Source organism: Bartonella sp. HY761 (genome assembly GCF_026743145.1).
In the GTDB taxonomy this organism is placed as follows: Bacteria; Pseudomonadota; Alphaproteobacteria; order Rhizobiales; family Rhizobiaceae; genus HY038.
In genome coordinates this window covers 2,977,843-3,035,513 of record NZ_CP104887.1, presented here as the reverse complement: position 1 = coordinate 3,035,513, position 57,671 = coordinate 2,977,843, and the positions used below count along the sequence as shown (strand labels likewise).

The following is a 57,671-nucleotide window of genomic DNA, read 5'->3' as shown; positions in this document are numbered from 1 at the left end:
ATAGCGAAATGGACTTGTTCCTTTGCCTTATCATAAGCAGGAATAGTGACGATACTGCCATCTAAAGCAAGATAGGAACCGCCACTATTTGAAAAATCTTGTTGAGCTGAGTGCGCAGTGGCGTTTTGGAAGTTTAACTGCTCTTCAATTGTTTTTTTAAGTTTGGGTGGATTTTTATCGTTTTTCCATATTTCTAATATTGATTTTGCTTGCTCGTTAAAAAGTACGATCACTGCATTTACTAATAAAATTTGGTTCGCACTCGGCTGTGTTGGAAAAAGCTGCAATATGCGTTCTTTTAATATGATTTTATCAGCATGGTTTAGTGAAAGTAATGCTTTTTGGCGAACAGTTTTGCTTTTACTCATTGTTTCTTCAATTAGGAAATCAGTAAAAGGTTCGACGAGATTCAATTTGTAAAGAGAATCGCAAAATTCAATCATATTATTGCTTGGGAGTTTCTTGGCAAGAGAGATGATCGTTTGTCTATTTTCTATGAACCAATCTTCAATGCCGTAGAAGTCTTTTAGGATTACTTCATTGCGATAACCATTATAGTTGTGAATAAATACGTCAAAAATATCTTCAACGCCTAAGCCGCCAATATCAGCCAATTCTAACAAAAGTTTTCCGGGTTTTTGAATTAATGCATATAATTCATCAGAGGCAGCCGCAATTGAGCTATGATCTAAATTTTGCAAGTAATATACGCTATAACGCCACCAATCTGGTGATATGCTAGTGCCGCGCATCTTATAATTTGTACTTGTTATTGGCGATAATGAAGCTAACACTTTGCCTAAGCGTATAAAAGCTAATGGTTGCCATTTATAATTTAATGCATATAGTATTTTGCCATTATGTAGGTTGCAATAGGTTGTTGTAGCCTTACCTCTAGCTTGGAGCAAGATTGCTTCATTTTTGCCAGTTTCTATGTAATCACATAAGGCTGGTGCTAAAGTTAAATCTCCCATGCGCATACTATTTAATCCAGAGGTAATCCGGTAGCGATCCAATGAAACTTTGGGCGCTGTATTTTCAACAGTCAAATTGCTGCCTAGCTTTAAGCTGTTCATAGCTACCCCTTTTTAATTGACGTGATCCTTGCAAAGTATAATATCTATTTTCAATGAGGCAGCAAGACTACAAATCAATGTAAATTATAGTTTTTAGTATATGTTTTAATTCACAAGAATTATAATTTTTTTAAAATAATATTAGTGTATTCTTATATTTATAATATAAAGGTCATAGTCTATGGAAAAAAAGGCCAGTTTGCGGCAACCTGCTGAAGAAATCTATGCGGATGAATTGCAAAGATTAAAAAGCCTTGATGATTTACCAAAGCCGAAAGGTTGGCTATTATCGCCGCGTTTTGTTCGGTGTTTCATTGTTGGTGATGAAAAAAAGGGCATTTCCCGTAAGATTTATGGCGAAGATAGTTTAATTGATCGTGCTATTGTTTCCTTGATGAGTGCGCAAGGGCTGATGTTGGCAGGAGAGCCGGGCACGGCAAAATCGCTACTATCAGAATTATTAGCCGCCGCCATTAGCGGTCATTCAGGGCTTATTGTGCAAGGTTCTGCTGGTACCAGTGAAGATCATATTCGCTATTCATGGAATTATGCTTTGCTGCTTGCTGAAGGGCCAAGTGAACGAGCGCTGGTTGCTTCCCCGATTTTTTCAGCTATGAAAGAAGGGCGCATCGTCCGCTTTGAAGAAATTACCCGTTGCCCGCCCGAAGTGCAAGATGCGCTGATTTCTATCATGTCCGAAAAGTCTTTAGCAATACCTGAACTTGGTTCAAATGATGCTTTGCGTGCAGCGCCTGGGTTTAATATTATTGCAACGGCCAATTTACGTGACCGCGGCGTAAATGAAATGTCGAGCGCTTTAAAAAGACGTTTTAATTTTGAAATTGTTCATCCAATCAGTGATGGCGAGCAAGAGCGCGCCTTGGTGCGCCAACAGCTTGATGCGCGATTAGCACCGCTTGGCATTGAGGTTAGCAATATAGATGCAACCATAGATATTTTGGTTGAAACTTTTCAGGATTTGCGCACTGGCCGCACGCGTGAGGGGATAGCGCTCACCAAGCCTGATGCGGTTATGTCAACGGCAGAAGCGGTAAATGTTATGCAGGCTGCCGCGCTGGAAGCGGCCTTTTTGGATAATGGCAGTGTATCTGGGGCCCATATCGCCCACCAAATACAAGGGGTTATTTTAAAAGATGAGCCGGAGGATGGCAAAAGATTTAAAGCCTATATTGATTATATAGTTAAAGATCGCGCCGGTAAAAAAGGCCCTTGGAGGGAATTTTACAGCGCAGCACGAGCCTTAAAACTCACATGACAAAACATCCGTCTTTTCTTTATGATGAAAAGTTGCAGATTACCATTGTGCCGGTACGCCATCATAGTCCGGCATGTGCTTTTGCTGTGCGTTTATTGCTTGACGAAATCAAGCCCAAAACGGTGCTGATTGAAGGCCCTAATCATTATGATCGCCTTATAGATCAAATCATTGATGATGGCACTGTTCCGCCAGTCGCCATTGTTACTTTTCCCTCTAAAAATGCGTTAGGTAGCAGCTATTATCCAATTTGTAGCCATAGCCCTGAATATGTTGGGCTATTATGGGCACATCAAAACAAGGTTGAGACGCATTTTATTGATCTACCCATTTTTTCCCGATTTCAAAATGATACATCTGACGATAATGATAATAATGACATTAGCGATGATGAAAGTGACGAAGAAAAACAAAGCCATATTGCCGATAAGTTCGTTCCCTTAAGCAAGGACTATTTTGATAGTAGTGATTATACCAAGGCACTTTGTCAAAAAATTGGTTGCCGCGATGGTGATGAATTATGGGACCAGATGTTTGAAACACAGCTTGGTGAAAGCGATTGGCGCGGTCTATTTTCTGGGATTGGTGTTTATTGTGATCATATGCGTCAATCTACTAATGATGAACTTTTGCAACGTGATGGCACTTTGGAGCGTGAAGCGCAAATGGCGGCAATTATTGCCCGCGAGAGCGCTAAAAAAAATGGTCCCATCGTAATTATTGTTGGTGGTTTCCATGCACCTGTTTTACTGGATTTGGTGCGTGCGCCACAACAAGCAAAGATCGTGGAAACGCTAGAGGAATCATATTTGATCCGCTATGGCTTTCGTCAGTTAAATGCCCTTACGGGCTATATGAGTGGTTTGCCTTTTCCTTGGTATTATGATCGGCTTTGGCAACAACAAAATTGCATTGTTGAAGATAAAACAAAGCCAAGTAACGTTTTTGAAATTATTGCAGAAAAAATTGTAATCGAATTTATTGCGCATTTGCGCAAAGATATGCGCCATGAGCGTATCGCATTTCCAGCTTTAGTAAATGCGTTGGAAATGGCCAATGGCTTGGCGCAGTTGCGTGGCCATAAAGGGCCAATGCGCAGTGATATTATAGATGCTTTACGCACCGCTTTACTAAAAGGGCATGAAGGTGGCGAAGGCAGTGGAATCTTAGCAGAATTTTATTCGTTTTTAACGGGCTCTACCATTGGTGCAATATCGTCAAAAGCAGCTGCGCCACCACTTTTACGCGATTTTTTTGCTAAAGCGCGTGCGTTAGGTATTAAGATTGATGATGGGGAGGCACGCAATCGTACTCTTGATATTTATCGCAAACCAAAACATCGCGCTATTAGCCGCTTTTTACATGGAATGAAGTTTTTAAATGTGCAATTTGCTAGTCGCACCGCTGGGCCAGATTTTAGCAATGGTTATGCAACAGATCGTTTATTTGAAAGCTGGACCATTCAATGGTCACCCTTGACCGAGGCGCGTTTAATCGAGCTTGCAAGTGAAAGTGACACATTACAAAAATCGCTATTGTTGCAATTATTTCACAATATTACTGCCTTAAAAGAAAATGGGCATGGTGGGGAGACGGCAAGCGCTGTTAGGCTTTTTATCACTGCTTGTGAAGCTGGTTTATCAGGGGCTGCAAAGCAAATATTACCGCTTATTGAACAAGAAATTATTGCAGATGCTAATCTTGTAAGTGTTGTTGATGGGTTAAAATCGGTGCTCGCCTTATGGCAAGCGCGTAAATGGCTGGCTTTGGATGATGAGCAAGTGGTGCGTGATTTAATTGCCATTTGCTACCGCCGCGCCATGTTTTTACTACCCAATATTATTCATGCTGACAACGAACAAAGCATGGCTCTTGTTGATGCATTAGCGAATTTACGGGAATTGCTTATTTTAAGTGAACGGGAAGCAACAAAGCTTGATGGGGAAATATTTCAGGAAAGAATTGCAAATTTACTCACTAATACCGATGCGCCGCCCGCCATACGTGGTGCTATTGCTGCCCTTGCTTGTCTTAATGGCCAAATAAGTGATGAACAATTGGTTGAGCGTTTTGCAGGGGAAATACAGGCAGCTTATAGCACGAGTGAAGAGCGCGTTGGTTGGCTTCATGGGGTGATTACGATTTCGCGTGAATTATTGTGGCGTGTATCGCAATTGATGGAAAAGGCAGATATGCTGCTGACGAGTTTTGATGACGATAGTTTCCTTGAAATATTACCCTTTTTGCGCTTGGCCTTTAGCCGCTTGGATCCAGATGAATTGGATCGGCTTGGTAAAAATATTGGTAAATATTATCATCAGGAAGATTTTTTATTGCTTCATTCTAGCCTTGATGAAAACACGGTATTAAAACGATTGGCTCTTGAGCAAGATGTATTGGCGCAAATGCAGGAGGAACAGCTTATATGACCAATTCGGTTGAAGGTTTACGCCGTTGGCGCCTCGTGCTTGGTCGCTATAGTGAAACGGGACTAGGCAGTGATTGTAAGCTTGGAGGTGTCGACATTGAGCGCGACCAAGCTTTTGATTATCTTTATTCACGCGAATTAAAACAAAGAGGATTGCGCCAAGAAAATGCGAAAAAAAGCCCATTAGGAGGTCGCGATTCAAGTGGTATTAAGCCGATTGATTGGCTGGAACAATTGCGTGGGATTTTTCCAAAATCAGTATGTGAAGTGGTTGAAGGGCATGCTTTGCAAAATCTTGGCATGACCGAATTATTGAGCGATCCTAAAACTTTAAAAACGTTAACTCCGAACACAGATCTTTTGCGTAGCTTGATGCTTTATAAGGATAGAGCTAATCCCGCTATTCAAGCGACTATTCGCGATATTGCCAAAAAAATTATCGAAGATATAAAAAAGCGCTTAAAATTACGCTTAGAGCGCGCTGCATCAGGGCGGCGTAATCGTTTTCGGCGCGGCCATTTGCGGCGTATGCAGGATTTTGATTGGCGGGCAACCATTCGCGATAATCTTAAAAATTATGATATTGTTAATCGCCGCATTATTGCTGATAAGCTGCGCTTTCATTCGCGATCACGATCCTATTTCTCTAAGACTATTATTTTATGTGTTGACCAATCGGGATCAATGACCAGCTCTATTATTTATGCCGCCATTATGGCTTCTATTTTAGGTGGTCTTTCATCGGTTAAAACAAAGTTGGTGCTGTTTGATACGCGCATTGTTGATATGAGCGATCAACTTGCTGATCCTGTTTCGGTGCTTATGTCGGTGCAACTTGGTGGTGGTACCGATATTGGCATGGCGGTGAATTATTGTGAGCAATTGGTCGAGCAACCACGCCAAACCATTTTTGTGTTAATTAGCGATTTTTGTGAAGGTGGTTCACCCGCTAAATTATTGGCAGCTATTCGTCGTCTTGCTAGTGCGCAAGTAACAATGCTTGGCGTTGCAGCCCTTAATGATGATGGTATTGTTGATTATGATATAAGCATGGCACAACGCTTGGCAAAGGCTGGTATGGAGGTGGCGGCACTTACACCAGATAGGTTGGCAGATTGGCTAGGGGGAGTTATATCCTCATGATATCGCTCGCTCTCCATCAAGCTTTAGTAGCCTTTGACGAAAGTGCGCTTGAACTTTTAGCGAATAAGGGTTTGGTGCGTCGTGCTGCCCGCGATATTGAGGGCGGCAAGGTTACATTTATCGATTGTGACGGTGATATTGCAACGGTTACGGCGGATGGAGAAAGCGTTGCAATGGGTTTAGCTGGCCCCCTTAAGGCAAAATGCAGTTGCCCTGCCGCGTCTGTTTGCCGCCATAAGCTTGCAGCAACATTATTTTTACGCGCATTGCCGATTGAGGAAGGCTTTAAAACCAAGGATCAAGTCAAGGATCAAATCTTGGAGCAAAGCCAAAGCGCTCGTGACGAGATTTGCGAGTTTTCATCAGCTATTCTGCAGCGTTTTGCCGGCAAAGCTGGATGGCAGGCAGCTCATGATATTGCGGCTAAGGGGGCAATCGTCAAAGAGGAAAAAAATAGCGTTCGTATTTTCATCATGGATGAGGAAATTTGCTATCTTTTGGGGCAGGGGCTAGAGGGGATGGTCTCGAAAATATCGCCTGCTAAGCGCAAAACATTTCATATTGCTGCCTTATTGATTGCCCGTAGAAAATGGCACATTAATGATGATGTCAGCGAAGAGAACGCGGTAATCATTAAAAAGCAAGCACCCGATAGCGGCTTTCTTGATAGTGTTGATGAAGCCTTATTAGATGCCTTGCGCACAGGGTTAAATATTGCACCCAAAGCCTTAGAGGAGCGTATCTTTGCGCTTTCTGTATCATCACGAGCGGATGCTTTACCAAGATTATCGGCGCTTTTACGCATTTTAGCAAATCGTATTCGCGAGCGCAGAAAACGCGCTTTATCATTTGAAATTGAGCAATATTTACCATTTATTGCTCATATTGCCATGTTGGTGCGTATTTTAAGAAAAACCAATATAGATGATGAAAATTTCATAAAACTTGCAGGTGTTTATCGGCAAGATTATTTGCCAATTGGTGATATTGACTTAGTGGGGATGGGGGCTGAAATTTGGCGCACAACCACTGGCGCACGCGGTGTTAGTACAATTTTTTATGCGCCACAAAACCAACAATGGTATAGTGGTGCTTTGGCGCGTCCATCGGGTGTCGATCCTTCCTTTATACCTGATAGTGCTTATTATACTGGGCATTTATTTGGCAAATCACCAAGGGATTTGAGCCGCAGCCAGTTGACTTTAACCGGCGCTTTGGCATCCCCCCAAGGGCGTTTATCAATGTCGCAAGGCGTTATAGCAAAAGATGTCAAGCTTTTTACTGGCACCTATACCGAGCTTGCTTGTGCCTATAGCGATTGGCAGGTTTTGGCTGATGATTTACAACAGGCTTTTATGCAAGGACTTTATAATATTGCCCCGACAATACAACCCGTTTTGCTAGTGCCAAGCAATAATTTTGAATATTATTTTGATGATTTACGTCAACAAGTGATCTGGCCAATTATGGATAGTAATGGCCAATGGTTGGCGCTAACATTGGATCATAATAGTGATAAGGAAGCGCGCATTATTGCGGTTGAATTACATTCAGGCAATAAAGTTGATGCGATTGTCGCTAATGTTGTTGTTGAGCAAGGGCGCTTTGCCTTGCGGCCAATTGCGGTTGTTTGCAAAAATATGATTGAAAATTTAGGGCTAGATGGCAAAACTGCCAATAAAAATTGGAGTTGGCATCGATTTTTAAACGCTATTCAAAATAAGCGATTTGACTTTCAACAAAGTGATCGCGCAAATTTTGTTCTTGCTGATGCTTTGGACCAAATTCAATCGATTGCTGAAATTGGTTTTGCAAATCAACGATATAAGGATAATTTGCAAAAGGCTGGTTCTATCCTTCAACAGGCGGGGTTCAGCAAATTTGCCAATATGGCGACCATTATTGCTGAACAAGATTTTGCTGATAGTGAATTTGCAAAGCTTGCATATCCGCTATTGACGCTTATTTATGCACTTAACCAAGCAATGCAAAAATTGCGCTCCTTGCCCTATTTACAGCCGCTAAAATAGTGGGTTTGATAAATAGAGCTGAGATAAAAACGTAAAAAATTAAGTTGCCTCTTTATTGATGCGCTGTTCAATATAATGGGCAAGTGCGGTGGCGGCATTTAACATATGGGCGCGCATGTAAAGAGCTGCTTTTTCACCATCGCCTTGCGATATGGCTTGCATAACCATATCATGTTCTTGGCGAGATCTACTAATACGATTGTTTTCGCGCAATTGCAGGCGGCGAAAAGCACTTAATTTGGAGCGAATAGCAATGGCCTGTTCTTCTAAAAACCGATTATGGGTGGCATGATAGATTTTTTCATGAAACTTACGGTTCATGCGGTCATAATCATCGATTTGATTGTTAATGACCATGTCATGTGATTGTTCATGAAGTTCCATTAAGGTACACCGCTCAAGCGGTGTCATTCTATAAGTGGCAAGGCGAACGCAGATCGCTTCAATTTCAGCCGTTGCTTCAAACATGTCCATAATGCGCTCAGCAGTTAGCGGTGTAACAATAAGACCGCGCCGGCCGCGTTTTTCAGCAAGGCCATTGGCCTCCAAATGACGTAAAGCTTCGCGCACGGGGGTGCGCGAAACGCCATATTTTATTGCAAGTTGCTGCTCGTCCAAATCAGAGCCTGGTGGCAGGGTGCCATCGGTGATTTCATCGCTTAAAGCATTTCTAATGCGTTCGGATAATAAAACCGTTTGTTCATCGCCACCAAATTTTTCACTCATATTCAACTTCTTTAAAAGATCATTTTTACTGCAAGAAATAATATTGATGGCCCCAAAAGGCAACCAAGACCGGTATGAAATGTTGCGGTTAGGGCGCCATAAGGCACCAAACGCCTATCCGTTGCAGCCAAGCCACCACTAACCCCGCTGACCGTCCCCATGAGCCCGCCAAAAACCATGGCTGATCGTGGATTGTTAAGACCAATCATCTTGGCAACAAAGGGCGTACCAATCATTACCAAAATTGCTTTTAAAACGCCAGTCGCAATTGATATCGCCATAACGGCAGAATCGGCACCAATTGCCGCACCTGTTACTGGGCCAACAATATAGGTAACTGCCCCGGCGCCAATTGTTGTTAAGGCAATCGGGTCGGTGTAGCCAAAGGCAAAAGCAATGATTACTCCCACGATGAAGGGAAAAAATGTTCCAAGTAATAATGCAACAAAGCCAATAATACCTGCCTTTTTTGCTTGTTCAACATCCACCTCAAAAGCGGTGGCAACAATTGCAAAATCGCGCAACATAGCGCCGCCCATTAAGCCAATGCCGGTTAAGCCAACCACATCGGCAAGCCCCTTTTGACCGCCGGTCGCGATGCCGCCCCAAAAGGCAAGGGCAAGGCCGATGATAATGGCAATCGCTGACCCATGTACGCGCCCAAAGGTTAGATATTTGGACAGCATGGCTGAAATCCACATGACAATACCGATAAAGGCAAAAGCAGTAATTAGCGCATTATGTTGCAAAACGCTCATAATCATCTCAACCATTTTTGCCCTCCGCTTTTTCGCGTGCTTCAATCTCGTCCATGGTTTCTACTGTGCCACTCATTTTGCCGATAATTGCAACTGAAGCAAAACAAACAGCAACAGCGCTCACTGCAGCAATAACAACGAGTGGCCCACCTTCAACCGCTGCAACAACATTTTGGCTGGCTGCCATGGCGACCACGATCGGGATATAAAGACTACCCCAAAACTCGACGCCAAAAATAACGCCGCGACTTAAAATATTTTTATTTTTGAGCCATAAACGCATAGCGATTAATAGCATCATCGCTATACCAACACCGCCAACATTGGCATGCACGCCAAGAATTTTACCCAATAAATCTCCTAAAAAACCACCCAATAGGGTGCAAATCGCCAGAAGTGCGACACCTGATATAGTCATTTACCCCTCCCATGCTGCCAATTGCAGTTTCCCCCAAAGGACAGCTTCCCCATATGGATGAAAAATGTATTGCGTTTTAGATTTTTTCCTCATTTATGTATCCTCCCACTGGATAAATATGGTTTATAGTATACACAAAAAAATATTATGGACAATATAAATACATTGAGATAGATTATCTTTATATTTGTATGCGGGAGGACTCGATGAGAAACTGGAACTGCCAAAAACAAGCATTGGAGCAAAGAATTGCGTCGGGGAGCGCCTTTGCTAAAGGTAAAATTGTCGAGCGGACAAATATTGAAAAATTATTGGCGGCGGTGATCCGCTCTGGCGACCGTGTTTGCCTTGAGGGGGATAATCAAAAACAAGCGGATATATTAGCTAAAGCGCTAGCTGCGCAAGATGCCGACCAGCTTAATAATTTGCACATGGTGCAATCGGGCATTGTTTTACCAGAGCATTTGGATGTTTTTGAAAAAGGCATTGCCAAACGGCTTGATTATTCTTATTCGGGGCCGCAATCGGCGCGTATCGCCCGCATGCTGTTTGGCGGCAAAATTGAACTTGGCGCAGTGCATACATATCTTGAATTATTCGCCCGTTATTTCATTGATTTAACACCTAATGTTGCACTAATTGCCGCCGTAAGCGCGGATAAGCATGGTAATCTTTACACTGGCCCCAATACAGAAGATACCCCAACAGTTGTCGAGGCAACCGCCTATAAAAGCGGTTTGGTTATTGCGCAAGTGGGCGAAATTGTTGATAAGGTTCCCCGTGTTGATATTCCAGGTGATCTTGTGCATTTTGTGGTTGATGCGCAAAAGCCGTTTTATGTTGAGCCGCTATTTACCCGTGACCCCGGTGCAATAACAGAAACGCAAATCTTGATTGCGATGATGGCGCTAAAAGGCATTTATCTTCCCTATGAGGTCAAGCGACTTAATCACGGTATTGGTTTTAGTACGGCAGCTATTGAGTTATTATTGCCTACTTATGGCGAAAAGCTGGGGCTAAAAAGCAAATCCTGCACGCATTTTGCCTTAAATCCGCATCCAACCCTAATTCCAGCCATTGAAGCGGGATGGGTGGAGCAGATCCACTGTTTTGGATCTGAAGTTGGTATGGAGGACTATATTCGGGCGCGTTCGGATGTCTTCTTTACGGGGCCTGATGGCTCACTGCGCTCTAACCGAGCTTTTTGCCAAACCGCAGGCCTTTATGCGTGTGATATGTTTATTGGCTCAACCTTGCAAATTGATCTTAATGGCCATAGCTCCACCATTACCACTGATCGTGTGGCGGGGTTTGGTGGTGCGCCCAATATGGGGTCAGATCCCCATGGTCGCCGTCATAGTAGCCCTGCTTGGTTAAAGGCAGGGGAAGAAGCACAACCAGACATTCCTGCGAATTTACGCCGTGGTCGAAAGCTTGTCGTGCAACTTGGAGAAACCTTTGGTGCTAATAATGTGCCGCTTTTTGTCGAGAAGTTGGATGCCGAAGTTTTGGCCGAAAAGCTTGGCCTCGATCTTGCGCCAATTATGGTTTATAATGACGATGTTAGCCATATTGTAACCGAAGAAGGCATTGCCAATTTATTGCTTTGCCGCAATGCAACTGAGCGCGAGCAAGCCATTCGCGGTGTTGCCGGCTATACGGATATTGGTCGTCAGCGTGATAAAAAAATGGTGGAAACCTTAAGGGCGCGCGGTGTTATTCAGCGCCCCATTGATTTAGGCATTGATCCGCTTGATGCTGATCGGCGTTACTTGGCCGCGCGTTCCATCAAGGATATTATGGTGCAATCAGGGGGGCTTTACAATCCTCCTAGCCGTTTTCGTAATTGGTGAGGGGAGCAATCATGGAAAACATGAAATTTGAGTTTTTAACCAATAGAGCTGCGCAACCCCAAAGAAAGCAAGTCATTATCGGCGTTGTTGCCTCGGGTAATCTTGAGGCTTTGGTGGAGCGCATTGATGATGAAACCCGTTGCATTATTGATGTGGAAACAGCTTCGCATGGCTTTGAGCCAATATGGCAAGCGGTGATGGGAGATTTTGTCGAGCAATATGCAGTTGGTGGCCTGCGCATATCTATTAATGATGGTGGGGCGCGACCTGATACGGTGTCGCTGCGTCTTGCACAAGCCATGCGTTTAATGGAGGAAGTCGAATGACGAATTCAGCTCAACTTTCCAATCAAAATGAATCTATAAGCTATTATGAAGCAAGTGCGCGACAAAGAATAGATTATCTGGTTGATAAGCATAGTTTTCAAGAATTTATCGGCCCAGAACAACGAGTTGTTAGCCCACATCTTAAATTGTTCAATCTGCCAGAACAATTTGATGATGGTATTGTTATTGGCCGTGCCATGCTTGAGCAAAAGCCGATATTCATTGCCGCGCAAGAGGGGCGTTTTATGGGCGGTGCAATTGGCGAGGTTCATGGTGCAAAATTGCTAGGGCTGATAAAGGCGGCACAGCATGAAAACCATGATCTTGTGCTTTTGCTTGATAGCGGCGGCGTGCGATTGCAAGAAGCCAATGCTGGTGAAATTGCGATTGCTGAAATTATGCGGGCAGTTGTTGAGGCGCGGCTTTCTGGCATCAAGGTTGTGGTTTTAATTGGCGGGCGTTCTGGTTGCTATGGGGGCGCTGGTCTTATCAGTGCTTGCGCCAGTAAAATTGCTATGTCCGAATATGGGCGCATGAGTGTAAGTGGCCCTGAAGTTATTGAAACCAACAAAGGAGTTGAGGAGTTTGACTCGCGCGATCGTGCGCTTGTGTGGCGCACTATGGGCGGTAAACATCGCAGCCTAATGCAAGATGCGGACTATTTTGTTGCCGATGACATATTAGCCTTTAGGCACGCTGCAATTACTGCTTTAGATCAAGATGAGCAATTTGGATTTGCCGCTTTAAAGCAACAGCAAGAAAAGCTTGAAAGCCGGCTTAATAATTTTGGTGATGCTAAAGATGCAATCGATATTTGGACAAAATTGGGTATTAGCAACGCGCAAGAAGTTCCATCGCTTTCTGATGATCAATTTTTACAACTCTTAAGCGGCGTAAAACAAACTTATTGCAGTGATGCATCAAAAAATGTCACAACAACTACTGCAACGCCAACCCAGCCATTGCCTGATGGGTTAAATCAATTATTATCATCTTTGTTTGCAGACCAATTTACGGTAACGGTGAGTAATAATCATATTATCGGGCAAGCAAGTTTAAATGGCACGCCGTGTCATATTATTGGCATTGCTAATAGTGCACCAATTGCCATTGATGATGCCAATATTTTATCGCGGCATATTATCAATATCGTTGAAAATCATCTCAAACAGCCAATTTTAGTGTTGGTGGATTCTGCTAGCCAAAATATGAGCAAACGTGATGAATTATTGGGTCTTAATCAATATTTGTCACAATTGGCCAAAGCATTGATTTTTGCCTCGCTTAATGGGCATGTAACGATTGGTGTTTTATACGGCCATAGTGCGGCAGGTGCTTTTATTGCCAGCGCTCTTGCCACCCAATCACTTATTGCCTTGCCTGATGCATATCCAGCCGTGATGGATTTGCCATCAATGGCGCGGGTTACCAAACTATCGATTGATCAACTGACCGAAATGGCCAAGGCAACGCCGGTTTTTGCTCCAGGGCTTCTCAACCTTTATAAGACTGGCGGGATAGATGAGGTCTGGCAAAATGACGCCAATGTCGATATAAAGGCTCAAAAACTCCTTAGCCTTTATCAAAGTCTTGAGGGGCAGCGCCCTCATGATAAAAGGGCGCAGTTAGGCTTGGAAAGAGGGGGACGATTAAAGACATTGCCTTTGTCAAATGCAGTTATAAAACTTGCGAATTGTGATGGGTGATTTTCATCGTCATGACCTTGTTTGGCTTGATGCGACAGGTTGGCAAGCTTTATATGAGCAATATCACTTTGATGTTCTGAAAGAGTGGGAGGCAAAAAACTTCCCCCTCATTGTTACGCAACAACCAATGCTGAAAAATAATGATGATCTGTTGCTTGGTTTGCCTTTGCCTCCAACCATGGGCAAGGCAAGAATATCGCTCATAAGTCATAAACATCACATAAGCAAAACAACTCCGCCACCTTTGCTAAGTGAAATAGCGCATTATGCACCTTATGATTGGCAAAACCTGATTAAGGCGATGATACAAATTGACGTAAATTTTAGAGTGTTTGGTAGTCTATGCTGGCAAGCGCTAACCAACATGCATTATATCAGTAAAGCTTCCGATCTTGATTTGTGCTTAACTGTCTTACCAAGGCAAGATTATGTTTTAAATCTATGTAATAGCATTGAAAATATCAATAAAACTGCATTGGTGCGTATTGATGTGGAACTGATTAGACCAAAGGGCGGCGTTCATTATCAAGAAATATTACGTCAATATAAGGATGATATAATCGTAAAAACCAATACTGGTGTGATGCTGATGCCTTTTGCAACATGGGTGGGGGAAAATGAAGATGACTTATCAGTTAAACAAACATTCTGGTCAGTTGAAAAGCAGTATGGTTTTTAATGATATTGGGCAACAAGGTGATGCCATTGCCAATAAAGCATATGATGCCCTCATCAAGGAATTGCAAACTTATCCAAAACCCGGCCTTGTAAGTCATATAGATAATGGCGCGCATGCAGATATGGATTATGCAATATTGGCAAGGAGCGCTGGTGCTATTCGACCGTTTTTTAAAGATTTATTTATTGTTGGTACAAAAAGCGCGCAAATGAGTGAGCTGCGTCGCATCGGTATAGCTGCCGAACAGGCAATGATACAGGCAACCAATGGTATAAATGCCCATCGTGGCGCAATCTTTGCTCTTGGTTTACTATGCGCAGCCTATGGGTTTAAAACGCAAAATTTTCCGCTGCCGATAAAGCTAGGTATTATTATCGCCAATCAGTGGGGGCATGATATTTCACAAGGGCCAATTAGCTTGACAAGTCATGGCACCAAAGTATTGCGCTTATATGGCGCAGGTGGTGCGCGTGAAGAGGCGGCAAGGGGCTATCCATCCCTATATGAAATTGGTTTGCCCGCATTACATGAGGCGCGCAAGTGGACAAAGGTGGAAGAAGCACAACGGATTCATGTCACGATGCGATTGTTAGCCAAAATCTGCGACACCAATTTACTGCATCGCGGAGGTATCGAAGGTATGACTTTTGCGCAGCACACTGCGCAAAAATTTATCGAAGATGGTTCTATTACACAGATTGATTGGCAAAAAAAGGCCGCGGAAATACATGATAACTTCATTAAACGCAATTTGTCGCCGGGCGGCGTTGCCGATATGCTGGCTGCTACCGTGTTTTTAGATTGCTTGGGGGATGGATAGAAAATGTTTGCTTTATTGTGCGGCGGGCAAGGACGTTTAACGCCGCAATCCTTAGATTTGGGTGCAAATAGTTCGAAAAATAGTGATTTGCTTCATGCTGCCGGCGTTTTATTAGGTCATGATCCGTTAAAGTTTTTACGTGAAAGTGATCCGCAAATACGGTCAAGTAATTATTATAACCAATTCTTTTCTGTACTTACTGCCCTATGCCATTATAATTTAATTAAGGATCATTTACCAGAACGCATATGCGTGGCTGGTTATAGTGTTGGCGAGGTTGCAGCTTTTGCTATTGCCAATATTTGGCAGCCAGCTGAAGCATTGGCTATCACATTAAAACGGGCAACCTTGATGGATAGCGCTCATGCGATAAAGGCGCGGTTAGCTTTTGTTATGGGGCTAAGTGAAGCACAATTGCAAACGCCTTTGCATCAAGCCAATTGTGTCATTGCTATTCATAATCCAGATAATTTTTTTATACTTGCTGGCAATGAAAATGATATTGAAAAACTATGCGGAGATTTGCGCAATATAGGGGCAACGCGCTGTGATGTTCTAGATGTGTTTATTCCCTCGCATACGCCATTTCTTGCAAATGCGGTTCAACCCTTTTATGATTTTATAGCAGCAAAGCCATTTAATGCAATGGATGATAATCGTTTGCTCTTTAGTGGTCTTGATGGCGGCCGCATTTTTAAAGTGCAAGATGGTTTAAAAAAACTTGCCGAGGAAATTGCTCAGCGGCTTGATTGGCAAGCGGTTTTACAGGCATTGAGTGAGCAAGGGGTAACGTCTATCCTTGATCTTGGTCCGGGTAACGCATTGGCAAATATGATTAAAAGTTATTATCCTGCAATGTCTGCTTATGCAGTTGGTGATTTTCAAACGATTGATGGAATCGAAATGTGGTTAAAAAGGCAGGAATAAGTTTAAGGTGGGGAATGCGTTATTTTAGCTTTTAAGTAAAATTAATATAAGATTTTTAGTATTTTTATAAGCTTTAATATAGATAAATTATTGATTGCTTCTCGTTTTAAAAGAAAAAAATATATAATATATAACTAATATAATATATAATTAGAAATATCAATAAAAATATATGTACGGTTAGATTGTTGTTGAATAATATTTGATGCTGTAATAAATATAACAATGCTTTAATTTATATTTGTGACTATACGCAATAGTTTACCATGTATAGTTATATATTTAACTTAGCTAGCATAGCATTCTCTTTCTTAATATTTTTAACCATGTGGGGCATTTAAATGGCTTTAGGAAATTTCTGGTCTAGTTGGAATTTTACATCTACTGCAGGTGTAAAGGAGATTAGCGGCAGTGATAATAATGATATTATCAAGGTTTGGTCAAATGTTGAAAGTTCTGCAGGCGCATCAACCAGTATTGATGTTGGCAATGGCAATGATAGCATTTTTGTTGGTGGTCGGTTAAAGGGGAGTGGCTCAAATTCGATTACCGGTGGCGATGGCAATAAGCTCCTTAATGTATGGGGTGGTTTGGATGCTACAGCAGGGGCTGAAAATAGCATTGTATTTGGCGATGGCAATCATGGTTTAACCTTCTTTTGGGGTATGAAAACCAATAATCTTGGTAGCAACACCATTAGTTTGGGTGATGGCACGGATGTTATTTCTATTTTAGGCAATGTACAATCAAGTAACCAAAATCGGGTCGCACTTGGTGATGGAACAAAAACGCTTAAAATTACGGGTAGTGTTACAGCAGCGAGTGAAGCTGCAAATCTGTTTTCAATGGGTGAGGGTACCCATATCGCAAGTGTTTGGGGTAGTATTGATGCCGCTTCAAATGGCGTAAATTCTTTTTCTTTTGGTGCTGGAAAAACGGTTTTATCTATCGGTGGCCGTCTTCTTGCCAGTGGAACGAACAGAATTACCGCAGCTGCAGGTGATCACGTAGTTACTATTGCCCGCGGTATTGAATCGCGCGTTGGCGGTGAAAATTCATTAACTTTTGGTGATGGTAATACGGTTTTAACGGTAACTAATGGCGTTTATGCAAGTGGCTTTAATCAATTTGTTATCGGTGCTGGCGATCATGTTGTAACTATAGTTGGTAACTTTACTGCTAGCAATACTGGCTCAAATATCTTTACAGTAAATGGCGGCAAAACTGTTCTAACCATTTCAGGTCTTGTTGAAAGCTATCATCTTAATGAAATTACAACGAGCGCTGGTGATGATTTCTTGACCTTTGCTCGCGGTATGGTTAGCCATGAAAACGGTATTAATAGTATTAGTTCAGGCGAAGGTAACGATACACTGCTATTTACGAATAAAGTGATTGCTGCTGGAACCAATCACATTGATGCCGGCGAGGGTGACGATAAGATTGTGTTTAGTCGCGGTCTTGAAGCGCAAAATGGTGGTAAAAACGAAGTTTTCGCTGGTGAAGGCAATGATGTTGTCGAGATTTATGGCAAGGTGTTAGCATCTGGAACAGGCTATAACCTTATTGATACCGGTGATGGCAATGACCGAATTTCGCTTAATGGTTTTATTCAGCAAGGTGCGTTGCAAATTAATGCCGGCGAGGGTTATGACACATTAGAGCTTAACTCGCTTACTGTTGCTGGCTTTAATACTTATTATCAAACATGGCTAACCGACATGTTCCATACAGATGGTATGGCAAATAGCAATCTTGATGTATTGCGCGTTGACGCTGTAAAATCATTTGGCTTTGCAAGTCTTGATTGGCTTGGCACTTTGATTAATGAATTTAACGAAAATCACAATAATCAGCTTGGTCTTGAAGTTGATATTAGCGGTTATGGTCGCAATATTAATGCTGGAAATCTGTTTAGTGATGATTTTAGCTCTGCAGTCACAGCGCTTGACCTTACTGGTAATGGTAAAAATACATTAAGCTTTAACGGTTCGCTTTTTGATAATGGCTTTGATGATAAAAGTCTTAATATTAAGGGTGACGGTAGCGATGTTGTTAAGCTTGATAATAGCTGGTCACTTACTGACGGCAGCTATACGGATGGTGCTGGTGTTGTTTATAGTGTCTATGCTCATGGTGATGAAAGCCTTCACATCCAAGCAGGTGTTAATGTAACAATCGTTTAATATTTACAAATATTTAAGGGCTGGCTCTTTTCATGTGGTTGAAAAGAGCCAGTTTTTTTATGTCTTCTATCTTTACAAAAGTTCTATCAGTCGATGATTGTTTGACTTTATTGTGAGGATCTTTGGTGAGTTTGGCGCAAGATGGCTTTCATCTTTTGTGGTTGAAATAGGTGGCTTTAAAAGGGAGTAATAGGCAATGCAATAGTCTTTGTGATCCTTATACTTCTTTATTTTTCAATACAATTTTTGGAGAAAATAGAAATCATTAAAATCAGTTGGCTTTATTATATTATAATTTTCTAATTTATAATATAATTGGCGCTGTTTAAGCCGGATATCCTTGATATTTATCATCTATATTGGTATCTTCTTATCTGTATTATATAAAATATTATCAATTAATTGATTTAGTTTATTGACATATATTTGTATCTGCCTGTACTATAACAGCATATTTTTATATTAGTATTACATTAAGTATGCGGGGATCGAATAGTGGTTAGTAAGTCTAATTTGAATGGTCATGCCAATTTAAAAGTCACAAGTAAATCGGGTGTTGTAGATGCGCCAGAAAGTGCTAGTAATTTTTATATTGATGCGCCAAAGGGTGATATAGCAAATTATGCGCGCGAAGGCGGTGATTTGGTTATCGAGTTTAAAGATGGTCAAAAGCTTGTTATTAAGAATTTTTTTGTAAATGGGTTAGACTTTAATAATTTATTATTGAGTGACGGTGGAACGCTTCTGCTAGTTGATTTTAGTAAAGCTTTGTCTGGTCAAGATGGTATTAATGATCCAGATGTTATCTATCATAATTTAAATGATGTTGATGCTACAAGCATATTGATTGGTTTGCTTGGTGCGGGCGGTATTGCTGCTGCGATAGCTTTTTCAAGTAGTTCTGATTATAACTATACACCGCCTGTTGTTGATACGGCGCCGCCTAGTGTTCCATCTCTTGATAATGTTTATGATAAGGTTGAGTCTATTGTTGGTCCAATAGTTGCCGGAACCAGTACGAATGATCCTCGTCCGACTTTTTCCGGTACTGCAATGCCTGGAACTGTTATTAAGTTTTATGATAATGGGCAGCTTATTGGTTCGACAGTGGCTGCAAGTGATGGTCATTGGAGCTGGGAGCCTGAGGTGGATCTTGCCGATGGTGCTCATTCAATTACTTATACAGCCTCTGACGGTGCTGGTAATGAAAGTGCACATAGCGATCCCTTCGTTTTTTCAGTGGATACTTTAGCGCCGTCAACGCCAACTACACCTTTGGTTATGGATAATACCGAACCGCATGTTGGTCCTATTCTCCCTGGAAGTAGTACCAATGAAACTCAGCCAGAATTCTCAGGTACTGGTGAGCCTGGCTCAACTATTACCATTAAAGATGGCGATACTGTTATTGGGACGACAACGGTCGGTACTGATGGCAATTGGTCAGTTAAGCCTGATGCTGCGCTTCCTGAAGGTAATCATTCGATTACGGTTACTGAAACCGATACGGCTGGTAATGTGAGCCAACCAAGCGCGCCGATTGATTTTACTGTTGATACGACTGCGCCAACAACGCCATCTGCTCCAACTGCAACCGATAATACCGAGCCATATGTTGGTCCAATTTTGCCTGGCAGCAGCACCAATGAAACTCAGCCAGAATTCTCAGGTACTGGTGAGCCTGGTTCAACTATTACCATTAAAGATGGCGATACTGTTATCGGGACGACAACGGTCGGTACTGATGGCAATTGGTCAGTTAAGCCTGATGCACCTTTAACTGAAGGTAGTCATTCTGTTACAGTTACTGAAACAGATACGGCTGGTAATGCTAGCAGCCCAAGTGCGCCGATTGATTTTACTGTCGATACGACTGCACCCGCAACACCATCTGTTCCAACGGCGACCGATAATACTGAGCCCGTTGTTGGGCCTATCGCGCCTGGCAGCAGCACCAATGAAACTCAGCCAGAATTCTCAGGTACAGGTGAGCCTGGCTCTACCATTACCATTAAAGATGGTGATACTGTTATTGGAACGACAACGGTTGGAACCGATGGCAATTGGTCAGTTAAGCCTGATGCGCCTTTAACTGAAGGTAGTCATTCTGTTACAGTTACTGAAACCGATACAGCTGGTAATGTTAGCAGCCCAAGCGCGCCGATTGATTTTACCGTTGATACAACGCCACCAGCAACGCCATCTGCTCCAACTGCAACCGATAATACCGAGCCTGTTGTTGGGCCTATCGCGCCTGGCAGCAGCACCAATGAAACTCAGCCAGAATTCTCAGGTACAGGTGAGCCAGGTTCAACTATTACCATTAAAGATGGTGATACAGTTATCGGGACGACAACGGTCGGAACCGATGGCAATTGGTCAGTTAAGCCTGATGCACCTTTAACTGAAGGTAGTCATTCTGTTACGGTTACTGAAACTGATACGGCTGGTAATGCTAGCAGCCCAAGTGCGCCGATTGATTTTACTGTTGATACAACGCCACCAGCAACACCATCTGCTCCAAGTGTTACTGATAATCAAGAGCCTGTGACCGGCCCTGTTACCGCTGGTAGCAGCACAAATGATACTCAGCCTGAATTCTCAGGTACTGGCGAGCCAGGTTCTACCATTACCATTAAAGATGGTGATACTGTTATTGGAACGACAACGGTTGGAACCGATGGTAATTGGTCAGTTAAGCCTGATGCGCCTTTAACTGAAGGTAGTCATTCTGTTACAGTTACTGAAACCGATACAGCTGGTAATGTTAGCAGCCCAAGCGCGCCCATTGATTTTACCGTTGATACAACGCCACCAGCAACACCATCAACGCCAACTGCGACCGATAATACGGAGCCAGTCATTGGTGCGATTACTGCTGGTAGTAGCACCAATGAAACGAAACCTGAGTTTAAAGGGACAGGCGAGCCAGGTTCAACCATCACAATTAAAGATGGTGATACGGTCATTGGCACAACTACTGCTGATAGCGATGGTAAGTGGACGTTAAAACCTGAAAATCCCCTAAGCGATGGCAATCATTCAATTACAGTAACTGCAACTGACGCTGCCGGTAATACAAGTACCCCAAGCGGCTCACTTGATTTTAATGTCGATACAGTCATTCCAAATCCGATTGATACATCTAAGATGGATTTGGTTGATGATTTTGGTCCTGTTCAAGGAACGATCAATCGTGGTGATCCAACGGATGATCGCACGCCAACCTATAGTGGTGCTGCAGGTTCTGTTGATGCTAATGATGCCTCAAGCATTAATATCTATAATAAGGATGCAAGTGGCGTTGTTAAGCTTATTGGCTCAACTAGTGTTAATGCGGATGGTTCTTGGAGCTTTGATCCAAATCCGCCATTAACGCCTGGTGATTATATCTTCTCCGCTCGTCCTGTTGATAAGGCCGGCAATGAAGGTCCAGCGACAACGGATTGGAACTTCACGCTTGTTGGTGATGCACCAGCTGATCCTGCCATTACCAGCGTTAGCGATAATGAAGGTTCGGTCCAAGGAGCCCTTCAAAAGAACGGCGTTACCGATGATACAACACCTGTTGTTAAAGGTACCGGCGAAGCTGGCTCAACCATTACCATTCATGTTGAAGGTCCAGATGGCGTAAGCTTTGTTGGTGGTACAACCACTGTAAATGCCAATGGTAGCTGGACTATTGAGATTACTCCTGCCTTTAGTAAGGGTGATGGTACTTATACGATCAAAGCACAGGCTAATGACTCTGCCGGTCAATTAAGTAATATGACCGGTGGCTTCCCAGTTGTTCTTGATACGACTGCGCCTGCAACACCTAGCCAACCAACCATTACTGATAATGTTGGTGATGTTACTGGTGCGTTATCTGCCAATGATACTACTGATGACAAACAGCCTGTTCTTTCTGGTAATGCTGGTAGTTCAGAAGCTGGTGGCACAGTAACCATTAAGGATGGTGATACCGTTCTTGGTACAACCAGCGTTGGCGCCGATGGCTCATGGAGCTTTACACCGCCAGCACCAGGTCTTAGCGATGGTAGCCATTCAATTACGGTAACAGTTACCGATAAGGCTGGTAATGAAAGTGCTGCAAGTCCTGCCTTTAATATTACCGTTGATACTAGCAATGTTGTTGTGAGCTTTAGCCACTTTGAAGATAATGTTGGCACAATCCAAGGCAATGTTAAGAGTGGTGGTATCTCAGATGACCGCACACCTGTTATGGTTGGTAGCGCAAGCGCCAATGCAACAGTTACGGTTAGCTATGTTAATGCAGCAGGTACAAAGGTTGTTGTTGGTACAACAACTGCCGATAGCACGGGTGCATGGAGCTTGACGCCATCAGCTGATCTTAGCGATGGTAAATATAGCTTTAGTGCTGAAGCCGTAAATGCTGCTGGTGTTAAAGGCAGTGTTAGCTTCACACTTGAGATTGATGCAACCGCACCATCAGCTCCAGTTATCAATGAAGTTCTAGATGATGTTGGCTTTATTCAAGGGCCAATTACGTCTGGTTCATCGACCGATGATACAACACCAACCTTTAGTGGTACAGGTGAAGTTGGTTCAACCATCACTATCAAGGATAAGGATGGTACAGTTGTTGGTACAACCACCGTTGATAGTGATGGCAAATGGTCGGTTACAACTGATGAGCTTGCTGAAGGCACACATAATCTTACCGTTACATCAACCGATGCGGCTGGTAATGTTAGTGATGGTGCGCAGTTTGATGTTATTGTTGATACAACAGGTCCATCAGCAACCGCTGCCCTTCAATCAATTAGTGATGATACAGGTTTTGATACAGCCGACTTTATTACCAATGATACAACCTTGATCTATACAATTAAGGTAACTGGTACATTGGAAACGGGTGACACTGTTTGGATGCGCATCAAACCAGAGGGCGGCACAGCTGGCCAATGGATCCAAGCTACCAAAAATGTTGATGGCACTTATAGTGTTAATCATAATGATGCAGACCACGCCTTAACTGATGGTCGTTATACAATTGAAACCGTTGTCCGTGATGCAGCAGGTAACCCATCAACGCCTTCAACTCAAAATATCGAAATCGATACTCAAGGCCCAACTGGCGGCACGGTTACGATTAGCGGCTATTTTGATGATGTTGGTGCAATTACTGGTGATATAACCACATCTGGCACATCAACCGATGATACAACCCCACTATTGAAGGGTACTGTAACCGGTCTTCAAGATGGTGATCGGGTCGTCATCAAGGTAACTGGCTCTGATGGTGTTGCCAAGGTTCTTGGTACAGCCACAGTTACGGGTGGTACTTGGAGCTATCAGGTAACTGATGCACAAGCTCTTAGTGAGGGTGATTACAAGTTTGAAGCTATTGTCACCGATAAGGCTGGCAATGAAGGTTCTAAATCTGGTCTCTTTGATCTTAATGTTGATACGACTGCACCGGCAGCGATTGATACATCTAAGATGGATTTGGTTGATGATTTTGGTCCTGTTCAAGGAACGATCAATCGTGGTGATCCAACGGATGATCGCACGCCAACCTATAGTGGTGCTGCAGGTTCTGTTGATGCTAATGATGCCTCAAGCATTAATATCTATAATAAGGATGCAAGTGGCGTTGTTAAGCTTATTGGCTCAACTAGTGTTAATGCGGATGGTTCTTGGAGCTTTGATCCAAATCCGCCATTAACGCCTGGTGATTATATCTTCTCCGCTCGTCCTGTTGATAAGGCCGGCAATGAAGGTCCAGCGACAACGGATTGGAACTTCACGCTTGTTGGTGATGCACCAGCTGATCCTGCCATTACCAGCGTTAGCGATAATGAAGGTTCGGTCCAAGGAGCCCTTCAAAAGAACGGCGTTACCGATGATACAACACCTGTTGTTAAAGGTACCGGCGAAGCTGGCTCAACCATTACCATTCATGTTGAAGGTCCAGATGGCGTAAGCTTTGTTGGTGGTACAACCACTGTAAATGCCAATGGTAGCTGGACTATTGAGATTACTCCTGCCTTTAGTAAGGGTGATGGTACTTATACGATCAAAGCACAGGCTAATGACTCTGCCGGTCAATTAAGTAATATGACCGGTGGCTTCCCAGTTGTTCTTGATACGACTGCGCCTGCAACACCTAGCCAACCAACCATTACTGATAATGTTGGTGATGTTACTGGTGCGTTATCTGCCAATGATACTACTGATGACAAACAGCCTGTTCTTTCTGGTAATGCTGGTAGTTCAGAAGCTGGTGGCACAGTAACCATTAAGGATGGTGATACCGTTCTTGGTACAACCAGCGTTGGCGCCGATGGCTCATGGAGCTTTACACCGCCAGCACCAGGTCTTAGCGATGGTAGCCATTCAATTACGGTAACAGTTACCGATAAGGCTGGTAATGAAAGTGCTGCAAGTCCTGCCTTTAATATTACCGTTGATACTAGCAATGTTGTTGTGAGCTTTAGCCACTTTGAAGATAATGTTGGCACAATCCAAGGCAATGTTAAGAGTGGTGGTATCTCAGATGACCGCACACCTGTTATGGTTGGTAGCGCAAGCGCCAATGCAACAGTTACGGTTAGCTATGTTAATGCAGCAGGTACGAAGGTTGTTGTTGGTACAACAACTGCCGATAGCACGGGTGCATGGAGCTTGACGCCATCAGTTGATTTGGCGGATGGTAAATATAGCTTTAGTGCTGAAGCCGTAAATGCTGCTGGTGTTAAAGGCACAGTAAGCTTCACACTTGAGATTGATGCAACCGCACCATCAGCTCCAGTTATCAATGAAGTTCTCGATGATGTTGGCTTTATTCAAGGGCCAATTACGTCTGGTTCATCAACCGATGATACAACACCAACCTTTAGTGGTACAGGTGAAGTTGGTTCAACCATCACTATCAAGGATAAGGATGGTACAGTTGTTGGTACAACCACCGTTGATAGTGATGGCAAATGGTCGGTTACAACTGATGAGCTTGCTGAAGGCACACATAATCTTACCGTTACATCAACCGATGCGGCTGGTAATGTTAGTGATGGTGCGCAGTTTGATGTTATTGTTGATACAACAGGTCCATCAGCAACCGCTGCCCTTCAATCGATCAGTGATGATACAGGTTTTGATACAGCCGACTTTATTACCAATGATACAACCTTGATCTATACAATTAAGGTAACTGGTACATTGGAAACGGGTGACACTGTTTGGATGCGCATCAAACCAGAGGGCGGCACAGCTGGCCAATGGATCCAAGCTACTAAAAATGCTGATGGCACTTATAGTGTTAATCATAATGATGCAGACCACGCCTTAACTGATGGTCGTTATACAATTGAGACCGTTGTCCGCGATGCAGCAGGTAACCCATCAACTCCATCAACTCAAAATATCGAAATCGATACTCAAGGCCCAACTGGCGGCACGGTTACGATTAGCGGCTATTTTGATGATGTTGGTGCAATTACTGGTGATATAACCACATCTGGCACATCAACCGACGATACAACCCCACTATTGAAGGGTACTGTAACCGGTCTTCAAGATGGTGATCGGGTCGTCATCAAGGTAACTGGCTCTGATGGTGTTGCCAAGGTTCTTGGTACAGCCACTGTTACCGGTGGTACTTGGAGCTATCAGGTAACTGATGCACAAGCTCTTAGTGAGGGTGATTACAAGTTTGAAGCTATTGTCACCGATAAGGCTGGCAATGAAGGTTCCAAATCTGGTCTCTTTGATCTTAATGTTGATACGACTGCACCAGCAGCGATTGATACATCTAAGATGGATTTGGTTGATGATTTTGGTCCTGTTCAAGGAACGATCAATCGTGGTGATCCAACGGATGATCGCACGCCAACCTATAGTGGTGCTGCAGGTTCTGTTGATGCCAATGATGCATCAAGCATTAATATCTATAATAAGGATGCAAGTGGCGTTGTTAAGCTTATTGGCTCAACCAGTGTTAATGCTGATGGTTCTTGGAGCTTTGATCCAAATCCACCATTAACGCCTGGTGATTATATCTTCTCCGCCCGTCCTGTTGATAAGGCTGGCAATGAAGGTCCAGCGACGACGGATTGGAACTTCACGCTTGTTGGTGATGCACCAGCTGATCCTGCCATTACCAGCGTTAGCGATAATGAAGGTTCAGTCCAAGGAGCCCTTCAAAAGAACGGCGTTACCGATGATACAACACCTGTTGTTAAGGGTACCGGCGAAGCTGGCTCAACCATTACCATTCATGTTGAAGGTCCAGATGGCGTAAGCTTTGTTGGTGGTACAACCACTGTAAATGCCAATGGTAGCTGGACTATTGAGATTACTCCTGCCTTTAGTAAGGGTGATGGTACTTATACGATCAAGGCACAGGCTAATGACTCTGCCGGCCAATTAAGTAATATGACCGGTGGCTTCCCAGTTGTTCTTGATACGACTGCGCCTGCAACACCTAGCCAACCAACCATTACTGATAATGTTGGTGATGTTACTGGTGCGTTATCTGCCAATGATACTACTGACGACAAACAGCCTGTTCTTTCTGGTAATGCCGGTAGTTCAGAAGCCGGTGGCACAGTAACCATTAAGGATGGTGATACCGTTCTTGGTACAACCAGCGTTGGCGCCGATGGCTCATGGAGCTTTACACCGCCAGCACCAGGTCTTAGCGATGGTAGCCATTCAATTACGGTAACAGTTACCGATAAGGCTGGTAATGAAAGTGCTGCAAGTCCTGCCTTTAATATTACCGTTGATACCAGCAATGTTGTTGTGAGCTTTAGCCACTTTGAAGATAATGTTGGTACAATCCAAGGCAATGTTAAGAGTGGTGGTATCTCAGATGACCGCACACCTGTTATGGTTGGTAGCGCAAGCGCCAATGCAACAGTTACGGTTAGCTATGTTAATGCAGCAGGTACGAAGGTTGTTGTTGGTACAACAACTGCCGATAGCACGGGTGCATGGAGCTTGACGCCATCAGTTGATTTGGCGGATGGTAAATATAGCTTTAGTGCTGAAGCCGTAAATGCTGCTGGTGTTAAAGGCACAGTAAGCTTCACACTTGAGATTGATGCAACCGCACCATCAGCTCCAGTTATCAATGAAGTTCTCGATGATGTTGGCTTTATTCAAGGGCCAATTACGTCTGGTTCATCAACCGATGATACAACACCAACCTTTAGTGGTACAGGTGAAGTTGGTTCAACCATCACTATCAAGGATAAGGATGGTACAGTTGTTGGTACAACCACCGTTGATAGTGATGGCAAATGGTCGGTTACAACTGATGAGCTTGCTGAAGGCACACATAATCTTACCGTTACATCAACCGATGCGGCTGGTAATGTTAGTGATGGTGCGCAGTTTGATGTTATTGTTGATACAACAGGTCCATCAGCAACCGCTGCCCTTCAATCGATCAGTGATGATACAGGTTTTGATACAGCCGACTTTATTACCAATGATACAACCTTGATCTATACAATTAAGGTAACTGGTACATTGGAAACGGGTGACACTGTTTGGATGCGCATCAAACCAGAGGGCGGCACAGCTGGCCAATGGATCCAAGCTACTAAAAATGCTGATGGCACTTATAGTGTTAATCATAATGATGCAGACCACGCCTTAACTGATGGTCGTTATACAATTGAGACCGTTGTCCGCGATGCAGCAGGTAACCCATCAACTCCATCAACTCAAAATATCGAAATCGATACTCAAGGCCCAACTGGCGGCACGGTTACGATTAGCGGCTATTTTGATGATGTTGGTGCAATTACTGGTGATATAACCACATCTGGCACATCAACCGACGATACAACCCCACTATTGAAGGGTACTGTAACCGGTCTTCAAGATGGTGATCGGGTCGTCATCAAGGTAACTGGCTCTGATGGTGTTGCCAAGGTTCTTGGTACAGCCACTGTTACCGGTGGTACTTGGAGCTATCAGGTAACTGATGCACAAGCTCTTAGTGAGGGTGATTACAAGTTTGAAGCTATTGTCACCGATAAGGCTGGCAATGAAGGTTCCAAATCTGGTCTCTTTGATCTTAATGTTGATACGACTGCACCAGCAGCGATTGATACATCTAAGATGGATTTGGTTGATGATTTTGGTCCTGTTCAAGGAACGATCAATCGTGGTGATCCAACGGATGATCGCACGCCAACCTATAGTGGTGCTGCAGGTTCTGTTGATGCCAATGATGCATCAAGCATTAATATCTATAATAAGGATGCAAGTGGCGTTGTTAAGCTTATTGGCTCAACCAGTGTTAATGCTGATGGTTCTTGGAGCTTTGATCCAAATCCACCATTAACGCCTGGTGATTATATCTTCTCCGCCCGTCCTGTTGATAAGGCTGGCAATGAAGGTCCAGCGACGACGGATTGGAACTTCACGCTTGTTGGTGATGCACCAGCTGATCCTGCCATTACCAGCGTTAGCGATAATGAAGGTTCAGTCCAAGGAGCCCTTCAAAAGAACGGCGTTACCGATGATACAACACCTGTTGTTAAGGGTACCGGCGAAGCTGGCTCAACCATTACCATTCATGTTGAAGGTCCAGATGGCGTAAGCTTTGTTGGTGGTACAACCACTGTAAATGCCAATGGTAGCTGGACTATTGAGATTACTCCTGCCTTTAGTAAGGGTGATGGTACTTATACGATCAAGGCACAGGCTAATGACTCTGCCGGCCAATTAAGTAATATGACCGGTGGCTTCCCAGTTGTTCTTGATACGACTGCGCCTGCAACACCTAGCCAACCAACCATTACTGATAATGTTGGTGATGTTACTGGTGCGTTATCTGCCAATGATACTACTGACGACAAACAGCCTGTTCTTTCTGGTAATGCCGGTAGTTCAGAAGCCGGTGGCACAGTAACCATTAAGGATGGTGATACCGTTCTTGGTACAACCAGCGTTGGCGCCGATGGCTCATGGAGCTTTACACCGCCAGCACCAGGTCTTAGCGATGGTAGCCATTCAATTACGGTAACAGTTACCGATAAGGCTGGTAATGAAAGTGCTGCAAGTCCTGCCTTTAATATTACCGTTGATACCAGCAATGTTGTTGTGAGCTTTAGCCACTTTGAAGATAATGTTGGTACAATCCAAGGCAATGTTAAGAGTGGTGGTATCTCAGATGACCGCACACCTGTTATGGTTGGTAGCGCAAGCGCCAATGCAACAGTTACGGTTAGCTATGTTAATGCAGCAGGTACGAAGGTTGTTGTTGGTACAACAACTGCCGATAGCACGGGTGCATGGAGCTTGACGCCATCAGTTGATTTGGCGGATGGTAAATATAGCTTTAGTGCTGAAGCCGTAAATGCTGCTGGTGTTAAAGGCACAGTAAGCTTCACACTTGAGATTGATGCAACCGCACCATCAGCTCCAGTTATCAATGAAGTTCTCGATGATGTTGGCTTTATTCAAGGGCCAATTACGTCTGGTTCATCAACCGATGATACAACACCAACCTTTAGTGGTACAGGTGAAGTTGGTTCAACCATCACTATCAAGGATAAGGATGGTACAGTTGTTGGTACAACCACCGTTGATAGTGATGGCAAATGGTCGGTTACAACTGATGAGCTTGCTGAAGGCACACATAATCTTACCGTTACATCAACCGATGCGGCTGGTAATGTTAGTGATGGTGCGCAGTTTGATGTTATTGTTGATACAACAGGTCCATCAGCAACCGCTGCCCTTCAATCGATCAGTGATGATACAGGTTTTGATACAGCCGACTTTATTACCAATGATACAACCTTGATCTATACAATTAAGGTAACTGGTACATTGGAAACGGGTGACACTGTTTGGATGCGCATCAAACCAGAGGGCGGCACAGCTGGCCAATGGATCCAAGCTACTAAAAATGCTGATGGCACTTATAGTGTTAATCATAATGATGCAGACCACGCCTTAACTGATGGTCGTTATACAATTGAAACCGTTGTCCGTGATGCAGCAGGTAACCCATCAACTCCTTCAACTCAAGTGGTAACTATTGATACGTCTTTACCAATTACGGGCTATGAAGTTGCCATTTCTGGTTTCTTTGATGATGTTGGCTTGATCCAAGGTGATATAACCACATCTGGCACATCAACCGATGATACAACCCCACTATTGAAGGGTACTGTAACCGGTCTTCAAGATGGTGATCGGGTCGTCATCAAGGTAACATTACCGGGCGGTTCAAAAATTATTCTCGGTGTTGCGACTGTTACTGAGGGAACTTGGAGCTATCAGGTAACTGATGCGCAAGCATTTACAACTGAGGGTCAATATAGTTTTGAAGCCGTCGTTACCAATATTGCAGGCAATGAGGGTAAAACGTCAACTGGCTTTGATCTTAATCTTGATTTAACCGCGCCAACCGCTACATCTTCAATCACCGGTATTACCGATGATACAGGCTTTAGCGATAGCGATTATATCACCAGTGATGATACACTTATCATTCATGGTAGCGTGTCTGAAACCTTAAATGCGGGTGAAAAGGTTCAAATCCGTATTGATGGCGGTACTTGGGTTGATGCTGTTTATAATGCAACAGATAAAACTTGGAGTTATGACAATCAGGCCAATGCCTTGTCAGAAGGTGACCATACAATTGAAAGCCGCGTTGTTGATGCAGCTGGTAACATCACCACAGGTGGCTCACAAACTGTAACTATTGATAAGACTGGCCCAGTTGAAGGCTATGAAGTTGCCATTTCTGGTTTCTTTGATGATGTTGGCTTGATCCAAGGTGATATGACCACATCTGGCACATCAACTGATGATACAACACCATTGTTGAAAGGTACTGTAACAGGTATTAAGACAGGTGATGAAGTTGTTATCAAGGTGACCGGTCCTGATGGCACAAAGATCATTCTTGGCAATGCAACTGTGACCAATGGAACTTGGGAATACCAAGTTACAGAAGCACAGAAATTTGTGACCGAAGGCAAGTACACTTTTGAAGCTGTTGTCACTGATAAGGCAGGCAATGAGGGTAAAACCTCAACTGGCTTTGATCTTAATCTTGATTTAACCGCGCCAACCGCTACATCTTCCATCACCGGTATTACCGATGATACAGGCTTTAGCGATAGCGATTATATCACCAGTGATGATACACTTATCATTCATGGTAGCGTGTCTGAAACCTTAAATGCGGGTGAAAAGGTTCAAATCCGTATTGATGGCGGTACTTGGGTTGATGCTGTTTATAACGCAACAGATAAAACTTGGAGTTATGACAATCAGGCCAATGCCTTGTCAGAAGGTGACCATACAATTGAAAGCCGCGTTGTTGACGCAGCTGGTAACATCACTACAGGTGGCTCACAAACTGTAACTATTGATAAGACTGGCCCAGTTGAAGGCTATGAAGTTGCCATTTCTGGTTTCTTTGATGATGTTGGCTTGATCCAAGGTGATATGACCACATCTGGCACATCAACCGACGATACAACACCATTGTTGAAAGGTACTGTAACAGGTATCAAGACGGGTGATGAAGTTGTTATCAAGGTGACCGGTCCTGATGGCACAAAGATCATTCTTGGCAATGCAACTGTGATCAATGGAACTTGGGAATACCAAGTGACAGAAGCACAGAAATTTGTGACCGAAGGCAAGTACACTTTTGAAGCTGTTGTCACTGATAAGGCAGGCAATGAGGGTAAAACGTCAACTGGCTTTGATCTTAATCTTGATTTAACCGCGCCAACCGCTACATCTTCCATCACCGGTATTACCGATGATACAGGCTTTAGCGATAGCGATTATATCACCAGTGATGATACACTTATCATTCATGGTAGCGTGTCTGAAACCTTAAATGCGGGTGAAAAGGTTCAAATCCGTATTGATGGCGGTACTTGGGTTGATGCTGTTTATAACGCAACAGATAAAACTTGGAGTTATGACAATCAGGCCAATGCCTTGTCAGAAGGTGATCATAAGATTGAAAGCCGCGTTGTTGACGCAGCTGGTAACATCACTACAGGTGGCTCACAAACTGTAACTATTGATAAGACTGGCCCAGTTGAAGGCTATGAAGTTGCCATTTCTGGTTTCTTTGATGATGTTGGCTTGATCCAAGGTGATATGACCACATCTGGCACATCAACCGACGATACAACACCATTGTTGAAAGGTACTGTAACAGGTATCAAGACGGGTGATGAAGTTGTTATCAAAGTTACCGGTCCTGATGGCACAAAGATCATTCTTGGCAATGCAACTGTGACCAATGGAACTTGGGAATACCAAGTTACAGAAGCACAGAAATTTGTAACCGAAGGCAAGTACACTTTTGAAGCTGTTGTCACTGATAAGGCAGGCAATGAGGGTAAAACGTCAACTGGCTTTGATCTTAATCTTGATTTAACCGCGCCAACCGCTACATCTTCAATCACCGGTATTACCGATGATACGGGCTTTAGCGATAGCGATTATATCACCAGTGATGATACGCTCATCATTCATGGTAGCGTGTCTGAAACCTTAAATGCGGGTGAAAAGGTTCAAATCCGTATTGATGGCGGTACTTGGGTTGATGCTGTTTATAACGCAACAGATAAAACTTGGAGTTATGACAATCAGGCCAATGCCTTGTCAGAAGGTGATCATAAGATTGAAAGCCGCGTTGTTGACGCAGCTGGTAACATCACCACAGGTGGCTCACAAACTGTAACTATTGATAAGACTGCACCAATTGACGGTGTTTCTGTTTCAATTACTGGCTTTACTGATGATGTTGGTTTGATTCAAGGCGAAGTTACGGCCAATAATAGCTATACCGATGATACCGAACCGTTGCTTAAAGGAACGATTGCTGGTGTTGCCGATGGCGAACGTGTTGTCATTAAAGTAACTGATGCAAATGGTGTAACAACTGTTTTAGGTGTGGCTGTCGTATCAGCTGGAACTTGGGAATATCAGGTAACTGCGGCACAAGCGTTCAAAGATGGCCAATATACTTTCCAAGCGGTTGTAACTGATACTGCTGGCAATGAAGGTGCGACCTCTAATCAATTTGGTATTATTTTCGATACAGCTGCTCCAACGGCATTGTCGAATATTACTTCTATCACTGAAGATACTGGTAATGGTACCAATGATTATGTCACACGCGATGGTACCTTGATTATTACTGCCAAGGTTACTGGTACATTATCCGATAATGAACGCGTACAAATTTCGTTAGATAATGGCACAACTTGGCGCGATGCTACCTATGCAGCATCTACTGATAGTTGGACGCTGGATAATACAGATACCTTACTTGCTGATGGTACTTACACCTTTAAAACTCGTGTTATCGATGCGGCAGGGAACCTAGGGACTGAAAGCAGCCAACAAGTTGTTATTGATAATAAGGTTCCTGAAGCTACCACTAAAATTACCCATTTTAGCGATGATCAGGCACCACAAGTTTATGATAGTTTACCATCAGGTAGTTATACCGATGATACGACACCAACTTTGCATGGTACTTTGACCAAAGAGCTTGATGAAGGTGCGGCGATTGCAATTTACCGCGGTAGCGTTTTTGTTGGTTATGCCACGGTGACAGGCTTGACTTGGAGCTTTACGCAGCCAACAGCACTGTCAGATGGAACATTCTACACCTATTATGCGGCAGTGCAAAGTCGATCCGGTGTGAACGGCTCACTATCAGATGCTTTTGAAATTGCTATTGATACAACCGATAGCAATATGGCGCCAAATGTTGGTGCAGATGGCAAATACGCTACTTATTCCATGTCCTTGCGGCTTGGTAATAATGGTGGCTGGACAATGATGACCGATATGGCTGAATATTCTTCCGATGGTAAGGATTTCCGTGATTTTAAAGATCCTACGGCATTGAATTGGGATAATATTATTGCTGCTGCTGGTGGTAATACAGTTGATAACGCTATTAATCAGGGAGCTTATCGTACTCAAAAGTTATTTAGTTCTTACACTTATGGTGATTATAACCGTGATGGTTATATGGATATGTTCCTAACTGATCAAAGTTATATTGGTGGTAATAATGCTACTATGTTTGTCGGCCAAGCTGATGGCAGCTTTTTGGCAACTTTGGTAAACACTGGGACTGCTACCCACTTTGGTAGTACAATTTCGCTTGATTTTGATGGTGATGGCTGGCTTGATGTCGTCATTGGTGACTCAGGTACCGATAGTGCTACGTTCTTTAAAAATAAAGCGGACCAAGGCAATGGTAATATGACCAGTGGCCAATGGGATGTTTACGGTTATGGTGTAACGGGCTGGGGATCTACATTAGCGACTGAATTGCGTTACTTTATTGTTGATCATGAAATGTCGGCAGTAGATTTAGACAATAGTGGCTCTGTTGATGTAGTCGTTCATGGTAATAAAACTAGTCAAAATTCTTATACCATGTCGGTTCTGCGCAACAATGGCACTTCATCATCAAATGGAACGAATTGGACAATTAGCCAAAGTTGGCAGTCGATTTTTAATACGAGTGGTGAAAACCCAGCTGGAGATTCATTTGAACGTACTATTTCCATGACTTGGGGTGACTTTAACGGCGATGGTTATATGGATCTATTCATTGGCCAATCCAAAAATGCTGGTGTTGCCAATGTAGCTAATACAACTGGTACCGATAGTATGATCTTCTATAATGATGGTACCGGTAATCTTAAGGATCCGCAACGCATTGCTGATGGTATTATGGGTAAATCAACCCTTGCAATTGACTGGGATGGTGATGGTAAAATGGACCTTGTTGAGGTTCCTGAAGCCAAATATTCTATCGGTACATCGCTTTATTACCATAATACTGGTACGCTTGATGATAGTGGCCAAGTTGTCTGGGATATTAAAAACATCAAGGATATGGGTGTTGCTACGGCTGGTGGTTCCATCATGACTTCAACAGCACTTGATGCTGCGGTTAATGGTGCAAGTGCTGCTGCAATGGATTATGATTGGGATGGTGATCAAGATTTGATCATATCACGTGCTAATACCACTGAAGCCTCTATTGTTATCACCAATCCTAATACGCCAGATTATGGCACTGCCATGCATTTGCGTATTGTGCGTCCAGATGGTTCGAATACTTTCTACGGTAACACAGTTGAGCTATACAACTCCGCTGGTGTGCGTGTATCAAGTCAAATTATTAATCCGCAATATGGTACGGGTTGGAATGATAGCTCGGCAATTGTTCATTTCTATGGTCTTGAGCGCAATGAAACCTATACCGCGGTGATGCGCTTTAACAAAAATGGAGATTCGCAAGACTTTGGTGGCAAGGCAATTGTTGGCGATGGTAGTAATGTAGTTGAAAATGTAAATTCTAGCTGGACTAACCTTAAAGCAACAGAGCCTTATAATGGTTATGTTCTAACAGCTGAAGCTGATGGAGCAGTTAACAATACAACTGATTATAGCTCCAGTGTTGGTATTGTTGGTACTGGTTACAATGATACCTTCTTTATTGGTGCGGGTACCCGTTTCTATAATGGCGGTGGCGGTTGGAACGTCGGTGATGGCGAACGCACTTGGAATGAAAATAGTGGTTTGGATATTGCAGACTTTGCCGCGGTTGGTTCTCTAGGTATAAATGTAAGCCTTGCGAATACAACAGACTATCAAACCGTTGCAACTGGTTTTGCCACTCGTCTCGTCAACATTGAAGCAATCTATGGCACTAGCGGCAATGATACAATTACTGATGGTAATGGTAACAATGTTCTCAATGGACGTGGTGGTAATGATACCTTTACATTGACTGGTACGGGTCATACCACCTTGCTTTATGAAAATATTGATAATGCTGATGCAACTGCTGGTAACGGGCAGGATACTGTCAACCAGTTCACGCTTGGCAATTATGTAACCAATGCCAATGCTGACCGTATTGACCTTACTGATATCTTGATTGGCTATGTTCGCGATGCTGATGGCCCAGCCCATTTTGACGCAAATGGCACTGCCAAAATCGATGTTGGTGACAATATTGGTGATTATCTTCGTGTGGTACAAGATGGTGGTAATGCTGTCCTATACGTTGATCGTGACGGCACGGGTGGCGCGTTCCAATCAACAGCATTGTTGACACTCAACAATACAACTACTGATCTTGCAACCTTGCTTGCCAATGGTCAGATTGTTGTCTAACCAAACCAATAGGGTCGGGGTATCTGCCCCGACCTTTTTATTATTAATCGCAAATATATTAAGGGTTTTGCCTTTTTTATATTTGCGATTATTTTTTATTAAAGATCATTTGCAAAAAATGATCTTGCCCTAGCTATAATGGTTGCAAGCATAATCCTTATTCGCATTCTATTTTATCTATCATTTATTGGACGTTTCAAAGGTGTGCTGTTTAAGGTGTCGGTGATGCTGCCCCAAAGAGGCAAAATCACGGTCTTTAATTATTCAAATTTTCGATAAATTTTGAGGAAAGGCCAATATTGTGTTGGACTTGCGTTCTATCAAAAAAGTAGCAGTTATTGGTGGTGATATTGCTGCATGGCTTGCCGCTTTAACATTTCGCCGGCTATTTGGGCCTTTGGTTGAGATCACCGTTTTTGACGACGACACACAACCAATTGGAGATATGTGCGAGGGAGGTTTGGTCAACCTTTTATCCACATTGCAGCGAAACCAAATTCAGATGGATGAGTTTTACAGCACAGTTGATGCCACCTTTAAAATTGGGACAAAATTTGAAAATTGGCGTTCAAATGGTGAAAATGAAGCATATTATCATTTATTCCCTAAAAAAGATGCCAATGTACCAGAATTGACGCTAGAAGCTTTTGGAACCAATCCCTTATTGATTTCGCGCATTGCAAGCTTGCAAAATCTGCACGATTTTTTCCCAGGATTTAAATTAATTCAACAAAATGCTTCACAATATGATGCCGCTGCTGAGTTGCAAACTGCCAATACTGGATTGGCGCTTTCCTTTCATTTTGATCGTTATAAATTTAAAAATTTTTTAAAAAGCAAAGCGCTCAACAGAAATATTAAACAAAGCGCGATTGACGTTCGACAATTATTATTGTCAGAAAACGGCAATGTTGTAGCGATTAAAACCGATGAAGCTGTTTTGCCAACTGATTTCGTCATTGATGCATCGAGCATGAAAAGGTTAGGTATTGGCGCGACCTATGGCCAAAATTGGCGCTCCTTTAGCGACCAGTTGATCAATGATAAAGCTGTGACCTTTTCCCTTCGGCAAAAAAGTAAAAATCCGCAATTCTTTACAACTGCTCGCGCAATGAAGTCTGGCTGGATTTGGCAATCGCCGTTAAGACAGCACATTGGTGCCGGCTATATTTTTTCAAGCCGCCATAGCAGTGCAGACCATGCAGCCGATGAAATAGAAGCTTTATTTGGCAATTCCGTTACATTCGAAGGTGTTTTAAATTTTAATCAAGGTAATTTTGAACGCATATGGTGCAATAATCTTATTGCTCTTGGGGCTGCTGCAGGCTTTGTCGAGCCTTTAGAGGCAGCTTCCATTGGTCAAAGCTTAGAAACTTTGCGCAATATTGAGCGCATCATTAATAATTGCCGCGGCGTTATTGGTCAAAATATTATCGATGGATTTAATATTGCTAATAATCAAAGTTGGAATGAAATTTGCGATTTTTTACGCCTCCATTATGATACACCGCGCGATGATACAGCCTATTGGCGTGATGTCCAATATTTGCCACGCTCACCGCAATATCAAGAATTTTCGGCTTGTTGTGCGCAGCGTGTCCCACGGGTGATTGATATTGAAGCTTATACAAGCAATAGCTGGTTGCCGATTTTCCATATTATCAATTGGTTGCTGGTAGCGGCGCCTCTTGGGATTATCAATCCCCATGCTGCCCGTGCAGAATTGGAAACCTTGCCTGAAGATTTTATCAAGCAACATATCCAACCTTATCTTAGCCGTTTGCAAAATGGTAAAAATAATTGACATTCAGCGAAGTGATTTCAAAATTAACAAAAATTTTTTACGAGTTTTTAGCCATTTTGTTAAAAATAGTTTAAGGTTGCCGGACAAAATTGGTGTAATGCATCAAGGTAAATATCTTTTGAGGTTGCAATATGGCAGAAAAAGACGAAGAACGCGTTGGTTGGTTTAAATATTGCTGGCAAATACTTTTTAATGCCATTGGGCATTATTTTACTGAACAGGGTTCTGCTTTCGCTAGTTATGTCGCACTTTCAAGCCTCATGGCGTTTTTTCCCTTTTTGATTTTTGCCACCGCCTTAGCGAGCTTTTTGGGTGCGCAAGCCTATGCAGCGACGAGCGTTACCTATATTTTGGAAATGATGCCTGATGCGTTGAAACAGCCAATTGGCAAGGAAATTACCAATGTTTTAACGGTTCAGCGCGGCGGATTATTGACCCTTTCGGCGATCGGTGCGGCCTATTTTGCCTCTAATGGCGTCGAAGCTTTACGCACAGCGCTTGATCGTGCTTACCGTGTAAAAGATAATCGTACCATTATATTTTGCCGCTTACAAAGTCTTGTCTTTGTGATTATTGGCACGATAGGGCTTATGGCTATCAGCTTTTTGCTAGTTCTTGCACCTCTCGTAATCGCCATTGCACAACGCGAAGTACCAGCACTTGCGCCTTATGTCGGTACAATCCGCTTTTGGCGATATTTCATTGCTATTATTATTCTATTGGTGACCTTAGTTACCGCCCATAAATGGCTACCTGCTGGAAAACGCAAATTGGTGGATATTTTGCCGGGTATTGCCTTTACCATTATTACATGGTTGGTGGCATCGATGCTTTTTGCGCAATATCTTGCAACCTTTGCTAATTATGTTTCAACCTATGCAGGTCTTGCCTCGATCATGGTGGCAATTATTTTCCTCTATATCATCGCCTCAATTTCTATTCTTGGCGCCGAGATTAATGCTGCCATCATGTTTTATCGCAACCGCCCTCAGCAACCAGGACAGGTGATAAAGGCAACCCATATGGCAAATGCCAATAATGTTGAGGGAATTTAATCTTTAACGTTCATTTATAAATTTCACGCTCCAAAATATTAATTGATTTGGAATAACTTTTATTTTGGTATTCAAGTGAATATGTTATAGATTTAATACGACTTTTACAAGTAACGTGTTGATATTCAAATTTATCTAAGATGTATCCACTGATTAACTTAAATTTGGGTAATGCTCTTAGTTTAAATTCATCGTTTAAATAATCTTTTTTAATTGTAAGATAGCATATATCATTTTGTTGTTCATTATTTAAAATATATTTTTCATAATGTTTATTAATGAACCCAAATTCTACTTCATACTCATATAAAAAATCAGATTCTTTTCCGGTATTAACAAAATTGGCGATATATATTCTGTTAATATTATCATTAAAATTAATTAACTTTTTATTCATTCTACTGTAATTTCGAAAAACCTTACTATTATATTTATAAGATTCATAACTAATATGAGTAATATCCAATCCCATATCAGCAAATATTTCATTTGCTTGGTCGTTAATTATCTTGAATTGACTATCTTTGCGGATAGTGCCCCAAAATATATATGAATGAAATAGCATAATCATTAATCCTATAAGTGTAAATTAGGTATCGTTTTAACTCTACCTGAACCGAAAACTACCTTGCCACCTTCACAGCATGCTGTGATTTGACTACCTGCATTTTTCATTTTATTTACCAATTTCCTTGCGGCATCAGTTTTACTCGGAACTTCCCGCGTTGTAGCAAATATTATTCGTAATTTGTATTAACGTAAAAAATATGAAAACTTGAGACTATGCCTGCCTATTTTAGGGAGCCATAGATGCTAGCAAAATTAAAGAATAAATTATTTCATCGTGCAGGGAATGATTTTAAAGGTTGCCACTTTGATGCAATAATCATTCTTCAAGCTATCAATTGGTATTTGCGTTATTGTTAGAGCTAAAGATATTGAAGAGCTATTATTGGAGCGCGGTATCAATGTTGATCATAGTACAACCAACCGTTGGTTAAATACAAAATGATGATGGATTGATAGGCGCTGTTATTGTAGCGCCTTTTCAATTTCAGGCATCAAGGTTTTGGCTAAATTATCTGGCATGATTGGGCCAATATGCTTAAAAACTATTTTACCCTCGCGGTTTAAAATAAAAGTTTCAGGCGGGCCATAAACACCCCATTCAATAGCGGCGCGGCCGCGTGGGTCAAAGCCAATTATTTTAAACGGATTGCCAAAAGCGCCAAGAAACCGAGTGGCATTTTCTTGATTATCTTTAAAATTAATCCCAACAAGGTCAAAGCGAGAATCCTGGGCAAGGGTTAAAAGTTGTGGGTGCTCTTCGCGGCAGGGGGGGCACCATGAACCCCAAAAATTTACTAAGGTAACACGGCCCTTAAATTGTGCCGGGTCAAATATCTCGCTAGTTGGTTCGCGTAAAGCCAATATTGGCAATTGCGTTTGTGGTGCTTCTTGTCCTGCCAAAGCATTGGGCAATGAATTGGCGGTATCAGGATTGTTTGAAGTAATGCGGATAAGGGCGATGGTCGCAAAAAGCATAAAAGCAGCAAGCGGAATAAACAGTGCAAGGCGGCGCTTAGGGCGTTGATTATCACTCATGGTTGATCATCTTGTAGGCTTGCTGAAAGAGGCTTTTTGTTTTTTTGCCGCCTTGGGTCAACAGCTTCTAAGAGAGCTATTTTGCGACTTAAAATACGACCGCGCCAAATAATTGAGATTGTAAGGACGATAATGCCAAAAGCTGCTGCGCCATAGGCGGCAAGTATAAAGGCTAAATGGTTCATGCAGCTTCCCCTTTGATTGAGCGATTCTGGCGGGCTGCCTTTTTTTGTAAATTAATCAGGCGGCGATTTAAGACCTCATTGCGCATCGCCATAAGATGTAAGGTAGCAAATAGAAACGATAAAGCAAAGGCCATCACTAAAAGCGGCCAAAGCAGCGATGATTCAATTGCCGAGCCACCACTGCGTAAAAGCGAGGCTGGTTGATGAAGGGTATTCCACCAATCAACTGAAAATTTAATCAAGGGAATATTGATAAAGCCAACCAAGGTTAAAATTGCACTGGCGCGGGCAGATTTGCTAAAATCATCAAAAGCATGAGATAAAGCAATGATGCCAAGGTAAATTAAAAACAATACCAACACAGAGGTTAGCCTTGCATCCCATACCCACCATGCGCCCCAAGTTGGCCGCCCCCATATCGAACCGGTTAGCAGACAAAGGGCGGTAAATACCGCGCCAATCGGCGCTGCTGCGATGATGCTAACATCGGCTAAAGGATGTCGCCAGATAAGAGCGCCAAGCGCCGAAATGGTCATTACAGTATAGCAAAGCATGGAAAGCCAAGCAAAAGGCACATGGATAAACATGATTTTAACCGTTGAGCCTTGCTGATAGTCATCAGGAGCGGTGAAAACAAGGTATAACCCAATCACTAAGCCAATAATGCTTAGTATAGCAAACCAAGGTAAAAGCTTTTTTGAAAGCTCCATAAAATAGGTAGGGGTGCCAAGTTTTTGCCACCAGCTTTGCTTTGTCATGTCCATATGCTTACTTCAATTCTGTTTTATAGAATCATTTTAAGTGTTTAATAATATAACTGCAATGATAACTTGCTTATTCCGACAAATATTTAAGGGTAAATGTTGCAGCAATTGACCCAATGAGACAAAATATCAGGCTAAAAGCGCTAAGAAACATCAAAGGTGCCATTAAACTATCGGTTGGCGAAAAAATGCTATTAGCCGCACCAACACCAAAAATCATAATTGGCATGGTTAGTGGTAACACAATCACCGAAATAAGCATGCCTCCTCGCGGCAAGCTAACGCCAAGGGCAGCCCCAACTGCACCAATGAAGGTAATGGCTGGTGTGCCAAGAATAAGGGTTAAAACAACAATCAAGATTGAATAAGGTTCAAGATTAAGGAATAGGGCAAAAAGCGGTGCAACAATAATCAGCGGTAATACCGTGCCAATCCAATGGGCAATGGCTTTGCTAAAGACGATGAGCGCTAGGGTGGTAAAATCTTGCCCCATAATGATAAGATCAAGACTACCATCTTGGGCGTCTGTCTGAAACATTCGTTCAAGGCTTAATAAAATTGATAAAAGCGCACCAACCCATACCATGCCAGCACCAATTTTTCGCAAGACCTCTGGATCAGGGCCAACGGCAAAAGGCACAATGGTTGTTACAGCCAAAAAAAACAGCAGTGAAATAATAATGCTATTACCTGCACCAAAGCTTAGTTTAATATCGCGCCAAAAAAGAGCTGTCATTTTATGGCCTCATCATTACCGGTAAACGGTTCAAGAACAAGATTATGGCCGGTATCTATGCCAAGGGGTAAATGGGTCGCCGCGATAATCATACCCTTATTATCGAGATGCTCTTGCATCAAAGCTGAAAATATATCACTCGCCGCACTATCAAGGCCGCTGGTCGGCTCATCAATAATCCATAAAACCCGATCATCAAGCAATAGCCGACAAATGGCAATACGTCGGCGTTGGCCGGTAGAAAGTACTCCAAAGGGTAGGTTGATCACATGGCGAAGATTAAGCCTATCAAGGGCATTTTCGATCAAACTCTGTATGGCTGATGCTGTGAGTGATGGCTGGTAAAAACGCGCCCAAAATTTAAGGTTGGCAGCAACGCTTAAATGAGGCTTCATAGCATTTTTTTCCCCAAGATAATGGGCAAAAGGCGCCACTTCAAAATGAGAAACACCATCAAAAAATTTTATTGTCCCGCATAGAGGTGATAAAAGTCCGGCAATGATTCGCAATAGGGTGGATTTTCCTGCGCCATTCGCACCGGTTATAACCAGTATTTGATTCTCTTCTAACAAAAAATTGACTGAAGAAAACAAGATTTCGCCGCCCCGCTCAATACAAAGATTTTCACCAATAAGCTGCATTCTATCCTCTGTCACTGGGCGTTTTTTGGTTGGAGTTTTGAAAAATTTGCCCAATTTAAACAATTAAAGACTTGGTTTAACGGTATTTTCCGAAAAAGGCTAGTTTTGCTCTTTTAAAATCACTTTAAAATACTTATTACAAACAATAGAGGTGGAGGAATTTTTATTGAGTCATTCGTTTTTGAATATTTAACTCTGGAACAGTTCCAAAAAAACCTCTATAAGAAGAACAGTCATGCCAGCGGTCGGCGTGGTTGACGATTTTGGGCCGATCTCCCAATCTAATTTTTAAAAACAATATTTTAAAAATCTTGGTTGAAAGGGGCGGACAGCGGAAATGACTGCACCCGCACCTCGCTTGTAGCCTTGACCTGCAGTGAGTTGGTTCGTTCTCTGGCCCGCAAGCATAAGGACGAACAGTCGTGTCGCAAGTTGATAGTTTTAAATGCCGCAAAACACTTGATGTTGATGGCAAAGAATATGTTTACTATAGTTTAATTGAAGCTGAAAAAAATGGTCTTGAAGGGGTTTCAAAACTGCCTTTTTCCATGAAAGTGCTTCTTGAAAATCTTTTGCGTTTTGAAGATGGTCGCTCGGTCAAGAAAGAGGACATCGAAAGCGTTGTCAAATGGCTTAATGATAAGGGCAGTGCAGGGGCAGAAATTGCCTATCGCCCAGCTCGTGTATTGATGCAGGATTTTACTGGTGTCCCTGCAGTGGTTGATCTTGCTGCCATGCGTGATGCGATGGTTAAGCTTGGCGATGATCCTGAATCTATTAATCCTTTAGTACCGGTTGATCTTGTGATCGACCACTCGGTTATTGTTGATGATTTCGGCAATCCACTCGCATTTAAACACAATGTGGACCTTGAATATGAGCGCAATGGCGAACGCTATCGCTTTTTGAAATGGGGTCAGCAAGCCTTTAAAAATTTCCGCGTTGTGCCCCCAGGTACGGGTATTTGCCATCAGGTGAATGTGGAATATCTTGCCCAATCAGTTTGGATCCGTGAAGATAGCGGCGAAACCGTTGCTTATCCTGATACTTGCGTTGGTACCGATTCCCACACCACCATGGTCAATGGTCTTGGTGTTCTTGGATGGGGTGTTGGCGGCATTGAAGCTGAAGCAAGTATGCTTGGTCAGCCTGTATCCATGCTGCTTCCAGAAGTTATTGGCTTCCGTCTTACCGGTAAAATCCGCGAAGGCATTACCGCAACCGATCTGGTTTTGACCGTAACCCAGATGTTGCGTAAAAAAGGCGTTGTAGGCAAATTTGTTGAATTCTTCGGCCCCGGCCTTGATCATTTGACCCTTGCTGACCGTGCGACTATTGCTAATATGGGCCCTGAATATGGCGCAACCTGTGGCTTCTTCCCAATTGATAGCGAGACCGTACGTTATCTTACCATGACGGGTCGTGACGAACATCGCATCAAGCTTGTTGAAGCCTATTCGCGTGCGCAAGGGCTATGGCGTGAAGCTGGCATGGCTGATCCAATCTTTACCGATGTGGTTGAATTGGATATCAGCACCGTTGTTTCATCAATGGCTGGCCCTAAGCGTCCTGAAGGGCGTATGCCAATTGAAGATGTTGGTGCTAATTACGATATCGCGCTTGAAAATGAATATAAGAAAACAACAGGTCAACAGGATCGCTATCCAGTTGAAGGTGAAGATTTCGATCTTGGCCATGGTGATGTGGTAATTGCCGCAATCACTTCTTGCACCAATACATCAAATCCAAGCGTTTTGATTGCTGCAGGTCTTTTGGCTCGTAATGCAGTTGCCAAGGGGCTGAAAGCTAAGCCTTGGGTGAAAACCTCGCTTGCTCCAGGTAGCCAAGTGGTTGAAGCCTATTTAAAGAGTTCAGGCTTGCAAAAAGATCTTGACGCGCTTGGTTTCAACCTTGTTGGTTTTGGTTGCACCACTTGTATTGGTAATTCAGGCCCATTGCCTGCGCCAATTTCAAAAACCATTAATGATAAGGGGCTTATTGCGGCGGCGGTTCTTTCCGGTAACCGTAACTTTGAAGGCCGCGTATCACCTGATGTTCAGGCAAACTATCTTGCAAGCCCACCACTTGTTGTCGCTCACGCGCTTGCAGGTACCGTGCGCAAAGATTTAACCAAGGATCCAATTGGTACCGGTTCTGATGGGCAACCTGTTTATCTTAAAGACATTTGGCCATCATCGAAAGAGATCCAAGAATTTATTGAAGAAAATATTACACGTAAGCTATTTTCGGAAAAATATGCCGATGTTTTCAAGGGTGATATTAACTGGCAGCAAGTAAAAGTGCCAGAAGGTAAAACCTATGCTTGGGATGATAATTCAACCTATGTGCGTAATCCGCCTTATTTTGAAAATATGCCACACGTACCAACCGCAGTAAAAGACATTGAAAAGGCACATATTCTTGGTCTTTTTGGCGACAAAATTACTACCGACCATATTTCACCTGCAGGCTCGATTAAGGCAGATTCGCCAGCTGGCCGTTATCTTATGGAACATGGTGTAAAGCCTGCAGATTTTAACCAATATGGTACCCGTCGTGGTAACCATGAAGTTATGATGCGCGGTACTTTTGCCAATATTCGTATTCGCAATTTCATGCTTGGTGAAAACGGGCGTGAAGGTGGTTACACTATTCATTACCCATCTAAGGAAGAAGAATCCATCTATGATGCAGCCATGCAATATAAGCATGAAGGCGTTCCATTGGTGGTATTTGCCGGTATTGAATATGGTAATGGTTCATCGCGCGACTGGGCAGCTAAGGGCACCAATCTTCTAGGTGTGCGTGCGGTTATTGCCCAATCATTTGAGCGTATCCACCGTTCCAACCTAGTTGGTATGGGTATTGTGCCTTTTGTTTTTGAAGAAGGTACGAGTTGGAAAACTCTTGGGCTAAATGGTGAAGAAACTGTCACTATTGAGGGGTTGAATGAAATCAAGCCACGCCAGATGACCAAGGCAACCATCACTTGCGGTGATGGCAGCATTAAGGAAGTACCACTTCTTTGCCGTGTTGATACGCTAGAAGAGCTTGATTACCTCCATAATGGCGGTATCTTGCAATATGTTTTGCGCAATTTGGCCAAGCAAAATAAATAACGGTGATAATAATCAGGCGGACTAAATGTCTGATGCTGTTGCACTGAATGAAGGCATGTATTGGAAACATTACATGCCTTTTTATTTTCTTATATTATATTGTTAGTTTAAGCTAAATTATTGAATTTATTTATTTTAATGAAAAACTCTTCCCAGAGTTTTTTAATCTGCTATAAGGTTAGTATATAAAAATTATAGGAAGGTTTTTACAAGGCTGCTCTAATTGCCGAAGGCAAAACTGCCCAATTATTTTGTGCGAGGTTCAATATCAAATTACCTTCAATAATGCCTAATATTTGTAAGTTTATGAAAAATAATCTTCAATCACATTTTAACGAGTTGTCGAAGGTTTTATGATTAAGATGGCTTTTGTAAAACGGCGAATATTCTTGGGGCTACCGCTTCTTGCGCTTGCTGGATTTGGTGTCGTTAAATTTTTTTCTAAGAAGTCGACGGTCATAAAGACAATCCGGTTACAAGTATTACAACCCTTTCGAGATTTTTTTATCAATAATGACATCGATCCCTTTGATGCATTGCATAATCATAATAATGAGCTGCATGATGATTCATGGCCGGGTTTTTTGTTTGGAAAAAATGACGTTAGCAGCGATTTTTTGGGTGTCTATGATATTTGGCTTTATAATAGTTCCCCTATTCAATTGCCGCTAAGTGCAACATTCATCGTTAACATAGAGGCAGGATATATTACTGGCTATACCATTGATATTCCGATGAAGTCAGTAAGCCTAGCCGATGCTAATCTTATGGCTGACGATATCGCTCTAAAATTTCAAAAACAAGGCTACGCTAACACCTTTTTGGCAAGTCAAGCTGCAACACACCAAAATATTATTGATTCTGAATTTTATAAGTCGATTTGGCGCTATCCGATTAAGGGTAAAATATTTGATAGCTTTTTAAAGGTAACCATCACTATCGAGCAAGATAATAGGGCAGGGCAAGACCAAGCTCAAAGTAATATTAAGGTGAACAATGCCGATAAGGCGGGCAATTATTTTATTCGCCTTGGTTGTAGTCTTGAGAACGATGTTATGGATGAGTTGTTGTCGTTAAAAGATGCGAGGCGAATTGCCATAACAGGTGATAGGATGAAACCCATTTCCTTACAGGATTGGTATGATAATCCTAATTGGCGTCCGGTTGATTGGAAAGGTAATTTTGTTTAAACAAAAAACAAATAAGAAAAGAGTATAATATTTCCAATATATTCTTCTTATCACTGTAATGGAGAAGCTAATCCTTATAATCCAGCGTCAACTTCCTTGATAAGCTTATCAAGCATATCGCAAAATTTATTAATATCATCATTTTCAGACGTCCAATTTTCGCTAAGTTCTGCCATACGGGCATACCATTTTTGCGAATTTTCAGGATTGTCCGTGATAGCTTTATTTACCTTTTGGTTAAGCTCCATATTCTTTGCTCGTAATTCATCTTCAGTGCAATTTGCAAAAGCGAGTGTTGTCGACATTGCAAAGATGATAGAAAGAATAGTTCTTTTCATTATAAACCCCTCATGAATTGAATTTCAGTCATTTATATTAAAATGCCCATCATGAAAATGGTGTATATTAAAGTAACAAGCAAAACTGGCTATTAGGCGATGAGTTAATAATGGCAATAATTGATTAGGGCAGGATATTTGATAGTTTTAACGGTGACTATCACTATCACGCGATAATAGAGGAAAATCAGGTAAAGCTCACAGTAATGATGAGATGAGTAATAACGATCAAACAAAAGCTATTTTATTCATCGTCGTTGTGGTCTTGAAAGTGATATGATGGATAAGGTGTTGGTGTTAAAGGATGCGCAGCAAATTATCATCACAGGTGATAGGGAAACCAATTTCCTTACAATAGCAATGTCGTTATCCTAATTGGCGACCCCATAACTAAAATGGCAATTTTGTTTAAGGGTTCAAAACACAAAAAGCATATATTGAAAACAATATATGCTTTTCATAATGCGTCAGTATTTAAAATTAAAGTGCAGATTCGAGTTCTTTAATAAGATTATCCATCATATCGCATGCTGCATTAATGTCATTGCCATTGCCTTTAGCTGCTTCAGCTTGCGCAACTTCACTCATACGTGTTTGCCATTTTTGTGCACTGGAAGGATCTTTCATCATGACTTGCTGAAATTTGGTTGATAATTCAGTTGCTTTGGCAGTATATTCTTCTTGAGTGCAAGCAGCAAATGCAGCTGTGCTCGTTAAAGCAAAAACCAAACCAAGAATAATTTTTTTCATAATAAAACCTCTGTATTTTAGTGTTTTGTAATATAAAATTAATGCCTAGTATTTAAGCAAGTTGACTATATTTATTCAATATTAAAAGAAAAATCTAAAATTGATTTTTCTTGCTTTATTAACAGTATATTGGGGTAATTAATGATTATAATACGTAAAAATTATTGATTTTTCGCTTTGTTATTATCTTTTTTTAAACTACGCAATTGGCGCATGCGACATGAAAAGCCTACAATTGGTGGATTATATTCTATTATAGATTCTTTCGCTAAGCTTTCAAAATCTACGCTTGCTCATTATTTCTCAATCTATTGGAGCCACGCCATTATTGGTGATTGATTATCCGCGTTTGTAATAGCTAACATCTTCTATCTTCAACGTGCAAGCTACCGCCGTAATTATGATGGTTACATAAATAATAAAAGTGATTGTAATTAAAATACTAAATTATATAACCACTTAAATATGTCGTAAAAAAATGCAATATATTGAATAGTTAAACCAATGAAGAGGATATAACTAATTATCAGTAAAATGCCAGAAAATGTAAATTTTATGGTTTTACCTATTTTTGTTTTTTTGAAACTATTATATTTTTCTTGAATAGGTTTCTTGTCTTTGGCCGAATTAACATCTATTTTCAAGGATTTTTTACTATCTATTGTCATAAAACTACCCCCTCAATAAAACGGCATTAGTTTTATTAAACGTATAATTGGTTGGTTTTATGAAAATATTGTGGCTTTTATTTATGCCGTCATTTCATTTAAATAGATGATTCTTGCTTCTTAAATGTTTGGCTTGGAATATTGAAAGTAGGGTTCAATATTCCAAGCCATTTTAAGCCTTAAGCGCGTAGACTACCGCCTGTGGATTTCACCACATTATCGATGATCTTTTTCGCCAAACTTTCAAAATCAGCGTCGGTCAATGTGCGCTCAACTGGTTGGATTGCCACTTCAATCGCTACTGATTTTTTATCTTGGCCAAGGCTTGCGCCTTCAAAAATATCAAAGACCTTGGCACCACTAATTAGCTTTTTATCGGCGCCAAGGGCAGCGCGGATAATAACAGCGGCAGTGACATTCTTATCCACCACAAAAGCAAAGTCACGACTAACTGCTTGGAAAGGTGATAATTGCAAGGCAGGCTTAGTCTTTGTTGGTTTTTTACGTGGTTCTGGCACCGCATCAATAAATACTTCAAAACCACATAGGCTACCAGATACATCAAGGGTTTCTAGTGTTTCTGGATGAAATTCGCCAAAATAGCCAAGAATAACTTTTGGTCCCAATTTAATTGTACCAGAACGCCCAGGGTGATACCAAGCTGGGGCGCCATTTTCAATTTGCACCTTGTCAGTCGTAAGGCCGCAGGCATCAAGCACAGCTAAAGCATCGGCTTTTGCATCAAAAACATCAACATTCTTGGCATTGCCCGACCAAAAGCGGCCAGAGCCGTCAAGTTTCGCGCTACCACGGCGAATGCCACCTGCAACACGGCGCTGCTTGTCGGCTGTATCACCTTGATAGGTGCCAGAGACTTCAAAAAGTGCAAGATCATTAAAGCCGCGATCAGCATTACGCTGCGCTGCCAATAATAGACCCGGCAAAAGCGATGGGCGCATATCCGACATATCGCTAGCAATTGGGTTTGCGAGCTTTAGCGCTTTATCGCCACCACCAAAAGCATTGGCTGCTTTTTCTGAAATAAAGGAATAAGTGACGGCTTCCATCATACCGCGAGCAGCAAGCGAGCGGCGTGCAAGGCGGGTGCGAATTTGTAGCGTTGTCAAAATTGCTTCACCAACGCCTGCTGGCATTGCGAGTGGTGTTGGCACAATTTTATCAATGCCATAAATACGCATCACTTCTTCAACCAAGTCAGCCTTACCATCAATATCAGGGCGCCAGCTTGGTACCGTTACATTAGCGCTCTCACCGTTGATTGCAACCTTAAAGCCAAGACTTTCTAAAATTTGTGCAGCTTGTTCCTTGCTCACATCAAGGCTAGTAAGACGCTTGATTTCACTGAATGGCATAGTGACAACTTTTAGGTCTGCTGCTTCATAGCCAGTTGTTTTGAGCGTGCTTGGTGTACCGCCAACCATATCAGTTAGCAATTTGGTGGCAATTTTTAAGCCATCAACCATAAATTCAGGGTCAACACCGCGCTCAAAACGATAACGCGCATCGGTAACAATGCCAAGCTCACGGCCAGTCATTGCAATATTGCGGGGATCCCAAAGCGCTGATTCAATGATAATATTGGTGGTATTTTCATCAACGCCGCTATCTTCGCCGCCCATAACACCGGCAATTGATTCAACTTGGGCGCTATCAGCAATGACACAAATCTTATTGTTAAGATTATAGGTCTTGCCATCAAGGGCAATAATGGTTTCGCCATCTTTTGCGCGGCGAACCGTCAAATTACCCTTAACCTTATCGGCATCAAAAACATGTAATGGGCGACCAAGATCAAAAGTGATATAATTGGTCATATCGACTGCGGCATTGATTGACCGTAAACCAATGGCAGTAAGGCGCTTTTGCATCCATTGTGGACTTTGGGTGTTTTTAACATTCTTTACCATAACCCATGAAAAGCCTAGGCAAAGCGGTGTTTGATCTGCAAAATCAAGGCTAACATCAATCGATGGCTCAAAACTGCCTTGAATGTCTGGAACATTGAGCGGCTTTAAAGTGCCAAGCCCACTTGCCGCCAAATCACGGGCAATACCGCGAACGCCCGTGCAATCAGGACGGTTGGGGGTGATTGATACATCAATGATTGGATCATCAAGACCTGCATAGCTCGCAAAAGAGCTACCAATTGGTGCATCTTCTGGCAGATCAATAATGCCATTATGCTCGTTGGAAAGCAATAATTCGCGTTCAGAGCACATCATGCCAAAGCTTTCAACGCCGCGAATTTTGCCAACAGCAAGTGTTACATCAAGGCCGGGTACATAAGCACCGGGGCGACCAAAAACACCAATGAGGCCGGCGCGCGCATTAGGTGCACCGCAAACAACTTGCAACGGTTTGCCATCACCAGTATCGACTGATAAAACCTGCAATTTATCGGCATCAGGATGTCTTTGTGCGCTAACAACCTTGGCAATAACAAAGGCATTAAAGGCTTCACGCGTATCAACATCTTCAACCTCAAGACCGATAGAGGTGAGACGCTCAGTAATTTCATTAAGGCTGGCTGTCGTATCAAGGTGTTCTTTAAGCCAAGATAGAGTAAATTTCATTTTTTTAACCTTTCGGTATGGCGCTTGGCGCCGCAATCACGCAATATTTAACAAGGCTTATTGACTAAGACCGCTTAGCAAGTTTGGAATATCAAGCGGGCGGAAACCATAATGGTTAAGCCAGCGAACATCCGCTTCAAAGAAAGCACGTAGATCCGGCATGCCATATTTAAGCATGGCAAGGCGATCAATGCCGATACCCCAAGCAAAGCCTTGATATTCATCAGGATCTAAATTGCAGTTGCGTAAAACATTGGGGTTAACCATACCGCAACCCAAAACTTCCAACCAATCATTGCCTTCACCAAATTTAATCTCGCCGCCAGAGCGGTCACATTGGATATCAACTTCCATGGATGGCTCGGTGAATGGGAAGAAGGATGGACGAAGACGCATTTTAACCGATGGTACTTCAAAAAACGCTTTAATAAATTCTTCAAAAACCCAAACCATATTGGCAATGGTGGAGGTTTTATCGATCACCAAGCCTTCAATCTGATGGAACATTGGTGAATGGGTGGCATCTGAATCCATGCGATAGGTTTTACCAGGGATAACAATGCGAATAGGCGGTTGTTGTACTTCCATGGTGTGAATTTGCACAGGGCTTGTATGGGTGCGCAATAATTTGCGGTTGCCTTGTTCATCACGATTGAAGAAAAACGTATCATGCATTTCACGCGCAGGGTGACCTTCCGGAAAGTTTAGCGCGGTAAAATTATAATAATCGGTTTCGATATCTGGGCCTTCAGCGATAGCAAAACCTAAATTTGCAAAAATTGCGGTAATTTCATCAATGACTTGCGAAATAGGGTGGATGCGGCCTTGTTCTGCAGGTGATGGACGCACCGGCAAGGTAACGTCAACAGTTTCACTGCGTAAACGCTCTGCAATAGCCGCTTTTTTAAGCACATCACGCTTATTGCTTAAAAGATCCGTAATACGGTTTTTAAGCCCGTTTAATATTGGCCCAACCTCTTTGCGCTCTTCAGCAGACATGGTACCAAGGCTTTTCATCTTTTCAGAAATAGCACCTTTTTTTCCCAAAGCATCAATGCGGATTGTTTCTAATGCCTGTTCGTCATTGGCATTTTCAATCGCAGCGGTTAATTCTTTTTCAATTTGTTCAATATCACTCATGATTTTGCCTTAAGTCCCAAGTGCAGCATAAAAAATTCCATTGCATTTAACATATTTTGTCCATCAACACCAAGCCGTATATTTTTGGCCAATTTTAAAGGTAGGATGCAAAATTTAAAAAATAAAACCAGCTCTTTCAAGTTTTCCAAAGTTTCTAACGAGATTTTGCGCCGCCATGCACCAAATGCCGCATGGGGCGTTCGTTCCTGATCAACCGCCTGCGTGGCGATTTGGAAAAACAACAACCATGCATCGCGCGCTTGTGCTTGCGCAAGGCTCATCACGGTTTCTGGTTCTTCATCAAAATCAAAAAAGCCAATTTTAGCTTGGCCTAAAAACATATCGACCGGATGTGGTCTGCCGTGACAAAGACCTGCCGCATGAACATCGCCTAATGCAGCTGAGCATTGGATCAATAGGCTATCGTGAAGATGGGTGTTTAATTCGCGTAATTGCTTTAAACGAGTTTGAATATTTTCGCCAACGTCACCCATCATGATTGCACTACCATCGCTGCAAATAACCTCTGGTACATCAATATGGTGTTTCTGAAACAGAGCTATCTTGCGCAATTCACGTTTTGCCATATCAGCGGGGCTTAAAATCGGCGAGGCGCGCAAAAAATGTGCTGGTAAAATCGGTGATAGAAACCCGTGTAATTTGCGCCCAAGACGGGGCCCGCCAACATCATGGCGTTTGATAAAAACCCGCTCATCACCACGCATGGCATAGCTTGTTCTTTTTCCAACACTTGCCGCTATGAGAACTTTGTCAGCCTCACTACATGCATAGGGATCGGAAAAAGAAAATTCTAACATGATAGCGCTTATTCGTGCCTTTATTTATGTCGAGGTATTGGGTGTAAATAATGGATAGCAATGCTTAACAAAAACTATGTTTGTTTCCACTATGCTTAAATTCCATTGAAAGCAAAAAAATAAATCGGCCCTTTTGTTGCATTATCAATGCTATAAGTCTAGCCTTTTGATAAAATTTATATTTTTGGGTTTAGCTTTTTTTGATTAAAAAGTTAAAAGAAAAGCCCGCAACCGGTTTTGCCAGTGCGGGCTTGATCTTCACTCAAGATCCTTTTAGAACCACTGGCTTATTGCACAGCAGCTTCAAAAGCATTTGGAGTTGTGTCTTTAAGATATTCCAAAGCCTTCTTTGCAGACTGAACAAGAGCAGAAAATGCTGCAGGTTCATGAATTGCAAGATCAGAAAGAACCTTACGGTCAACTTCAATACCAGCCTTGTTAAGACCGTCAATGAAGCGGCCATAGCTTAAACCTTCAGCGCGAACGGCAGCGTTAATACGCTGAATCCACAATGCGCGGAATGTACGCTTACGATTTTTACGGTCGCGATAAGCATATTGCTTTGAACGGTCAACCGCAGCCTTCGCAGTACGAATGGTGCTTTTGCGACGGCCATAAAAACCTGAAGCTTGCTTTAAAACTTTTTTGTGCTTGGCGTGAGACGTTACGCCGCGTTTTACACGTGCCATGTCATGATATCCTTGAAAAAACACTCAATAAGAGTGCGATAATTTCTTACAGTCCGTTAGGAAGATAAAAATTTACAACCTTTTTGCCATCCGGCTCAGCAAGCACCATAGTGCCGCGTGCGTCACGAATGAATTTATTGGACCGTTTGATCATGCCATGACGCTTGCCAGCGGCAGCAGCCTTGACCTTGCCAGTTGCAGTAATTTTAAACCGCTTTTTGGCAGAAGATTTGGTCTTCATCTTGGGCATTTTGCTCTCCATATGTTAAAAATTAAAGGAAAAGGCTGACCAGAGCCAATTCCAAGCTACTCAAAAGTTACCACGGCATGCCCTGCCGGACAACTTGAACGCTTGCTCCATAGCCTATTGAGGGTAAAATAGCAAGCAAGTGTTCACGAAAAGAAGCGCTTTTCATGGTTTAATAGCCAATCTTTGCGCCATAAACCACCTGCATAGCCAGTTAAAGACCCATCTGAGCCAATAACGCGGTGGCATGGAATAATGATGGCAATCTGATTCTGGCCATTGGCTCTTGCCACTGCCCGCATTGCCGTTGGTCGTTCAATATCTTTGGCAAGAGCTGCGTAAGAGCAAGTAGTGCCATTGGGTATTTCTTGCAACGCTCTCCAAACATTGGCGGTAAATGGCGACCCATGAAGGGCTAGCGGTGTTTTAAACATACAGGATTGGCCGCTAAAATAAGCATCAAGTTCCGCACTCAACCGATCTAAAATATCGTTATTGGCAAACTCAATTGCTGACTTCGTCGATAATTGTAGTTTTTTAAGTTCATTGGGTAGCCCCTTTCGGTCAAAAAACTCAAGCAAATGTAAAAACTGATTATCCGCCACTGCTAGCATTTGACCAATCGGCGTATCAATCCATTTTGCTTTAAGGAGGGTACGGTTTTTAAGTGCCTGTGGCGGCTCACCAATCAGTCGAATAATCGCATCACGAAAGCCGCTTGATGATTCGTAGCCAGTTTCTAGTTGGGTATTAATGACTGAATCGCCAGCGCTTAATTGAGCGGCAGCTTTGCTTGCGCGCTTTAACCTTGCAAGGTCAAGAAAGGTCATGCCAATGGTGCGCTTAAAAATCCGCCGCACCGTTGATAATTCATAGCCAAGTGCGCTGATATCTTCTTCACCCCAAATATGGTCGGGGTTGCTTTCAAGCCTTTGCATCAGGTTTAAATAGCATGGGTCTTTCTCAGAAAGGCTTTGTAAAGGTTTGCATTTAGTGCAGGGGCGAAAACCTTGCTCCAAACAACTTGCCGCATTGTCGGCAAAAAATACATTTTTTTGTAAGGGCTTGCGTGCCTTGCAAGAAAGACGACAAAAAATACCCGTTGTTTTAACGCAAACAAATATATGCCCATCATAGGCATGGCTTGATGCGCAAAGGGCTTCATATAATTGGTCGCTATTATTTAAAAAAATTGTGCTCATAAAATCAATATAAAGTATTTTTTCAACCTTGTCCGCCGATTATCGGGCAAGCAATTTTTACAACTGCATTTATAGGCATAATTTTGCAATAAAATATTTTAAAACCCTCAACCTATGGGGAGCGGAGTTTATCAGTGATAAACGGGTGGCAAAACAATTTTACCATTTGGAATATCGATGCCCAAAAGAAAAATTAAAATTGAGGCGTTGAGTTAATGGATAATATAGACGGTAACTCGCATTTTTTCCATTTTTAGCTTTAAATCTTCCTTAGCCACATCAGAATATAAAAAGCCGGAAAAAAAGCCATCATCAAGAAAATCTAACACACCATCAAGTTTTGCTTTATCACTCAACTTAAAGGAATTAATAAGAATTTTTAATGTTTTACCTTTTTCCGCGTGTTCGCTTATCCAATCTGAAAATACATCCTTCAAGCCATATGTGCCGAATTTTGATTGTCCACCTTCTGCAAAATAGGTAAATTTTTCACCATTTAGTAAAGCGATAAATGCATTAATGACTTCGGAGGTCGATCGGCATTTAAGAAGATTTATTGCAATTTTAGCATTATCCTTGCCATATTCTTCGTCAACCTGGTGATATTGTAAATATTTGATTATAAACATGACACATCCGCACTTTAAAATGGATTGAATTGTTTTGGAAGGCATGTGTTAAAAATTAGGCTTGTTAAAAGCAAGCGAACACCAAGGATAATTTCCATTAAGTAAAAATATATGCGAAAGAAACCTATTTTTCAAGAAATAAATATAATCTGTATTTTAGGTATTTGATTGCCCAAATAATACGATATTAATTTTCATTCTCAATGCAAGGTTGCGACATTTTAATATTGCTTTTCAAAATGTCGAAATCTTTAAATTCATTTGGGTCATTAAATAAGTTAACTTGCGCTAAGTAAATCAATTCCGATATATTGTGGTGATAGCTTTGGGCGGTTTGCAAGTTCAATATGGTCTATCACGTGCTACTCTAAAGAAAGCTGTAAAAGCTAAAAGCGCATTTTTTCTTTTCCAAAATAGCTATCAACACAATTTACGATAAATCTTGCCTATCTACCAAGCACTAAAGCCCAATAGCGATAGTTTGGTTTTTGCGGTGATACGGCGTAGGCAAGACCATAATGGCTAAATTCTGGATCAAGCATATTTTTGCGGTGGCCTTTGGAATTCATCCATGCTTTAAAAACTGTTGCAAGGTCAGGTTGGCCAGCCGCAACATTTTCAGCCGCTGCGCCTCTTATGCCAAATCTGCGCACCCGTGCGCCAAAATCATTGCCCCAACCAATCGAATGTCCCATTTTTTGGTTCTGTGCCATACGCTCTGCTTGGTCTTGGGCGGCTTTTTTCAATAATGGATCTGGGCTCATAGAGGATAAGCGATTTTCCTTGCGGATTGCATTAAAAAGCTGGGTAACTTCATCTTCTTTTTTAAAGAATTTACCAAGCTGGGCGAAGCTTGTTTGCGGCAATAAAATGCTAGGTGCAAGCGCGATGCCTAGGGTTAAAAAATGGCGGCGGTGCAGCAAGGTTTTAGCATTGTTTTTTTGAATACTCATCATGAA

The 57,671-nt window shown here is 42.4% G+C and carries 36 protein-coding genes and 1 pseudogene (1 of these 37 running past the window's edge); 17 read left to right on the top strand and 20 right to left on the bottom strand.

The window, feature by feature from the left end; all coding sequences use genetic code 11:
• Nucleotides 1-1,076 carry the 5' end (the start) of a DUF4132 domain-containing protein gene (locus N6A79_RS13095; RefSeq protein WP_268546280.1) on the bottom strand. 2,677 nt of this gene lie to the left of the window's left edge, so only the first 1,076 of its 3,753 coding nucleotides appear in the window; it begins with the start codon at nucleotides 1,074-1,076; the stop codon falls past the left edge of the window.
• Between the two features lie 181 nt (nucleotides 1,077-1,257).
• Between N6A79_RS13095 and N6A79_RS13090 the strand changes: the two genes are divergently transcribed.
• From N6A79_RS13090 to N6A79_RS13075, 4 genes are read left to right on the top strand one after another with little or no spacing between them, the layout of a single operon-like run.
• Complete coding sequence (locus N6A79_RS13090; protein ID WP_268546279.1) at nucleotides 1,258-2,352, top strand: ATP-binding protein; 1,095 nt, start codon at nucleotides 1,258-1,260, stop codon at nucleotides 2,350-2,352.
• Nucleotides 2,349-4,781, top strand: coding sequence for a DUF5682 family protein (locus tag N6A79_RS13085; RefSeq protein ID WP_268546278.1), 2,433 nt, complete (start codon nucleotides 2,349-2,351; stop codon nucleotides 4,779-4,781). Before N6A79_RS13090 ends, N6A79_RS13085 begins: the two co-directional genes overlap by 4 nt.
• Nucleotides 4,778-5,923, top strand: coding sequence for a VWA domain-containing protein (locus tag N6A79_RS13080; protein WP_268546277.1), 1,146 nt, complete (start codon nucleotides 4,778-4,780; stop codon nucleotides 5,921-5,923). Before N6A79_RS13085 ends, N6A79_RS13080 begins: the two co-directional genes overlap by 4 nt.
• On the top strand, nucleotides 5,920-7,953 hold the full coding sequence (locus N6A79_RS13075; RefSeq protein ID WP_268546276.1) for a hypothetical protein: 2,034 nt from the start codon (nucleotides 5,920-5,922) through the stop codon (nucleotides 7,951-7,953). Before N6A79_RS13080 ends, N6A79_RS13075 begins: the two co-directional genes overlap by 4 nt.
• A 39-nt stretch (nucleotides 7,954-7,992) precedes the next feature.
• Here N6A79_RS13075 and N6A79_RS13070 read toward each other — a convergent pair whose 3' ends face one another.
• Genes N6A79_RS13070 through madL form a run of 3 tightly spaced genes read right to left on the bottom strand, consistent with a single transcriptional unit; the run spans nucleotide 7,993 to nucleotide 9,855 of the window.
• Nucleotides 7,993-8,679 (bottom strand): GntR family transcriptional regulator, encoded by a 687-nt coding sequence (locus N6A79_RS13070; protein WP_262079013.1) that lies wholly within the window; start codon nucleotides 8,677-8,679, stop codon nucleotides 7,993-7,995.
• Between the two features lie 11 nt (nucleotides 8,680-8,690).
• Nucleotides 8,691-9,452: a malonate transporter subunit MadM gene (madM, locus tag N6A79_RS13065; RefSeq protein ID WP_182418058.1), complete on the bottom strand. Its 762-nt coding sequence runs from the start codon at nucleotides 9,450-9,452 to the stop codon at nucleotides 8,691-8,693.
• Nucleotides 9,445-9,855, bottom strand: a complete 411-nt coding sequence (gene madL, locus N6A79_RS13060; protein WP_182418057.1) for a malonate transporter subunit MadL — start codon at nucleotides 9,853-9,855, stop codon at nucleotides 9,445-9,447. The genes madM and madL overlap by 8 nt, the downstream gene beginning before the upstream one ends.
• A gap of 206 nt (nucleotides 9,856-10,061) precedes the next feature.
• Between madL and mdcA the strand changes: the two genes are divergently transcribed.
• The 11 genes and pseudogenes from mdcA to N6A79_RS13005 all read left to right on the top strand — a co-directional run bounded on the left by mdcA (nucleotide 10,062) and on the right by N6A79_RS13005 (nucleotide 39,397).
• Complete coding sequence (gene mdcA / locus N6A79_RS13055; protein WP_268546275.1) at nucleotides 10,062-11,708, top strand: malonate decarboxylase subunit alpha; 1,647 nt, start codon at nucleotides 10,062-10,064, stop codon at nucleotides 11,706-11,708.
• An 11-nt stretch (nucleotides 11,709-11,719) separates the two neighbouring features.
• Nucleotides 11,720-12,034, top strand: a complete 315-nt coding sequence (gene mdcC, locus N6A79_RS13050; RefSeq protein WP_268546274.1) for a malonate decarboxylase acyl carrier protein — start codon at nucleotides 11,720-11,722, stop codon at nucleotides 12,032-12,034.
• Nucleotides 12,031-12,939, top strand: a pseudogene (locus tag N6A79_RS13045) (biotin-independent malonate decarboxylase subunit beta); the annotation flags it as partial. The gene mdcC and the pseudogene N6A79_RS13045, both read left to right, overlap by 4 nt.
• A gap of 117 nt (nucleotides 12,940-13,056) precedes the next feature.
• Nucleotides 13,057-13,740, top strand: a complete 684-nt coding sequence (locus N6A79_RS13040) for a biotin-independent malonate decarboxylase subunit gamma (protein ID WP_442784285.1) — start codon at nucleotides 13,057-13,059, stop codon at nucleotides 13,738-13,740.
• Entirely contained in the window at nucleotides 13,733-14,419 is a 687-nt protein-coding gene (gene mdcG, locus N6A79_RS13035) for a malonate decarboxylase holo-[acyl-carrier-protein] synthase (RefSeq protein ID WP_268546273.1), read from the top strand. The genes N6A79_RS13040 and mdcG overlap by 8 nt, the downstream gene beginning before the upstream one ends.
• A complete protein-coding gene (gene mdcB / locus N6A79_RS13030) occupies nucleotides 14,358-15,239 on the top strand; it encodes a triphosphoribosyl-dephospho-CoA synthase MdcB (RefSeq protein ID WP_268546271.1) in 882 nt (293 codons plus the stop codon). Before mdcG ends, mdcB begins: the two co-directional genes overlap by 62 nt.
• A gap of 3 nt (nucleotides 15,240-15,242) precedes the next feature.
• On the top strand, nucleotides 15,243-16,166 hold the full coding sequence (locus N6A79_RS13025; RefSeq protein WP_268546270.1) for a malonyl CoA-ACP transacylase: 924 nt from the start codon (nucleotides 15,243-15,245) through the stop codon (nucleotides 16,164-16,166).
• 341 nt (nucleotides 16,167-16,507) lie between these two features.
• Nucleotides 16,508-18,352 carry a hypothetical protein gene (locus N6A79_RS13020; protein ID WP_268546269.1) on the top strand — a complete coding sequence of 615 codons (1,845 nt, stop codon included), beginning with the start codon at nucleotides 16,508-16,510 and terminating at the stop codon, nucleotides 18,350-18,352.
• 495 nt (nucleotides 18,353-18,847) lie between these two features.
• On the top strand, nucleotides 18,848-36,538 hold the full coding sequence (locus N6A79_RS13015) for an Ig-like domain-containing protein (protein ID WP_268546268.1): 17,691 nt from the start codon (nucleotides 18,848-18,850) through the stop codon (nucleotides 36,536-36,538).
• Between the two features lie 301 nt (nucleotides 36,539-36,839).
• The gene (locus tag N6A79_RS13010) at nucleotides 36,840-38,342 is read left to right on the top strand and encodes a tryptophan 7-halogenase (protein ID WP_268546267.1); all 1,503 of its coding nucleotides are present in this window, start codon (nucleotides 36,840-36,842) and stop codon (nucleotides 38,340-38,342) included.
• Nucleotides 38,343-38,473: 131 nt separating this feature from the next.
• A complete protein-coding gene (locus N6A79_RS13005) occupies nucleotides 38,474-39,397 on the top strand; it encodes a YihY/virulence factor BrkB family protein (RefSeq protein ID WP_268546266.1) in 924 nt (307 codons plus the stop codon).
• Nucleotides 39,398-39,407: 10 nt separating this feature from the next.
• On the opposite strand, the gene N6A79_RS13000 is transcribed toward N6A79_RS13005, so the two are convergent.
• From N6A79_RS13000 to ccmA, 6 genes are all read right to left on the bottom strand, one after another.
• The gene (locus N6A79_RS13000) at nucleotides 39,408-39,962 is read right to left on the bottom strand and encodes a hypothetical protein (RefSeq protein ID WP_268546265.1); all 555 of its coding nucleotides are present in this window, start codon (nucleotides 39,960-39,962) and stop codon (nucleotides 39,408-39,410) included.
• Nucleotides 39,963-40,429: 467 nt separating this feature from the next.
• Entirely contained in the window at nucleotides 40,430-41,002 is a 573-nt protein-coding gene (locus tag N6A79_RS12990) for a DsbE family thiol:disulfide interchange protein (protein WP_268546264.1), read from the bottom strand.
• On the bottom strand, nucleotides 40,999-41,187 hold the full coding sequence (gene ccmD / locus N6A79_RS12985; protein WP_182418039.1) for a heme exporter protein CcmD: 189 nt from the start codon (nucleotides 41,185-41,187) through the stop codon (nucleotides 40,999-41,001). Before ccmD ends, N6A79_RS12990 begins: the two co-directional genes overlap by 4 nt.
• Nucleotides 41,184-41,951 carry a heme ABC transporter permease gene (locus N6A79_RS12980; protein ID WP_182418038.1) on the bottom strand — a complete coding sequence of 256 codons (768 nt, stop codon included), beginning with the start codon at nucleotides 41,949-41,951 and terminating at the stop codon, nucleotides 41,184-41,186. Before N6A79_RS12980 ends, ccmD begins: the two co-directional genes overlap by 4 nt.
• Before the next feature lie 70 nt (nucleotides 41,952-42,021).
• Nucleotides 42,022-42,687 (bottom strand): heme exporter protein CcmB, encoded by a 666-nt coding sequence (ccmB, locus tag N6A79_RS12975; RefSeq protein WP_268546263.1) that lies wholly within the window; start codon nucleotides 42,685-42,687, stop codon nucleotides 42,022-42,024.
• Nucleotides 42,684-43,328, bottom strand: coding sequence for a heme ABC exporter ATP-binding protein CcmA (gene ccmA / locus N6A79_RS12970; protein ID WP_268546262.1), 645 nt, complete (start codon nucleotides 43,326-43,328; stop codon nucleotides 42,684-42,686). The genes ccmB and ccmA overlap by 4 nt, the downstream gene beginning before the upstream one ends.
• A 422-nt stretch (nucleotides 43,329-43,750) precedes the next feature.
• Between ccmA and acnA the strand changes: the two genes are divergently transcribed.
• A complete protein-coding gene (acnA, locus tag N6A79_RS12965; RefSeq protein ID WP_268546261.1) occupies nucleotides 43,751-46,447 on the top strand; it encodes an aconitate hydratase AcnA in 2,697 nt (898 codons plus the stop codon).
• Between the two features lie 362 nt (nucleotides 46,448-46,809).
• Nucleotides 46,810-47,637, top strand: a complete 828-nt coding sequence (locus N6A79_RS12960; RefSeq protein ID WP_268546260.1) for a hypothetical protein — start codon at nucleotides 46,810-46,812, stop codon at nucleotides 47,635-47,637.
• Nucleotides 47,638-47,711: 74 nt separating this feature from the next.
• Here the strand turns inward: N6A79_RS12960 and N6A79_RS12955 are convergent, their stop codons facing one another.
• The 10 genes from N6A79_RS12955 to N6A79_RS12910 form a co-directional block, all read right to left on the bottom strand.
• Nucleotides 47,712-47,975, bottom strand: a complete 264-nt coding sequence (locus tag N6A79_RS12955) for a hypothetical protein (protein ID WP_182418033.1) — start codon at nucleotides 47,973-47,975, stop codon at nucleotides 47,712-47,714.
• A 480-nt stretch (nucleotides 47,976-48,455) separates the two neighbouring features.
• A complete protein-coding gene (locus tag N6A79_RS12950) occupies nucleotides 48,456-48,725 on the bottom strand; it encodes a hypothetical protein (protein WP_182418031.1) in 270 nt (89 codons plus the stop codon).
• A gap of 847 nt (nucleotides 48,726-49,572) precedes the next feature.
• Nucleotides 49,573-51,987, bottom strand: coding sequence for a phenylalanine--tRNA ligase subunit beta (pheT, locus tag N6A79_RS12945; protein WP_268546259.1), 2,415 nt, complete (start codon nucleotides 51,985-51,987; stop codon nucleotides 49,573-49,575).
• 57 nt (nucleotides 51,988-52,044) lie between these two features.
• The gene (gene pheS / locus N6A79_RS12940) at nucleotides 52,045-53,127 is read right to left on the bottom strand and encodes a phenylalanine--tRNA ligase subunit alpha (RefSeq protein ID WP_262078994.1); all 1,083 of its coding nucleotides are present in this window, start codon (nucleotides 53,125-53,127) and stop codon (nucleotides 52,045-52,047) included.
• Nucleotides 53,124-53,945 (bottom strand): serine/threonine protein phosphatase, encoded by an 822-nt coding sequence (locus N6A79_RS12935; RefSeq protein ID WP_268546258.1) that lies wholly within the window; start codon nucleotides 53,943-53,945, stop codon nucleotides 53,124-53,126. The genes pheS and N6A79_RS12935 overlap by 4 nt, the downstream gene beginning before the upstream one ends.
• A 287-nt stretch (nucleotides 53,946-54,232) precedes the next feature.
• The gene (rplT, locus tag N6A79_RS12930) at nucleotides 54,233-54,634 is read right to left on the bottom strand and encodes a 50S ribosomal protein L20 (protein WP_182418027.1); all 402 of its coding nucleotides are present in this window, start codon (nucleotides 54,632-54,634) and stop codon (nucleotides 54,233-54,235) included.
• A gap of 46 nt (nucleotides 54,635-54,680) precedes the next feature.
• Nucleotides 54,681-54,884, bottom strand: a complete 204-nt coding sequence (rpmI, locus tag N6A79_RS12925; protein WP_182418026.1) for a 50S ribosomal protein L35 — start codon at nucleotides 54,882-54,884, stop codon at nucleotides 54,681-54,683.
• Between the two features lie 143 nt (nucleotides 54,885-55,027).
• Entirely contained in the window at nucleotides 55,028-56,083 is a 1,056-nt protein-coding gene (locus N6A79_RS12920; protein ID WP_268546257.1) for a bifunctional transcriptional activator/DNA repair enzyme AdaA, read from the bottom strand.
• Between the two features lie 212 nt (nucleotides 56,084-56,295).
• Nucleotides 56,296-56,712 carry a hypothetical protein gene (locus N6A79_RS12915; RefSeq protein ID WP_262078989.1) on the bottom strand — a complete coding sequence of 139 codons (417 nt, stop codon included), beginning with the start codon at nucleotides 56,710-56,712 and terminating at the stop codon, nucleotides 56,296-56,298.
• A gap of 446 nt (nucleotides 56,713-57,158) precedes the next feature.
• Nucleotides 57,159-57,668, bottom strand: a complete 510-nt coding sequence (locus N6A79_RS12910) for a CAP domain-containing protein (protein WP_268546256.1) — start codon at nucleotides 57,666-57,668, stop codon at nucleotides 57,159-57,161.
• Nucleotides 57,669-57,671 lie beyond the last annotated feature (3 nt).

What these genes read in the sequence shown, in the direction of transcription:
- N6A79_RS13090 (WP_268546279.1), top strand. Translation starts at nt 1,258, where the DNA reads ATGGAAAAAAAGGCCAGTTTGCGGCAACCTGCTGAAGAAATCTATGCG.
- N6A79_RS13085 (WP_268546278.1), top strand. Translation starts at nt 2,349, where the DNA reads ATGACAAAACATCCGTCTTTTCTTTATGATGAAAAGTTGCAGATTACC.
- N6A79_RS13080 (WP_268546277.1), top strand. Translation starts at nt 4,778, where the DNA reads ATGACCAATTCGGTTGAAGGTTTACGCCGTTGGCGCCTCGTGCTTGGT.
- N6A79_RS13075 (WP_268546276.1), top strand. Translation starts at nt 5,920, where the DNA reads ATGATATCGCTCGCTCTCCATCAAGCTTTAGTAGCCTTTGACGAAAGT.
- N6A79_RS13070 (WP_262079013.1), bottom strand. Translation starts at nt 8,679, where the DNA reads ATGAGTGAAAAATTTGGTGGCGATGAACAAACGGTTTTATTATCCGAA.
- madM (WP_182418058.1), bottom strand. Translation starts at nt 9,452, where the DNA reads ATGGTTGAGATGATTATGAGCGTTTTGCAACATAATGCGCTAATTACT.
- madL (WP_182418057.1), bottom strand. Translation starts at nt 9,855, where the DNA reads ATGACTATATCAGGTGTCGCACTTCTGGCGATTTGCACCCTATTGGGT.
- mdcA (WP_268546275.1), top strand. Translation starts at nt 10,062, where the DNA reads ATGAGAAACTGGAACTGCCAAAAACAAGCATTGGAGCAAAGAATTGCG.
- mdcC (WP_268546274.1), top strand. Translation starts at nt 11,720, where the DNA reads ATGGAAAACATGAAATTTGAGTTTTTAACCAATAGAGCTGCGCAACCC.
- mdcG (WP_268546273.1), top strand. Translation starts at nt 13,733, where the DNA reads ATGGGTGATTTTCATCGTCATGACCTTGTTTGGCTTGATGCGACAGGT.
- mdcB (WP_268546271.1), top strand. Translation starts at nt 14,358, where the DNA reads ATGAAGATGACTTATCAGTTAAACAAACATTCTGGTCAGTTGAAAAGC.
- N6A79_RS13025 (WP_268546270.1), top strand. Translation starts at nt 15,243, where the DNA reads ATGTTTGCTTTATTGTGCGGCGGGCAAGGACGTTTAACGCCGCAATCC.
- N6A79_RS13020 (WP_268546269.1), top strand. Translation starts at nt 16,508, where the DNA reads ATGGCTTTAGGAAATTTCTGGTCTAGTTGGAATTTTACATCTACTGCA.
- N6A79_RS13005 (WP_268546266.1), top strand. Translation starts at nt 38,474, where the DNA reads ATGGCAGAAAAAGACGAAGAACGCGTTGGTTGGTTTAAATATTGCTGG.
- N6A79_RS13000 (WP_268546265.1), bottom strand. Translation starts at nt 39,962, where the DNA reads ATGCTATTTCATTCATATATATTTTGGGGCACTATCCGCAAAGATAGT.
- N6A79_RS12990 (WP_268546264.1), bottom strand. Translation starts at nt 41,002, where the DNA reads ATGAGTGATAATCAACGCCCTAAGCGCCGCCTTGCACTGTTTATTCCG.
- ccmD (WP_182418039.1), bottom strand. Translation starts at nt 41,187, where the DNA reads ATGAACCATTTAGCCTTTATACTTGCCGCCTATGGCGCAGCAGCTTTT.
- N6A79_RS12980 (WP_182418038.1), bottom strand. Translation starts at nt 41,951, where the DNA reads ATGGACATGACAAAGCAAAGCTGGTGGCAAAAACTTGGCACCCCTACC.
- ccmB (WP_268546263.1), bottom strand. Translation starts at nt 42,687, where the DNA reads ATGACAGCTCTTTTTTGGCGCGATATTAAACTAAGCTTTGGTGCAGGT.
- ccmA (WP_268546262.1), bottom strand. Translation starts at nt 43,328, where the DNA reads ATGCAGCTTATTGGTGAAAATCTTTGTATTGAGCGGGGCGGCGAAATC.
- N6A79_RS12960 (WP_268546260.1), top strand. Translation starts at nt 46,810, where the DNA reads ATGGCTTTTGTAAAACGGCGAATATTCTTGGGGCTACCGCTTCTTGCG.
- N6A79_RS12955 (WP_182418033.1), bottom strand. Translation starts at nt 47,975, where the DNA reads ATGAAAAGAACTATTCTTTCTATCATCTTTGCAATGTCGACAACACTC.
- N6A79_RS12950 (WP_182418031.1), bottom strand. Translation starts at nt 48,725, where the DNA reads ATGAAAAAAATTATTCTTGGTTTGGTTTTTGCTTTAACGAGCACAGCT.
- pheT (WP_268546259.1), bottom strand. Translation starts at nt 51,987, where the DNA reads ATGAAATTTACTCTATCTTGGCTTAAAGAACACCTTGATACGACAGCC.
- pheS (WP_262078994.1), bottom strand. Translation starts at nt 53,127, where the DNA reads ATGAGTGATATTGAACAAATTGAAAAAGAATTAACCGCTGCGATTGAA.
- N6A79_RS12935 (WP_268546258.1), bottom strand. Translation starts at nt 53,945, where the DNA reads ATGTTAGAATTTTCTTTTTCCGATCCCTATGCATGTAGTGAGGCTGAC.
- rplT (WP_182418027.1), bottom strand. Translation starts at nt 54,634, where the DNA reads ATGGCACGTGTAAAACGCGGCGTAACGTCTCACGCCAAGCACAAAAAA.
- rpmI (WP_182418026.1), bottom strand. Translation starts at nt 54,884, where the DNA reads ATGCCCAAGATGAAGACCAAATCTTCTGCCAAAAAGCGGTTTAAAATT.
- N6A79_RS12920 (WP_268546257.1), bottom strand. Translation starts at nt 56,083, where the DNA reads ATGAGCACAATTTTTTTAAATAATAGCGACCAATTATATGAAGCCCTT.
- N6A79_RS12915 (WP_262078989.1), bottom strand. Translation starts at nt 56,712, where the DNA reads ATGTTTATAATCAAATATTTACAATATCACCAGGTTGACGAAGAATAT.
- N6A79_RS12910 (WP_268546256.1), bottom strand. Translation starts at nt 57,668, where the DNA reads ATGATGAGTATTCAAAAAAACAATGCTAAAACCTTGCTGCACCGCCGC.